General features: G+C 71.0%; 52 protein-coding genes and 2 pseudogenes (1 of these 54 cut by a window edge). 26 read left to right on the forward strand and 28 right to left on the reverse strand.

Annotation, left to right across the window (positions count from 1 at the left end):
* Nucleotides 1-123: 123 nt before the first annotated feature.
* The 3 genes from LCD31_RS11225 to LCD31_RS11235 all read right to left on the reverse strand — a co-directional run bounded on the left by LCD31_RS11225 (nt 124) and on the right by LCD31_RS11235 (nt 1,768).
* Nucleotides 124-408 carry a WhiB family transcriptional regulator gene (locus LCD31_RS11225; RefSeq protein WP_224957827.1) on the reverse strand — a complete coding sequence of 95 codons (285 nt, stop codon included), beginning with the start codon at nt 406-408 and terminating at the stop codon, nt 124-126.
* A gap of 48 nt (nt 409-456) precedes the next feature.
* Complete coding sequence (locus LCD31_RS11230) at nt 457-663, reverse strand: hypothetical protein (RefSeq protein ID WP_224957828.1); 207 nt, start codon at nt 661-663, stop codon at nt 457-459.
* A gap of 688 nt (nt 664-1,351) precedes the next feature.
* Complete coding sequence (locus tag LCD31_RS11235) at nt 1,352-1,768, reverse strand: hypothetical protein (protein WP_224957829.1); 417 nt, start codon at nt 1,766-1,768, stop codon at nt 1,352-1,354.
* Nucleotides 1,769-1,983: 215 nt separating this feature from the next.
* Between LCD31_RS11235 and LCD31_RS11240 the strand changes: the two genes are divergently transcribed.
* A complete protein-coding gene (locus tag LCD31_RS11240; protein WP_224957830.1) occupies nt 1,984-4,053 on the forward strand; it encodes a bifunctional diguanylate cyclase/phosphodiesterase in 2,070 nt (689 codons plus the stop codon).
* Between the two features lie 197 nt (nt 4,054-4,250).
* Here LCD31_RS11240 and LCD31_RS11245 read toward each other — a convergent pair whose 3' ends face one another.
* Entirely contained in the window at nt 4,251-5,864 is a 1,614-nt protein-coding gene (locus LCD31_RS11245; protein WP_224957831.1) for a cation acetate symporter, read from the reverse strand.
* Nucleotides 5,864-6,280 (reverse strand): DUF485 domain-containing protein, encoded by a 417-nt coding sequence (locus LCD31_RS29745; protein ID WP_224957832.1) that lies wholly within the window; start codon nt 6,278-6,280, stop codon nt 5,864-5,866. Before LCD31_RS29745 ends, LCD31_RS11245 begins: the two co-directional genes overlap by 1 nt.
* 440 nt (nt 6,281-6,720) lie before the next feature.
* Here LCD31_RS29745 and LCD31_RS11255 point away from each other — a divergent pair, with 440 nt between their 5' ends.
* Nucleotides 6,721-8,211, forward strand: a complete 1,491-nt coding sequence (locus tag LCD31_RS11255) for an OFA family MFS transporter (protein WP_224957834.1) — start codon at nt 6,721-6,723, stop codon at nt 8,209-8,211.
* A gap of 10 nt (nt 8,212-8,221) precedes the next feature.
* Complete coding sequence (locus LCD31_RS11260) at nt 8,222-8,359, forward strand: hypothetical protein (protein ID WP_224957903.1); 138 nt, start codon at nt 8,222-8,224, stop codon at nt 8,357-8,359.
* Nucleotides 8,360-8,494: 135 nt separating this feature from the next.
* On the opposite strand, the gene LCD31_RS11265 is transcribed toward LCD31_RS11260, so the two are convergent.
* Entirely contained in the window at nt 8,495-8,698 is a 204-nt protein-coding gene (locus tag LCD31_RS11265; RefSeq protein ID WP_224957835.1) for a cold-shock protein, read from the reverse strand.
* 420 nt (nt 8,699-9,118) lie between these two features.
* On the opposite strand from LCD31_RS11265, the gene LCD31_RS11270 reads away from it, so the two are divergent.
* Both LCD31_RS11270 and LCD31_RS11275 read left to right on the forward strand, forming a co-directional pair.
* Nucleotides 9,119-10,369: a sensor histidine kinase gene (locus LCD31_RS11270; protein ID WP_224957836.1), complete on the forward strand. Its 1,251-nt coding sequence runs from the start codon at nt 9,119-9,121 to the stop codon at nt 10,367-10,369.
* A complete protein-coding gene (locus LCD31_RS11275) occupies nt 10,366-11,028 on the forward strand; it encodes a response regulator transcription factor (protein WP_224957837.1) in 663 nt (220 codons plus the stop codon). The genes LCD31_RS11270 and LCD31_RS11275 overlap by 4 nt, the downstream gene beginning before the upstream one ends.
* Nucleotides 11,029-11,278: 250 nt before the next feature.
* On the opposite strand, the gene LCD31_RS11280 is transcribed toward LCD31_RS11275, so the two are convergent.
* Both LCD31_RS11280 and LCD31_RS11285 read right to left on the reverse strand, forming a co-directional pair.
* A complete protein-coding gene (locus LCD31_RS11280; RefSeq protein ID WP_224957838.1) occupies nt 11,279-12,169 on the reverse strand; it encodes a CPBP family intramembrane glutamic endopeptidase in 891 nt (296 codons plus the stop codon).
* Nucleotides 12,166-12,336 carry a hypothetical protein gene (locus tag LCD31_RS11285; protein WP_224957839.1) on the reverse strand — a complete coding sequence of 57 codons (171 nt, stop codon included), beginning with the start codon at nt 12,334-12,336 and terminating at the stop codon, nt 12,166-12,168. Before LCD31_RS11285 ends, LCD31_RS11280 begins: the two co-directional genes overlap by 4 nt.
* Nucleotides 12,337-12,344: 8 nt before the next feature.
* Here LCD31_RS11285 and LCD31_RS11290 point away from each other — a divergent pair, with 8 nt between their 5' ends.
* The 4 genes from LCD31_RS11290 to LCD31_RS11305 are packed head-to-tail and all read left to right on the forward strand — an operon-like array spanning nt 12,345 to nt 16,511.
* Nucleotides 12,345-13,076 carry a GntR family transcriptional regulator gene (locus LCD31_RS11290; RefSeq protein WP_224957840.1) on the forward strand — a complete coding sequence of 244 codons (732 nt, stop codon included), beginning with the start codon at nt 12,345-12,347 and terminating at the stop codon, nt 13,074-13,076.
* Nucleotides 13,073-14,095, forward strand: a complete 1,023-nt coding sequence (locus LCD31_RS11295; protein WP_224957841.1) for an ADP-ribosylglycohydrolase family protein — start codon at nt 13,073-13,075, stop codon at nt 14,093-14,095. The genes LCD31_RS11290 and LCD31_RS11295 overlap by 4 nt, the downstream gene beginning before the upstream one ends.
* Nucleotides 14,096-14,100: 5 nt before the next feature.
* Nucleotides 14,101-15,570 carry a cytosine permease gene (locus tag LCD31_RS11300; protein ID WP_224957843.1) on the forward strand — a complete coding sequence of 490 codons (1,470 nt, stop codon included), beginning with the start codon at nt 14,101-14,103 and terminating at the stop codon, nt 15,568-15,570.
* Nucleotides 15,567-16,511, forward strand: a complete 945-nt coding sequence (locus tag LCD31_RS11305; RefSeq protein WP_224957844.1) for a PfkB family carbohydrate kinase — start codon at nt 15,567-15,569, stop codon at nt 16,509-16,511. Before LCD31_RS11300 ends, LCD31_RS11305 begins: the two co-directional genes overlap by 4 nt.
* Nucleotides 16,512-16,527: 16 nt before the next feature.
* Here the strand turns inward: LCD31_RS11305 and LCD31_RS11310 are convergent, their stop codons facing one another.
* Together LCD31_RS11310 and LCD31_RS11315 are read right to left on the reverse strand one after the other, a co-directional pair.
* Entirely contained in the window at nt 16,528-17,241 is a 714-nt protein-coding gene (locus LCD31_RS11310) for a haloacid dehalogenase type II (RefSeq protein ID WP_224957845.1), read from the reverse strand.
* 166 nt (nt 17,242-17,407) lie between these two features.
* Nucleotides 17,408-18,298: a LysR family transcriptional regulator gene (locus LCD31_RS11315; RefSeq protein ID WP_224957901.1), complete on the reverse strand. Its 891-nt coding sequence runs from the start codon at nt 18,296-18,298 to the stop codon at nt 17,408-17,410.
* A 77-nt stretch (nt 18,299-18,375) separates the two neighbouring features.
* On the opposite strand from LCD31_RS11315, the gene LCD31_RS11320 reads away from it, so the two are divergent.
* Together LCD31_RS11320 and LCD31_RS11325 are read left to right on the forward strand one after the other, a co-directional pair.
* Nucleotides 18,376-19,305, forward strand: coding sequence for a DMT family transporter (locus LCD31_RS11320; protein WP_224957846.1), 930 nt, complete (start codon nt 18,376-18,378; stop codon nt 19,303-19,305).
* 223 nt (nt 19,306-19,528) lie between these two features.
* Nucleotides 19,529-20,317 (forward strand): alpha/beta fold hydrolase, encoded by a 789-nt coding sequence (locus LCD31_RS11325; RefSeq protein ID WP_224957847.1) that lies wholly within the window; start codon nt 19,529-19,531, stop codon nt 20,315-20,317.
* A gap of 133 nt (nt 20,318-20,450) precedes the next feature.
* Here the strand turns inward: LCD31_RS11325 and LCD31_RS11330 are convergent, their stop codons facing one another.
* The gene (locus LCD31_RS11330; RefSeq protein WP_224957848.1) at nt 20,451-21,110 is read right to left on the reverse strand and encodes a TetR family transcriptional regulator; all 660 of its coding nucleotides are present in this window, start codon (nt 21,108-21,110) and stop codon (nt 20,451-20,453) included.
* A gap of 119 nt (nt 21,111-21,229) precedes the next feature.
* On the opposite strand from LCD31_RS11330, the gene LCD31_RS11335 reads away from it, so the two are divergent.
* Together LCD31_RS11335 and LCD31_RS11340 are read left to right on the forward strand one after the other, a co-directional pair.
* Nucleotides 21,230-22,969, forward strand: coding sequence for a CocE/NonD family hydrolase (locus LCD31_RS11335; RefSeq protein WP_224957849.1), 1,740 nt, complete (start codon nt 21,230-21,232; stop codon nt 22,967-22,969).
* 84 nt (nt 22,970-23,053) lie between these two features.
* Nucleotides 23,054-24,142: an amidohydrolase family protein gene (locus LCD31_RS11340; protein WP_224957850.1), complete on the forward strand. Its 1,089-nt coding sequence runs from the start codon at nt 23,054-23,056 to the stop codon at nt 24,140-24,142.
* A 365-nt stretch (nt 24,143-24,507) separates the two neighbouring features.
* Here LCD31_RS11340 and LCD31_RS11345 read toward each other — a convergent pair whose 3' ends face one another.
* Entirely contained in the window at nt 24,508-25,437 is a 930-nt protein-coding gene (locus tag LCD31_RS11345; RefSeq protein WP_224957851.1) for a zinc-binding alcohol dehydrogenase family protein, read from the reverse strand.
* A gap of 172 nt (nt 25,438-25,609) precedes the next feature.
* Here LCD31_RS11345 and LCD31_RS11350 point away from each other — a divergent pair, with 172 nt between their 5' ends.
* A complete protein-coding gene (locus LCD31_RS11350; protein WP_224957852.1) occupies nt 25,610-26,545 on the forward strand; it encodes an AraC family transcriptional regulator in 936 nt (311 codons plus the stop codon).
* A 442-nt stretch (nt 26,546-26,987) separates the two neighbouring features.
* Here LCD31_RS11350 and LCD31_RS11355 read toward each other — a convergent pair whose 3' ends face one another.
* A complete protein-coding gene (locus LCD31_RS11355; protein WP_224957853.1) occupies nt 26,988-27,560 on the reverse strand; it encodes a TetR/AcrR family transcriptional regulator in 573 nt (190 codons plus the stop codon).
* Nucleotides 27,561-27,648: 88 nt separating this feature from the next.
* On the opposite strand from LCD31_RS11355, the gene LCD31_RS11360 reads away from it, so the two are divergent.
* Nucleotides 27,649-28,266, forward strand: a complete 618-nt coding sequence (locus LCD31_RS11360) for an alcohol dehydrogenase catalytic domain-containing protein (RefSeq protein ID WP_374201648.1) — start codon at nt 27,649-27,651, stop codon at nt 28,264-28,266.
* 224 nt (nt 28,267-28,490) lie between these two features.
* Here the strand turns inward: LCD31_RS11360 and LCD31_RS11365 are convergent, their stop codons facing one another.
* Together LCD31_RS11365 and LCD31_RS11370 are read right to left on the reverse strand one after the other, a co-directional pair.
* Nucleotides 28,491-28,817, reverse strand: coding sequence for a transcriptional regulator (locus LCD31_RS11365; protein ID WP_224957854.1), 327 nt, complete (start codon nt 28,815-28,817; stop codon nt 28,491-28,493).
* Nucleotides 28,814-29,278: a hypothetical protein gene (locus tag LCD31_RS11370; RefSeq protein WP_224957855.1), complete on the reverse strand. Its 465-nt coding sequence runs from the start codon at nt 29,276-29,278 to the stop codon at nt 28,814-28,816. Before LCD31_RS11370 ends, LCD31_RS11365 begins: the two co-directional genes overlap by 4 nt.
* A gap of 236 nt (nt 29,279-29,514) precedes the next feature.
* Between LCD31_RS11370 and LCD31_RS11375 the strand changes: the two genes are divergently transcribed.
* Nucleotides 29,515-29,964 (forward strand): amidohydrolase, encoded by a 450-nt coding sequence (locus LCD31_RS11375; protein ID WP_255614680.1) that lies wholly within the window; start codon nt 29,515-29,517, stop codon nt 29,962-29,964.
* 200 nt (nt 29,965-30,164) lie between these two features.
* Here the strand turns inward: LCD31_RS11375 and LCD31_RS29545 are convergent, their stop codons facing one another.
* Nucleotides 30,165-30,962 carry a helix-turn-helix domain-containing protein gene (locus LCD31_RS29545; protein WP_224957857.1) on the reverse strand — a complete coding sequence of 266 codons (798 nt, stop codon included), beginning with the start codon at nt 30,960-30,962 and terminating at the stop codon, nt 30,165-30,167.
* 160 nt (nt 30,963-31,122) lie between these two features.
* Between LCD31_RS29545 and LCD31_RS11385 the strand changes: the two genes are divergently transcribed.
* Entirely contained in the window at nt 31,123-31,458 is a 336-nt protein-coding gene (locus LCD31_RS11385; protein WP_224957858.1) for a hypothetical protein, read from the forward strand.
* A gap of 37 nt (nt 31,459-31,495) precedes the next feature.
* On the forward strand, nt 31,496-32,047 hold the full coding sequence (locus tag LCD31_RS11390; protein ID WP_224957859.1) for a nuclear transport factor 2 family protein: 552 nt from the start codon (nt 31,496-31,498) through the stop codon (nt 32,045-32,047).
* A 15-nt stretch (nt 32,048-32,062) separates the two neighbouring features.
* On the opposite strand, the gene LCD31_RS11395 is transcribed toward LCD31_RS11390, so the two are convergent.
* Both LCD31_RS11395 and LCD31_RS11400 read right to left on the reverse strand, forming a co-directional pair.
* The gene (locus tag LCD31_RS11395; RefSeq protein ID WP_224957860.1) at nt 32,063-32,419 is read right to left on the reverse strand and encodes a hypothetical protein; all 357 of its coding nucleotides are present in this window, start codon (nt 32,417-32,419) and stop codon (nt 32,063-32,065) included.
* Nucleotide 32,420: 1 nt separating this feature from the next.
* Complete coding sequence (locus LCD31_RS11400; RefSeq protein ID WP_224957861.1) at nt 32,421-32,840, reverse strand: TetR/AcrR family transcriptional regulator; 420 nt, start codon at nt 32,838-32,840, stop codon at nt 32,421-32,423.
* Nucleotides 32,841-33,235: 395 nt separating this feature from the next.
* Between LCD31_RS11400 and dnaE the strand changes: the two genes are divergently transcribed.
* Nucleotides 33,236-36,775, forward strand: coding sequence for a DNA polymerase III subunit alpha (dnaE, locus tag LCD31_RS11405; protein ID WP_374201649.1), 3,540 nt, complete (start codon nt 33,236-33,238; stop codon nt 36,773-36,775).
* 64 nt (nt 36,776-36,839) lie between these two features.
* Here dnaE and LCD31_RS11410 read toward each other — a convergent pair whose 3' ends face one another.
* From LCD31_RS11410 to LCD31_RS11440, 7 genes are all read right to left on the reverse strand, one after another.
* Nucleotides 36,840-37,796, reverse strand: a complete 957-nt coding sequence (locus LCD31_RS11410) for a hydroxymethylglutaryl-CoA lyase (RefSeq protein WP_224957863.1) — start codon at nt 37,794-37,796, stop codon at nt 36,840-36,842.
* Nucleotides 37,793-37,966, reverse strand: coding sequence for a hypothetical protein (locus LCD31_RS11415; RefSeq protein WP_224957864.1), 174 nt, complete (start codon nt 37,964-37,966; stop codon nt 37,793-37,795). Before LCD31_RS11415 ends, LCD31_RS11410 begins: the two co-directional genes overlap by 4 nt.
* Nucleotides 37,967-38,273: 307 nt before the next feature.
* Nucleotides 38,274-39,071, reverse strand: coding sequence for an enoyl-CoA hydratase/isomerase family protein (locus LCD31_RS11420; RefSeq protein WP_224957865.1), 798 nt, complete (start codon nt 39,069-39,071; stop codon nt 38,274-38,276).
* Nucleotides 39,072-40,319 (reverse strand): CaiB/BaiF CoA-transferase family protein, encoded by a 1,248-nt coding sequence (locus tag LCD31_RS11425; protein WP_224957902.1) that lies wholly within the window; start codon nt 40,317-40,319, stop codon nt 39,072-39,074.
* Nucleotides 40,316-42,481: a hydantoinase B/oxoprolinase family protein gene (locus LCD31_RS11430; protein WP_224957866.1), complete on the reverse strand. Its 2,166-nt coding sequence runs from the start codon at nt 42,479-42,481 to the stop codon at nt 40,316-40,318. Before LCD31_RS11430 ends, LCD31_RS11425 begins: the two co-directional genes overlap by 4 nt.
* 40 nt (nt 42,482-42,521) lie before the next feature.
* Nucleotides 42,522-44,573, reverse strand: a complete 2,052-nt coding sequence (locus LCD31_RS11435) for a hydantoinase/oxoprolinase family protein (RefSeq protein WP_224957867.1) — start codon at nt 44,571-44,573, stop codon at nt 42,522-42,524.
* A gap of 53 nt (nt 44,574-44,626) precedes the next feature.
* Nucleotides 44,627-45,913, reverse strand: coding sequence for a hydroxymethylglutaryl-CoA reductase, degradative (locus LCD31_RS11440; protein ID WP_224957868.1), 1,287 nt, complete (start codon nt 45,911-45,913; stop codon nt 44,627-44,629).
* Between LCD31_RS11440 and LCD31_RS29030 the strand changes: the two genes are divergently transcribed.
* The gene (locus LCD31_RS29030) at nt 45,894-46,022 is read left to right on the forward strand and encodes a hypothetical protein (RefSeq protein ID WP_255623154.1); all 129 of its coding nucleotides are present in this window, start codon (nt 45,894-45,896) and stop codon (nt 46,020-46,022) included. The two genes, LCD31_RS11440 and LCD31_RS29030, sit on opposite strands and share 20 nt — an antisense overlap.
* A gap of 180 nt (nt 46,023-46,202) precedes the next feature.
* Here the strand turns inward: LCD31_RS29030 and LCD31_RS11445 are convergent, their stop codons facing one another.
* Both LCD31_RS11445 and LCD31_RS11450 read right to left on the reverse strand, forming a co-directional pair.
* Nucleotides 46,203-48,149, reverse strand: coding sequence for a helix-turn-helix domain-containing protein (locus LCD31_RS11445; RefSeq protein WP_224957869.1), 1,947 nt, complete (start codon nt 48,147-48,149; stop codon nt 46,203-46,205).
* Nucleotides 48,150-48,627: 478 nt separating this feature from the next.
* Nucleotides 48,628-49,898: pseudogene (locus LCD31_RS11450) on the reverse strand (alpha/beta fold hydrolase).
* 730 nt (nt 49,899-50,628) lie between these two features.
* Here LCD31_RS11450 and LCD31_RS11455 point away from each other — a divergent pair.
* Nucleotides 50,629-51,966 carry an aromatic acid exporter family protein gene (locus LCD31_RS11455; protein WP_224957873.1) on the forward strand — a complete coding sequence of 446 codons (1,338 nt, stop codon included), beginning with the start codon at nt 50,629-50,631 and terminating at the stop codon, nt 51,964-51,966.
* Between the two features lie 111 nt (nt 51,967-52,077).
* Complete coding sequence (locus tag LCD31_RS29035; RefSeq protein WP_255615271.1) at nt 52,078-52,209, forward strand: hypothetical protein; 132 nt, start codon at nt 52,078-52,080, stop codon at nt 52,207-52,209.
* Between the two features lie 5 nt (nt 52,210-52,214).
* Here the strand turns inward: LCD31_RS29035 and LCD31_RS11460 are convergent, their stop codons facing one another.
* Nucleotides 52,215-53,816, reverse strand: a complete 1,602-nt coding sequence (locus LCD31_RS11460; RefSeq protein ID WP_224957875.1) for a CdaR family transcriptional regulator — start codon at nt 53,814-53,816, stop codon at nt 52,215-52,217.
* An 884-nt stretch (nt 53,817-54,700) separates the two neighbouring features.
* Between LCD31_RS11460 and LCD31_RS29750 the strand changes: the two genes are divergently transcribed.
* The 4 genes and pseudogenes from LCD31_RS29750 to LCD31_RS11470 form a co-directional block, all read left to right on the forward strand.
* On the forward strand, nt 54,701-55,033 hold the full coding sequence (locus LCD31_RS29750; RefSeq protein WP_224957877.1) for an inorganic diphosphatase: 333 nt from the start codon (nt 54,701-54,703) through the stop codon (nt 55,031-55,033).
* On the forward strand, nt 54,972-55,100 hold the full coding sequence (locus tag LCD31_RS29040; RefSeq protein ID WP_255615272.1) for a hypothetical protein: 129 nt from the start codon (nt 54,972-54,974) through the stop codon (nt 55,098-55,100). The genes LCD31_RS29750 and LCD31_RS29040 overlap by 62 nt, the downstream gene beginning before the upstream one ends.
* A 183-nt stretch (nt 55,101-55,283) precedes the next feature.
* Nucleotides 55,284-55,742: pseudogene (locus LCD31_RS29045) on the forward strand (cation:proton antiporter); the annotation flags it as partial.
* A gap of 31 nt (nt 55,743-55,773) precedes the next feature.
* A protein-coding gene (locus LCD31_RS11470; RefSeq protein ID WP_308015839.1) for a cation:proton antiporter crosses the window boundary here: on the forward strand, nt 55,774-56,152 show its 5' end (the start). It continues 767 nt past the right edge of the window; 379 of the gene's 1,146 nt are visible here — the first part of the coding sequence; its start codon is at nt 55,774-55,776; its stop codon lies off the right edge, out of view.

The following is a 56,152-nucleotide window of genomic DNA, read 5'->3' on the forward strand; positions in this document are numbered from 1 at the left end:
GGCGGGAGTCGAGCTCCCCGGCGGAGGTCTAGCTCGACGGCCGGGTGGGGGCCGTGGTTCGAGCGGAACGCGTCGGTGGCGGTTCTGCGCGGTGGAACACGTGCAGTCCGCAGTGGACGGAAGTCATGCCGCGTCGGCGGCGAGTTCGGCGGCGCGGGCGGCGACGCGGAGTTCGCGGCGCTCGCTTTCGCTGAGGCCGCCCCAGATCCCGGACAGGTCCGCGTTGCCGAGCGCGTAGCGCAGGCAGTCCTCGCGCACCTCGCAGGAACCGCAGATGCGCTTGGCCATCTTCCCGGACTGACCCTTCTCCGGGAAGAACGCGTCCGGGTCGGACTGGGCGCACAGCGCCGACTGGTACCAGTCGGCCGCGCCGGTCGGGGCGGTGATCGTGTCGATGATCTTGATCATTCGTACCTCTCATTCGTGCGGATCAGCACGGGTCGGAATTGCTCGTGTTCAGCGGTCGGGACCGGCCAGGTCGCGCACGCACGTTTCGCAGCGGGACCACTCGTCGAGCTTGCTGCCGAATGCGGGAACGGTCACGCATCCGCACAAGGCCACTCGGCCGTCCACTCCGCCTATGCGGACTTGGCGGGCATCAGCGGGCACGTGGTGCAGCACCTTCTGCAGAAGACCAGGCCACCAGCGCACGGCTTCGTTCATATTCACTTCTTCCCGAGGGGCGATCCGAGGCACGGCGCGAGTCCGCGCGGGATCGAGCGGAAGTTCGGATGCGCCGCGGAATCGCGGGGCGGACTCGCCCGGCGGAAGCGGCGGAAAAGGGAGCGGCGCAGCGACGCTAAACGCGCGTCGGCACCGGTCTCCGCGCGCCGGCGCGACAGCGACCGGAGGTCACATCACCGCAGCTCAGCGCATTTCCCGGGGCGTTCGGTGCGCCGGTCGTCCCGAATCCGCGCAGCCCGGGGGCGGGGCAGCGGACGGCGGGATTCGACCGGCCGCCACCGCGGGCGGTCGGGCACCTGATTTCGGCCCAGCAACTCTTCTCCTGTTCGGCGTCTCGTGCGCCGGACCGGGCGAAGCCCCGAACCACCCGATCCGGCTGAAAGAGGGGCTCACGCGACGGTGCGACGACTCATCGCGGAGCGAAATGAATTCCGAGAACCGCCCGGTCAGCGACCGGACGAACCACCGCACAGCGCTACCCCTGCGAACGAAACTGCCGCTGCACGACGCGGTGGTCACCGGAACGCGGTGCTATGTCACGAGTTCCGGCGACCGCCACTTTAACCACAACATTCGGAGTTGTCCAGCAACCCATTTCGAACGCATCACGGCGCATTACCGAGCGCCCCGCGAAATCCGAAGTGGACGGGTGGTGACCGGTACCGGATCAGCTCCGCCACGCCTCCCTGCCGTGCATCACCAACGCGTAGACCACCAGCACGTCCACCACGATCGCCACCGAGGACCACAGCGGCGAGGCGGCGAACAGCACGACGTTCGCCAGCACGCTCAGCACCGCCAGCACGACCGCGACCACCCGCGCCCAGGTCCGGCCGCCGAACAGGCCCATCCCCACGGCGGCCAGCACCACGCCCAGCAGCAGGAAACCGAGGCCGACGCCGTAGAGGTCGAGCCGCACCCACTCGCCGCCGGGCGTGAGGTAGGTGGTGCCCGAGCGGGCCAGCGCGAACAGGCCGTTGACGATCTGCACGGCTCCGGTCAGCACCAGCATGAACGCGGCGAAGTACACCCAGCCCACCCAACCGGTGGGGCGCTGCCGGGGATGCGGGACGAGCGTAGCCATGACGACCTCCGAGGCGGGACCTCCGATCACCACGCTGCCCCGCCCGGCAGCGCGGGCCCAGGGCCGAAAGCCCCATTTCGATTTCTTGCCGGTGTCACCGGTTCGGCGGTACCGTGAGCAACCTCGGCCCTGGTCGAGCGCCCGGATCAGGCTCCTCGCGCCGCCGGTCGCGGTCGGCTCGGCACTCCCGCGCACCGCCGCGGAACGGAGATCTGGTGAACGCATTCCCTCCCCTGCCCGGCACCGGCTTCCACCGCACCGGAACCCAGGTGGAGACGGAACGGCTGCTGGGGGCGCTGGCCGCCGACATGCGCGAGTACGCCATCTTCGCCCTCGACGCGGACGGCCGGGTCACCACCTGGAACCGCGGTGCCCAGCTGATCAAGCAGTACACCAGCGAGGAGATCATCGGCAGGCACTTCTCCACGTTCTACCCGGCGGAGTACGTCGCATCCGGCTACCCGACGTGGGAGTTGGAGCAAGCGGCCGCGCACGGTTTCTTCATCGACCGCGGCTGGCGGCTGCGCAAGGACGGTTCCGCGTTCTGGGCACACGTGGTGATCACCGCGCAGCGCACCACCAAGGGCACCCTCGACGGGTTCATCAAGGTGACCAGGGACGAATCGGAGGCGTTCGCCCAGCGCGAGCGCTCGGACCGCCGCTTCACCGACCTGTTCCAGCTGGCGCCGACGGGCATCGCGCTGCTCGACGAGCGGGACCGGATCCTCGACGCCAACGGCGCCCTGTGCGAACTGCTCGGGTACCGCCCGCACGGCCTGGTGGCCGCCGAGCTGATGCACCCGCTGGACGGGGTGGCGGGCCTGGTGCCGCGCGCGGTGCCGCCGGGCCACGACCGGGCGCCCGGGTCGGTGGCGCAGCGGCGGCTGGCGCAGGCGGGCGGGCAGCCGATGTGGTGCGAGGTGCGGTGCGCGGCGTCGGTGGACCACGACGGGAACCGGTTCTGGCTGGCCGTGTTCCAGGACCTCACCGAGCAGGTGCGGCGCACCGAGACCTTGCACTTCCAGGCGACTCACGACCAGCCGACCGGCCTGCTGAACCGGCGCGGCGTCAACGAAGTGCTCGCGCCGTTGCTGTCCGCCGACACCGCGGGCCGGGTCGGGGTGCTGTTCTGCGACCTGGACAACTTCAAGCGGTTCAACGATTCGCTGGGCCACGACGCGGGGGACGAGCTGATGGCGACGCTCGCGCGGCGGCTGGTCGACGAGCTGCCCGAGTCGTGCACGCCGGCCCGGCTGTACGGCGACGAGTTCCTCGTCATCTGCTCGAACCTGCCGGGCTGCGGCGGCATGGAGACGCTGCACCGCACGGTCTCGGACATCCTGTGCGCGACGACGCCGCTGCGCGGCAGGCTGCTCAGCGTCACGGCCACCTTCGGCGCGGCGACCGCGCAGGACGGCATCACCCCGGCGGAGCTCATCCGGTCGGCGGACGCGGCGATGTTGCAGGCGAAGCGGCGCGGGCACGGCCGCACCGCGCCCGCGAGCGCGCCCGCGCAGCTGGCGCTGGAGGAGGAACTGCGGGAGGCGTTGGCGCACGACGGCCTGGAGCTGCACTTCCAGCCGGTGTTCCGCCGCGACGGCTCCATCACGCTCGCCGAGGCGCTGGTGCGCTGGCCGCACCCGGAGCGCGGCCTGCTGCGGCCGGACACGATCCTGCCGGTCGCCACCCAGGGCGGGATGCTCGCGGACCTGGACCGCTGGGTGCTGCGGGCGGCGCTGCGCGAGGCGACGGGCTGGCAGCGCACCGGCGGCCGCGCACCCGGTGTCGCGGTGAACCTCTCCGGGCTCTCGCCGGAGGACGACGGCTTCCACGAGGAGATCACCTCGGAGATCGCCTCCAGCGGCATCGAACCGGGCCGGGTCGTGCTGGAGATGGTGGAGACGGTGCTGGTGGAGCTGCCCGCGCGGCCGCGGGGCGTGATGAGCGGGCTCGCCCGCGACGGGGTGCGGTTCGCGATGGACGACTTCGGGACCGGCTACTCGTCGCTGGCGCGGCTCAAGGACCTGCCCACCCAGATCGTGAAGCTGGACCGCCGGTTCGTCTCCGGGATGGGCACCGATCCGGTGGACCTGGGCATCACCCGCGCGGTCATCGAGCTGTCGCACGCGATGGGCCGGATGTGCATCGCGGAAGGCGTGGAGAACACCACCCAGCACGACCTGCTCGATCACCTCGGCGTGGACGCCTACCAGGGTTTCCTGTTCGCCCACCCGGCCCCGGCCGAGAACCTGCGCGCGCTGCTGGCCGACTCCGCCCGCGCCTGACCTAGTACGACGAGGGGCGCCCCCGGACACCGGGGCGGCCCGCGGCGCGCGCGGCGGGGGGGGGGGGGGGGGGGGGGCCGGGGGGGGGGCGCCGCCCCCGGGGGGGGGGGGGGCGCCCCCCCCCCCGCGGCCCCCGCTTTCCCCCGCGGGGCCCCCCCCCCCCCCGGGGGCGCCCCCCGCGTCGCGCGCGTCGGGCGTCAGGCGCGTTGCGGCTCCTTGAGGCCGGAGCCGATCCCGGTGAGGGAGCGGACCTCCATCTCGGCCTGCTTGACCGGGTCCTGGTCCTTCTTGCCGAGCAGGGTGCCGAGGAAACCGGCCAGGAAGCCCAGCGGGATGGACACGATGCCCGGGTTGGTGAGCGGGAACAGGTCGAAGTCGGCGCTGGGGAACATCGCCGAAGGCCGTCCCGACACCGCGGGCGAGAACGCGATGAGCACGATGCACGACACGAGGCCGGTGTACATCGACCACAACGTCCCGGTGGTGTTGAAGCGCCGCCAGAACAGCGAGTACAGCATCGTCGGCAGGTTCGCCGAGGCGGCCAGCGCCAGCGCCAGCGACACCATGAACGCCGCGTTCTGCCCGATGGCCGCGATGCCGCCGACGGTGGAGAGCACGCCGACCACGAGCGCGGTGAGGCGGGCGACCCGGATCTCGGAGCCGGTGTCGGCCTTGCCGCGCTTGATGATGTTCGCGTAGACGTCGTGCGCGAACGAGGCGGACGCGGTGAGCGTGAGGCCCGCGACGACCGCGAGGATCGTGGCGAACGCGATCGCGGCGACCACGCCCAGCAGCCAGGAACCGCCGATGCGGTGGGCCAGCAGCAGCGCCGCCGAGTTCTCCCCGCCGGGCGCGTTGGTGATCGCGTCTGAACCGACCAGCGCGGTCGCGCCGAAGCCGAGCAGCATCGTCGCCAGGTAGAACACGATCATCGTCCAGGTGATCCACACGACCGAGCGGCGCGCCTCGCGGGCGCTGGGCACCGTGTAGAACCGCATCATGATGTGCGGCAGGCAGGAGATGCCCAGCACGATCGCCATCGCCAGCGAGATGAAGTCGATCCGCGACAGCGAGGTCTGGCCGTACTGAGCGCCCGGCTCCAGCAGCGCCTGGCCGAGCGGGCTGTTGGCCGCCGCCTGCTCCAGCAGGCCGGAGAGGTCGTAGGAGAAGCGGCCGATCAGGAACACGGCCATCAGCGACACGCAGATCAGCAACAGCGTGGCCTTGATGATCTGCACCCAGGTGGTGCCCTTCATGCCGCCGACCAGCACGTAGAAGATCATGATGAGGCCGACGGCGACGACGACCATCGCCTGCCCGAACTTGCTCTGCACGTCCAGCAGCAGCGCGACGAGACCACCGGCGCTCGCCATCTGCGCGACCATGTAGAAGAACGAGATGACCAGCGTCGTGTTCGCGGCGGCCGCGCGGACGGGCCGCTGCCGCATCCGATAACCGATCACGTCGCCCATCGTGAACCGCCCGGTGTTGCGCACCAGTTCGGCGATGAGCATCAGTTCGATCAGCCACGCCACGAGGAACCCGACGGAGTAGAGGAACCCGTCGTACCCGTGCACGGCGATGGCCCCGGCGACGCCGAGGAACGAGGCGGCGGAGAGCCAGTCACCGGCCAGCGCGATGCCGTTCTGCGCGCCGGTGAGGTTGCCGCCCGCCACGTAGTAGTCGGAGGCGGTCGTGTTCCGGTTCGACACCCGGTACACCACGAACAGCGTCAGCAGCACGAATCCGGCGAAAACGCTGACGGTGGTCGTCGGGTCGCCGACGGCCCCGGCCGCGATGGTGGTCGTCATCAGCGGTCGGCCCCTTCCTGCTCGCGCAGCTGGTCCACCAGCGGATCGATGCGCCTGCGCACGTACCGCCCGTAGAGCACGGTGACGATCGCGGTGGTGACGAACTGGAGCAGCCCCAGCACGATGCCCATGTTCACGTAGCCGTACACCTGCCGGCTCATGAAGTCCTCGGCGTAGGCGCCGAGCGCGACGTAGGTGAAGTACCAAGCGAGGACGAGCAGCGTCACCGGGAACACGAACCACCGGAATCGACGCCGGAGCGCGACGAAATCGTCGCTTTCCTGAATTGCGGCGAAATCGGTTCCACCCGAGTTCGCGGGGCGCCGGAGGCTGTGTTTCGAGATGTTGCCGAATCGTGGCTCGGCGTACTGACCGTCAAGCCGGTCTCGGCTTCGGTTCTCCGACGTTCGGGGCATGCTGTGGATCCTTCGGGCTTGCTCGCGCGTCAAGGAATCCGGATTCTATCCCCTCGGGGCCAAAGAAACACGTGCGGGCGCTATCCGAACTTCCAGCTACATCAGCGCAAATAATTGGTCTCGAAACGGTCACAACATTGGTCACGGGACCAACACGATGCGCTACACGGCGTAACCGAGACTGAGGCGTTTTGTAATTAATACGTGCGTTTCGCCCGACTCGAACGGGCACTTTCCCGTGCGTAGCAAGGCCCTTCCCGCCCACCAGCAGCGATCACGAATCGTGACGGGTGATCCGGACCCCAGCGCACCCCGCCTCGATTGTTCGCCAATTTCCCGTTTGACCAGGCAGGTAGCATCTCGAATTCGTGCGCCCCTCACGTGCCGGGGCGCGTTTCCGGTACCAGCCACCGGAACCCTTGCACCAAGGAGGTTTACTTGTGACAGTGCGTGACGGATTCTCGGTCGTTGCGCCACCGACCTGGAACCGTTGGCTAGTCCCACCCGCCGCGCTGGCCATCCATCTTTCCATCGGGCAGGCCTACGCGTGGAGCGTTTTCAAAAGCCCGCTGGAATCGAGCCTCCAGATTTCCGGGACCGGTAGCGCGCTGCCGTTCCAGGTGGCCATCTTCTTCCTCGGGCTGTCGGCGGCGTTCGGCGGCAAGTTCGTGGAGTCCCGCGGCCCGCGCTGGGCCATGCTGGTCTCCACCATCGCCTTCGCCTCGGGCTTCCTGATCTCCGCCCTGGGCATGTACCTGGGGCAGTACTGGCTCGTCGTCGTCGGGTACGGCGTGGTCGGTGGCATCGGCCTCGGGATCGGGTACATCGCACCGGTGTCGACGCTGATGAAGTGGTTCCCGGACCGCCCAGGTCTGGCCACGGGCATCGCCATCATGGGCTTCGGCGGCGGCGCGATCATCGCCTCGCCGTGGTCGACCGCGATGCTCGACGCCTTCGGCAAGACCACCAGCGGCATCGGCAGCACGTTCCTGGTGCACGGCATCGTCTACGCCGTGTTCATGACGCTCGGCATCCTGCTGGTCCGGGTTCCCCCGCCGGGCTGGACCCCGCCGGGCTGGACCCCTGCCGCCGCGGCCAAGAGCACCAACCCCATCAAGGTCTCGGCCAACAACGCGCTCCGCACGCCGCAGTTCTGGTTGCTGTGGATCGTGCTGTGCCTGAACGTGACCGCGGGCATCGGGATCCTGCAGAAGGCCTCCCCGATGATCCAGGACTTCTTCGCGGGGACCAGCACTCCGGTAGCCGTCGCCGCGGCGACCGGGTTCGTGTCCCTGCTGTCCCTGGCCAACATGGGCGGCCGCTTCGCGTGGTCGGCGCTGTCCGACCGCACCGGGCGCAAGAACATCTACCGGGTCTACCTCGGAGTGGGTGCGCTCGCGTACCTGCTGCTGCTGTTCGCGGGAGACAGCAGCGTCGCGCTGTTCGTCGTCGCCGCCATGCTGATCATGTCGTTCTACGGGGCGGGCTTCGCGACGATCCCCGCCTACCTGAAGGACCTGTTCGGCACCTTCGAGGTCGGCGCCATCCACGGCAGGCTGCTCACCGCCTGGTCGGTGGCGGGCGTGCTCGGGCCGGCCATCGTGGACGCGCTCGCCGACTCCGGCGAGGCCGCGGGCAAGTCCGGTGCGGACCTGTACACGGTGTCGTTCTACCTGATGACCGGCGCGCTGGTGATCGGGTTCGTGGCGAACGAGCTGATCCGCCCGGTGCACTCCCGGTTCTACGAGCCGGAGCAGGCCGCGGCGGAGGCCGAGTCCGGTTCCGGCGACGCGGCGGAGACCGCCGAGTCCGAGTCCGCGGACTCCGCGAAGTCCGGGCAGGCCGACGCGGACGACTCCGCGGCGGAGAAGGCCGACGAGTCGACGGACACCGCGAAGGCGTCCAGCACGTCCGGCGAGCAGAGCAGCTGAGGGGCGAGAGATGACCGAGCAGAAAACCGCACCCGAAGGCGGGATCGGGGTCAAGGCCCTCCTCACCGTGTCCTGGCTGTGGGTGGGCGTCCCGTTCGCGATCGGCGTCTACCAGCTCGTGATCAAGGCGGCGCAGCTGTTCGCGTGAGCGGCGCCGCCCGGTGATCGACCGGGCCGAAAACACTGAGGCCGACCGTCCAGCTGGAGGGGCGGCCTCAGTTGTGATCACCCCCGGATCGCGGGGAGTCCCCGGCCCGGGTTCACATCGCCTGGAAGGCGAAGATCAGACCACGCGCACGGACTCGGCCTGCGGGCCCTTCGGGCCCTGCGTGACCTCGAAGGAGACCGTCTGGTTCTCCTCCAGGGTGCGGAAGCCGGCGGCGTCGATGGCCGAGTAGTGGACGAAGACGTCGGGTCCACCCTCGGACGGCTCGATGAAGCCGAAGCCCTTCTCCGAGTTGAACCACTTCACGGTGCCCTGTGCCATGTTCCTGCTCCATCCTGGTAGCTGGTCGGTTCCGGTGCCAGGTCCGGCACCGGGGTCGCGGATCTCAGACGGCGACTACTCCAGCTACTCCCAAGACAGCAGCTCGCCCGCATCAGCACTCCTGCGAGCGTGCGAAAAACACGAACCCAGAAACAACGACCGCCATCGAGAATACACGTCGGCCCGCGGAGGTCCGAGCCCTCGACCGCCCCGCCCGCGCCGCGCACCAGGCGGAGGCCGGTCTCCGCTGCGGATTCAGCCCGTGGCGAACCCCCGATCGTGGCGGAGAACACCGCCCGCCGAGCCGCGATCCGCGCTCCCCCGGGCGGCTCGGGACCCCCGGCTAAGATCGCCGCGTGCCGCCGACAGGCGCGGACGCCGGGCCCGCGGATCGTCCGCCGCGGCGCGGAAGGAGCACGGATGCGCATCCCGCCGAGCGCGCCGCGGCCGCTGAACCCGATGGCCGCCGCCGGGTGCGGAGTGGTCTCGCTGGCCCTGTTCCTCGCGATCCCGCTGGCCGGTGCCGCGGACCCGACGCTCGGCGACCTGCCTTCGCCCGGCGAGGGCCGGTGGTGGCTGCTGGGCGCGGTGCTGCTGGTGCAGGCGGTCACCGCGGTGCAGGTGAACCGCCGCCCCGAGGTGGTGCTGCCGCTGGTCGCCGGGGTTCCGCTGGTGGCGGCCTGGTTCGGTCCGAACGCGGCGTTCAGCACCACCGCGGTGACCTTGATCGCGTCGGTGTACCTCGCGGTCGTGGCCCGGATGCGGCGGCCGCGGGTCGTGCTGCCCGCCGCGTGGCTGCTGGTGGCGACCGCCCAGGCCTGCAACGAGGTGCGCGGCGGAGCGCTGACGGTGCCGGAGGCGCTGCTGGCCGGGCCGGCGCAGGCGCTGGTCGTCGTCGGGCTGCCGCTGCTGGCCGGGTCCGTGGTCGCGGCGCAGCGGGACGCCCGCGACGCCCGCGAGCAGGAGGCGCGGGCGCTGCGGCGCGAGCAGGGCGCGCTGCTGGAGGCCGCGGTGTCGCAGCAGCGCGCCGCGATGTCCCGGGAGCTGCACGACATCGCCGCGCACCACCTGTCCGGGATCGCGCTGATGGCGGCGGTGATCGACCGCCGGATCGACTCGGACCCGGCGGCGGCGAAGGAGGCGGCCCGCGAGATCCGGCAGCAGAGCACCGCGGTCCTCGACGACCTGCGGCGGCTCGTCGGGCTGTTGCGGGAGGATCCGGGTGCGGAGTCGCCGGTCGCCGCGCTGGAGGCGGTGCCGGAGCTCGTCGCCCAGCGCCGGGCCACCGGTGCGGAGATCGACCTGGTGCTGCCCGAGTCGGGGACCGACGGCGTCGGCCCGCTCGCCCAGCTCGTCGCCTACCGCGCCGTCCAGGAGTCGCTGGCCAACGCGGCGGCGCACGCCCCGGGCGCGCGCTGCGCGGTGGAGATCGGCGCCCGGGACCGGGACCGCGTGCAGGTCGTCGTCCGCAACGGCGCCCCCGCCGCCGCGGGCGCGGGACCGGGCGGCGGGTACGGCCTGCTCGGCATGGCCGAGCGCGCCCAGCTCGTCGGCGCCGACCTGGACTACGGCCCCACTGCGGGCGGCGGCTGGGAAGTGCGCCTGCTGCTGCCCCGCGAAGACCCGTCCCCCGCGGCGTCCGCGCCGCCGACCCCGGAGGCAACGGCGTGATCCGCGTCCTCGTCGCCGACGACCAGCACCTGACCCGCGCCGGGCTGTCGGCGCTGCTGGGCGGCGAACCCGACATCGAGGTGGTGGGCCTGGCCCGCGACGGCACCGAGGCGCTGGCGATGGCCCGCGAACTGGCGCCCGACGTGGCGTGCCTGGACATCCGGATGCCGGGTCGCAGCGGCATCGAGGTGGCGGCCGAGCTGTGCGCCGCGGACGCCGACCCGCAGGTGGCGGTGCTGGTGCTGACCACGTTCGACCTGGACGACTACGTGTTCGGCGCGTTGGAGGCCGGTGCCTCCGGGTTCCTGCTCAAGGACGCGGAGCCGGACGCGATCGTCGGCGCGGTCCGCCAGGTCGCCGCCGGGCAGGGCACCATCGACCAGAGCCTGACCCGGCGGATCCTGCGCGAGTTCGTGCACCGCCGCCGCCTGCAACCGGTGACCGCGCGCCGGGCCGGGGACCTGCTCACCCCGCGGGAGCACGAGATCCTGCTGCTGCTCGCGCAGGGCATGTCGAACGAGGACATCGCCCGCGCCCTCGTCGTCGAGGTGTCCACGGTGAAGTCGCACCTGGCGCGGATGCTGCCGAAGCTCGGCGTGCAGTCCCGGTTGCAGGCGGTGGTGTGGGCGTACCAGAACCACGTGGTCGCGGTCCCGTGACCGGCTCCCCGGTCGCGGGCCGGGACAGGTGCCGGGGGGGGGGGGGCGGGGGGGGGCGGCCGGGGGGCCCCGGGGGGGGGGGGGCCCCCCCCCGGGCCGCGGGGCCCCCCCGGCCCCCCCCCCCCCGCGCGGGGGGCCCCCCCCGCCCGCCCGCGGGGGGGGGGGGCGGCGCCGGGGCCGCCCCCCCCCCCCCCCCCCCCCCCCCCCCCCCCCCCCCCGCTGGGGCGCGACGAGCACCCGTCGGCCCGGGTCAACCCCGGTAACCGAGCCTGCCCTTGGTGCCGACCAGCACGAGCAGGGAGGCGACGACCGTCCCGGAGGCCATCGCGATCATCGCGAGGTCCACGTCGATCGTCGGGAACATCTCCGACCACACGAGCGTGGAGAAGTTGTTCGCGCTCACGTGCAGCAGCATCGACAGCGGCAGGCTCTCCCCGGTGCGGTTGAACACCCAGGTCATGACGATGTTGAACGAGATGCAGAAGACGGCGAACGCCACCGGCAGGGTCCAGTGCGCGTGCGGCCAGCGGCCCCATTCGGTGAAGAACAGCGGCAGGTGCCACACGGTCCACAGCGGGCCGAGCACCATCGAGCCGGCCAGCGGCCCGAACCGGCGTTGGAGGCGGGGCAGCGCGAAGTCCCGCCAGCCCGGTTCCTCCGCCAACCCCGTCGTGATCATCTGGATGAGCAGTCCGGGCACGTAGGCGGCGACCACCATCATCGACGGCGCGTGCACCTGCCCGCCGGAGAAGGCGTACCCGGCGGCCAGCATCGTCACCGGCACGCCCAGCAGCGTGATCGCGTACCAGTGCCAGCGGACCCGCCACCGCCACATCCGGCCGACCCAGCGGCGCAGCCCGGTGCGCCCGTCCGCGATCGCCGTCACCAGCAGCGCGGACCCGATCGGTCCGAGGTAGGCGCCGGGCAGCATGCCGAGGAGCTGGCTGGTGCCCAGCACCTCCGGGAAGCGGAAGTCCCACACCCCGATCCCGTTGCGGGACAGGATGTAGGGCACCCAGGCCGACCAGCTCAGGCCGTTGGCGAGCAGGAAGAAGCTCAGCATCGGGCGGCGCCGGATCAGTCCGCGCAGCCCCTTCGTCGGTTCCGCGGTCTCCCGCGTGGTGATGTCCTTCGTGGTCACGTACTGGAGCCAACCAGCGGAGCCCCGCCCGCTTCGAGCTCCGGAAGGTCGAACCCGGGCGCTGCCATCGAAAGTTGCAAGCGGGTGTCCACTGCGGACGGGCCGTCGGCCCGGACGTCGCGGGTCGTCGCGCTCGCGGTTGCCGGCGTCTCCAGCATGCTGTACATGTACCTACATGTATAAACAGGTCTCGCCGGGGAAACGGCAGCAGATCGTCGACACCCTCGCGCAGCGCATCCGCGACGGCCACTACCGGCTCGGCGAGAAGCTGGACGGGGAACTGCGCCTCGCCGAGGAGTTCGACGTCTCGCGCGGCACCGTCCGGCAGGCGCTCAACGAGCTCCAGCACCTGCGGCTCATCGCCACCGAGAGCGGACGCGGCTCGTTCGTCATCTTCAACGGGCACCAGCTCAGCCAGGACCGCGGCTGGGCCCAATCGCTCGCCGACACCGGCAGCGAGATCACCGTCGCCGTCCTCGGCCTCGAACGCGTGGAGCGCGCCGACGTGCCGCTGCTGCCGCCCGAAGTGCGGCTCGACCGGGGCATCGCGATCCGCCGCGTCCGCATCCTCCGCTCCGCGGACGGCGTCGAACCGATCTCCTTCGAGCACTCCACCGTGCCCGCCGAAGGCACCCTCGAACAGCTGCCGGAGACCGGGCTGGTGAAGGGCTCGATCTCCCAGACCCTCGCGCAAGCCGGGTACCTGCTGACCCGCGGCACCCAGCGGGCGGACGTGCACTGGCTGGACGAGCGGGAAGCCGGGATCCTGCACCGCGAAGCGGGCAGCGCGTTCCTGCGCACCGCCCGCACCTCGTTCACCGACGACGGCCGGTTCGCCGAGCACGTCGTCTCGCTGCTCGACCCGCGGTACTTCACCCTCGCGCTGAACTTCGGCGACCAGCGATGAACGCCGAGCACGACCCGGCGTTCGACCGCGCGCACGGCGCCCTGCTCGGCCTCGCCATCGGCGACGCCCTCGGCATGCCCACCCAGTCGATGCCGCGGGACCTGGTGCGCGCGCGCTACGGCCGGATCGAGGACTTCGTCGACGGCGCGGCCGACCAGCCGATCGCGCCCGGCATGGCCGCGGGATCGGTCACCGACGACACCGACCAGGCGATGATCGTCGCGCGGCTGGTCGCGGACGGCGACGGGGGCATCGATCCGCACGCCTTCGCCGCGGAACTCATCGCCTGGGAGCAGGTGATGGTCGAGCGCGGCTCGCTGGACCTGCTCGGCCCCTCCACCAACGCCGCCCTGGCGAAGCTGCAGGCGGGCGCCCCCATCGAGGAGACCGGCCGCTACGGGACCACGAACGGCGCCGCGATGCGCATCGCCCCCGTCGGCATCGCGCACACCCCGGGCGAGCGCCTGCTCGACGCAGTCGTCGAAGCCAGCCGCGTCACCCACAACACCGGGCTCGGCATCTCCGCGGCCGCCGCGATCGCCGCCGCCGTGTCCGCGGGCGTCGACGGCGTGGACGTCCCCGGCGCGCTCGCGGCCGCCGCCACCGCGGCCCGCGACGGCGAATCGCGCGGGCACTGGGTGGCGGGCGGTTCGATCGCCGCCCGGCTGGAGTCCTTCCGCGCGAAGGCGCGGCGGCTCGGCACCGCGGAGTTCGCGACCTTCCTCTACGAGGTGGTCGGCACCTCGGTGCAGTCGCAGGAATCGGTCGTCGCGGCCCTCCTGCTCGTCGAACGCGGCGCCGACGACCCGTTCGCGGCGCTGTGCACCGCTGCTTCCCTCGGCGGCGACACCGACACCGTCGCCGCCATGGCCGGAGCGGTGCTGGGTGCCGTGCACGGCACCGCCGCCTTCCCCGCAGCGGCGGTCCACCGGGTCCTGGCGGTCAACGCCCTGGAACCGGCACCACTCGCGCGGCGGCTCCTCGCCGTGCGGCGATCGTCAACGGAGATGATGAGGTGACCCCTGTGTCCGAGACCGGATCCCCGGCGGCGAGCGCGCCGGAAGCACCCCCGGCCGGCGCGCTCGGAGCGGTCGAGCAGCGCGGCATCGAACCGGTGCCCGCCGCCGAACGCACCGGGAACCCGCTGCAGCTGTTCTGGGTGTGGTTCGCGGCGAACATCTCCGTGGTCGGTATGCCCCTCGGCGTCAGCCTCGTCGCCCTCGGCCTGTCCGCGTGGCAGGCGGTCGTCGTCGCGTTCCTCGGCTCGTTCGGCTCCTTCGCCGTCGTCGGCCTGATCTCCGTCGCCGGGCGGCGCGGCGGGGCGCCGAGCCTCACCCTGTCCCGCGCCGTGTTCGGCACCCGGGGCAACGCGGGGCCGACGGCGGTCGCGCTGGTGTCGCGGCTCGGCTGGGAGACGGTGAACACGTCCACGGCCGCGCTCGCGATCGTCACCATCGTCTCGCTGCTCGCGGGCACCGGCGGCGACGCGAAGTCCGCGCCGGTCGTCGCGGTCGTGGGCGTCGCGCTGTTCGTCGGCTTCACCGTCGCCGTCTCCGGGATGGGCCACGGCGCGATCCTCGTCGTGCAGAAGTGGTCCACCTGGGTCTTCGGGGCCGCGAACCTGGCGATCCTCGGCTTCCTGGTCGTCAACATCGACTGGGCCGAGGTCGGCCGCGCCCCGGGCGGGGACCTCGCCGCGGTCCTGACCGGCATCGGGACCATCGTCGCGGGCACCGGCATCGGCTGGGCGAACTCCGGGGCCGACATGGCGCGCTACCAGGCGCCGAGCGTGCGCGCGGTGCCGCTGGTGATGTCCGCGTCGGCCGGTGCCGGCATCCCGCTGGTGATCATGATCGGCATGGGGTCGGTGCTCGGCTCGTCCGATCCGGCGATCGCCGCGTCCGCGAACCCGCTGGACGCGATCCGGGACACGCTGCCGCTGCCGGTCGCCGTGGGCTACATGCTGATCTCGTTCGTCGGGCTGCTGCTGTCGAACCACCTGTCGGTGTACTCGGCGGGGCTGACCACGCTCACCCTCGGGCTGCGGGTGAAGCGGGTGTACGCGGTGATCGTGGACGTGGTGGTCACGACGGTCGCCTCGCTGCTGTTCCTGCTGGTCGCGGACGGGTTCTACGGGCCGTTCACCACGTTCATCTCGCTGCTGGCAGTGCCGATCTCGGCGTGGGTGGGGATCTTCCTCGTCGACATGCTGCGGCGCCGCGAGTACGACCCGGTGGCGCTGCTGGACCTGACCCCGCGCAGCGCCTACCACTACCGCGGCGGGGTGCGGTGGGCCGCGTTCGGCCCGTGGCTGGCCGCCATCGTCTTCGCCGCGCTGTTCATGCAGGTCACGCCGGGCGATGTCCCGTGGTACACCGGGCCGCTGCACGAGACCTGGATCGGCGTGAACGGCATGGCGTGGCTGGCGGCCGCCGTCGTCGGCGGGCTGCTGTACGCGGCGCTCGGCCTGCGCTCCGCGGCGGGTCCGCGATGAGCGGCCGCGTCATCCACACCGGGCAGGGCGTCGTGGACCTGGTGCTGCGGGTGCCCGCGGTGCCCGCGCCCGGCGGTGACGTGTTCGCCTCCGGGCACGAGTTCCTCGCCGGTGGCGGGGTGAACGTCATGCTCGCCGCCGCGCGCGACGGGGCCCGCGTCGTGTACGCGGGCGGGCACGGGACCGGGCCGTTCGGGGACGTGGTGCGCGCGGCGCTCACCGCCGAAGGGGTCGAGCTCACCGCACCGGCCGATCCGGACCGGGACACCGGGTTCAGCGTCGCGCTCGTCGACGACGGCGCGGAGCGGACGTTCGTCTCCACCGCCGGGGCGGAGTCCGAAGTGGACGCCGGGCAGCTGCGCCGCACCGCACCGGACGACGCGGACGTCGTCTACGCGTCCGGCTACTCCCTGGTGCACGACGCCAACCGCGCCGCGCTGCTGGAGTGGTTGCCCACCGCCCCTGGCCGCGTCGTCGTCGATCCCGCCCCCGTGATCGGCGACTCCGACCTCGACGCGGCGGGCGGGCTGCTGGACCGCGCCGACGTGTGGACCACGAACGAGCGGGAGGCGCGGATCCTGCTGCGGCGCTTGGGATCCGAGTCCGCGGACGACGCGGCCGGAGTGGCGGCGGCGCTGGCCACCACCACGGGCCGCACCGTGGTGCTGCGCGCCGGACCGCGCGGTGCGCTGCTCACCCGGCCCGGTGGTGACGTGCTGCTGTGCCCCTCCCCCGCGGTCGACGCGGTGGACACCAACGGCGCGGGCGACGCGCACGCCGGGGTGATGGCGGCGCGGCTGGCCGCCGGAGCGGACCTCGAATCCGCGGTCCGGCGCGCGAGCATCGCCGCCGCGATCGCGGTCACCCGCTCCGGTCCCGCCACCGCGCCCACCACCGCCGAGGTCGATGCGGTGGTCCGCGCCTCGATCGCCGGCGGCTAGGCCGGGCGCGGCCGGGTCAGCAGCCGAGGCGGGTCGCGAGCTCGGCGGCCGAGGTGGCGGCGATGTCGCAAGTGACGTCGGCCGCGCGGTCCGCCTCGCGGTGCGGCCCCTTCTCGCCGGGCCGTTCCAAGAACGCGGTGCGCAGCCCGGCGGCGCGCGCCCCGTCCACGTCCCAGCGGTGCGCGGCGACCAGCAGCAGCTGGTGCGGTGCGACGTCCAGCAGGCGGGCGGTCGTCAGGTAGGCGGCCGGGGACGGCTTGTAGCTGCGGGCGAGCTCGGCTGAGGTGATCGCGTCGAAGGTCAGCCCCGCCGCCTTGACCAGGTCGGTCAGCAACCGGAAACCGCCGTTGGACAGCACCACCACGGTGTAGCGGGCCCGCAACCGCGCCACCAGGTCCGCGCTGTCCGGCCAGGCGGGCAGCCGGTGCCAGGCGCGCACCAGCCGGGCCCGGTCGTCCTCGCCCATCGCGCCGGCGACCCCGTGCTCGGCGAGCAGGTCGTCCAGCGATTCGCGGTGCAGCGCGTCCAGGTACGCCCACTCGCGTTCCCCGCGGTCGACCCGCGCCATCGCGGGCAGGTAGCGACCCCGCCAGCTCTCGGCGAACGCGGCGGGATCGAGCTCGACCCCGCGATCGGCGAAGACCGCGCCGACCTGCTCGGTGATGCCGCTGTACCAGTCCACCGCGGTGCCGAAGATGTCGAACGCCACCACGCGCACGTCGTCGAGCATGCCGCCTCCTCGCCGGTCGTCCCGAGTTCGCTGACCCGTCAGTGACACCACGTGGCAGCGCTCGGCGCAAGCGGTGCCCGACCGCTCGACGTGGCGGCCGCGCGGCGACACCACCGCGGAGCAGGCCGTTCGGCGGGCGCCGCCACCGCACCGACCTGCCGCGGAGCTACCGGTCGCGGGTGCCGCGGCGCAGTTCGGCGACGAACTCCACCGCGGGCGCGGAGGCGTTCTCCGCGGTGGCGACGGCGATGCTGCGGGTCAGCGCCGGGGTGCACGGCACGTGCCGCACTCCGGGCGGGCAGGGCGTCCGCGCGATGCGCGGGATGAGCGCGACGGCGAGGCCCGCGGCGACCGCGGACAGCTGCGTCGCGTAGTCGGTCGCGCAGTAGGGCACCTCGGCGTCGATGGAGTGCGCGCGCAGCGTCTGCACCAGCGCTTCGTGCGCTTCGGTGCCCGGCGGCGAACTGGCCCACCGCTGCCCGCGCAATTCGCCGAGGTGCACGGCGGGCCGCTGCGCCAGCGGGTGGCCGTCGGGCACGGCGAGCCGGACGTCCTCGGCGAGCAGTTCGGTGAGCGCGACGCCGGGCGGCATCCGGGCCGGCAGGCTCGTCCAGCTCTCCAGCACCACGGCGTCCAGCCGTCCGGCCCGCAGCGCGGGGATCAGCTCGATGACCTCGCCGTCGCGCACGCTCGGACTCACCCGCGGGTGCTGCCCGGTGAGCGCGCGCAGCGCGTCGTGCACGAAGGAGCGCAGCGCGCTGGGCACCGCGCCGACGCGCAGCGGCCCGATGAGCTGCTCGTGGAAGTCGGCGAGGTCCCGCTCCGCGTCCCGCACCGCGGTCGAGGCGGTGCGCGCGGCGGCGGCGAGCACGTGCCCGGCGGCGGTGAGCCGGATGCCGCGGCCGTCGGGTTCCACCAGCCTGCAGTCGATCTCCCGCTCCAGCTTGCGCACGTGCTGCGACACCGCGGGCCGCGTGAGGTGCAGCGCCTCCGCCGCGGCGGTGATCGACACGTGTTCGGTGACCGCGGCGAACACCCGCAGCCGTTCCCAGCTCATCACGTCAGTAAGGCTAACGCGTGCGGGTAAGAACTGGTCAATGGTGCTACTCGGTCTCGGCTGCGACCGTGGAAGCCATGGTCACCGATCGCACGGCACCCTCCCCCGTCCGCAGCCGAGCCGCCCGGCCGGTCGCCGCCCCGGTGCTGCTGGTCGTGGCGGGAGCGGGCTGCCTGTCCGGGTCGGCGCTGTTCGTGAAGCTCGCCGAGGTCGGGTCGGGCACCGCGGCGTTCCTGCGCTGCGCGATCGCGCTCGTCGCGCTGGTGCCGCTGGCGGTGCGCGAGCACCGCGGGCACGGCCCGCTGGAGCCCGCGCTGCGGCGCTGGGCGGTGGCCTCGGGCGTCCTGCTCGGGCTGGACTACGTGCTGTGGACGCAGAGCATCCTCGACGTGGGCGCGGGGATCGCGACGGTGCTGAACAACGTGCAGGTGCTCGCGTTCCCGCTGCTGGCGCTGGTGTTCGGCGGCACGCCGATGGAGCGGCGGTTCCTGTTCGCCTGCCCGGTGATGCTCGCGGGGATCGCGCTGACCAGCGGCCTGCTCGCGCCGGGCGCGCAGGCGGCGCACCAGGGGCGCGGGGTGCTGCTGGGCGTGGCGTCCGGGGTCGCCTACGCCGGCTACCTGCACCTCAACCGGTTCTCCGGGCACCGCAGCCCGCGGCACGTGGTGACGCCGGTGTGCCTGGCGACGGCGGCCGCCGCGGTGGTCACCGGTGGAGTCGGGGCGGTGACCACGGGGATCACCGTGGACCTCCCGGCGACGTCCTGGCTGTGGCTCGTGCTGCTGGCGCTGGTGGGGCAGGTCGCCGCGTGGCTGCTGCTGGCGGCGGGCGGTCGCGGGCTCGCGCCGGGCACGTCGGCGTCGCTGTTGCTGCTGCAGCCGGTCCTCGCGGTCGGGTTGGGCGTGCTGGTGCTGCGCGAGTCGCCGACCGCGGTGCAGCTCGCGGGGTGCGCGACCGTCGTGGCCGCCGTCTGGTTCGCGAACCGGCCGTCCACTTCAGACACATGACCCGAGGCCGGTCGGAGTCCACATCAGACGGACTCCTGCCGCCGACCGTCCCACCAGGTGGACCGACGACGGCCGCCACCGGCACCCGTCCCGGTACGATCGGCGACAGGTGCGGGCCGGAGCTCGCCGGAACCGGATTCCGCTGCCAGCGCGGGGAATTCGACGTGCGGACCCCGCCGCGGACGGGCTCGTCCCGTGCGGCGGAACACGAGAGGACCCTGAGATGACGACGACGTGCCCGACCGCGAACCGGGAGGTCCAGCGGCCGAACGACACGACGATCCGGTACGCGGCCACCGGCCCGGCCGACGGACCGGTCCTGGTCCTCGTGCACGGCTGGGGCTGCGACCGCACCGATTTCGACGCCCTGATCGGCTTCCTCCCCGGCCACCACCGCGTCCTCGCCGTCGACCTCGCCGGGCACGGCGAATCCCGGTCCGCGCGGGAGGACTGGACGGTGGCGGAGTTCGCCCGCGACGTCGCGGCCGTGCTCGCCGCCGAATCCGTGGACACCTGCGTCGTGGCCGGGCACTCGATGGGCGGCGCGGTGGCCGTCGAGACCGCCCGGCTGCTGCCCGCCGTCGTCACCCGCGTGGTCGCGCTCGACGCGCTGCACTACCTGGCACTGTTCCCCGCCCAGCAGGAGCAGCAGGTCGACGCGGTCGTGCGCGCGTTCCACGAGGACTTCGCCGCGGCCACGCGGGCGATGGTCGCCAGCGGCTCCCCCGAAGGCACCGATCCCGCGGCGCAGGAGGCCTACTTCGAGCGCATGGTGGCCGTGCCCCGGCAGGTGGGCCTGGGCGCGATCGAAGGCCTGGTGCGCTGGGACATGGATTCCGCGCTGCGCGAGGTCCGGCAGCCGATCACGGTGTTCGCCGTCCGCGAGATCCTCGTGCCGGAGGCCGTCGAGCGCTACGGCGACCGCCTCCGCATCGTGCCCGTCGACCTGGGCAGCCACCACTTCCACGTCGAATCCCCGCAGGCCACGGCCGCCCTGCTCGCCGACGCCTGACCGGCACCGCCCGCTGCGGATCCGCACCCCCTCCGGCCGCCGGCCCTGCCACCGCCACGGCACGCCGCCGAGCCGAGCAGGATCGGGCTTCGCACTCGACCGCGACACCGCGTTCACCCTCAGGGGTGGTCGGCTAGCCGGGGCCCGTGCCTCGGCCGGAATCGATCGGCCCGCTCGTCGTCGGCCCCGGCGCCAGCACGCCCTGCACCGCGTTCCCGACGAGCGCGACCAAGGTCTCCCGCCCCGCTCCGGTGAGCGCGGGCACGCCGACGATGCCGCGCCCCACCACGAGCCCGACGAGCATCGACGACGCGACGCCCGCCCGGAGTTCCGCGTCATCGACGGCGCTGGACGCGGTGGCGGCAACGATCAGCCGTTCCTGCAAGAACTCGCGCAGCTGCTCGTTGGCCCGGTCGTCGACGATGGCCGCCCGGAGCATGGCCATGAGCGGCTCCGAGCTGCGCGCGTCCTCCTCCCACACCGCCAGGAACGCCCGGACGACGCGTTCGCCGAGGCCGTCGTCGCCCCCTTCGAACGCGGCGCTGAAGCGCTCCAGGGCGTCGGCGGGGACGGACATCACCGCGGCGAACAACCCGCTCTTCGACCGGAAGAACTGCATGACCAGCGAGGCGTCGACCCCGGCGTCGGCCGCCACCCGCCGGATCGTGGTCGCGGCGAAACCGTCGGCCGCGAACCGGGCGCGGGCCGCATCGAGGACGGCCTGCCGGGTCGTGTTCGCCCCCGGCCTGCGTCCGCGGCGCGACGCTGCGGCGGGATTCGGGTGTTCGGTCATACCGGGAAGGTACCGGCCGAATCCTGATATCAACATCTGTTGAGTTCCTGCTCGGGCGGACCTACGCTCGCGGTGGCGCCGGCGCCCGCCCCGGGGACACGAGACGTGAGGAACTCACCATGAGCGACGAGCCGAAGATCTTCATGCCGTCCCACCCACTTCCGAGTGACAGGCGCGGCGCCCTCAGCGACTTCGACCCCGGTACCCGGACCCTGCCCGCCGGCTCCCGGATCGCGCCGCCCTTCCGGCCGCTGCCGGTCGACGTCGTGCTGGAGAAGGACGTCGCGGTCGCGTTGCGGGACGGGGTGACGATCTACGTCGACGTGCTCCGCCCCACCGGCGCGGAACCGGTGCCGGTGCTCGTCGCGTGGAGCCCGTACGGGAAGGGCCAGGGCACCTCCGCCAGCGTGCGGGGCGTGTTCGGCATGGTCGGGCTGGACGACGGGATCGTGTCCGGCCTGGAGAAGTTCGAGGGCCCCGACCCGGCGTACTGGTGCGCGCAGGGCTACGCGATCTGCAACCCGGACGTCCGAGGCGTGGTCGACGGCGGGGGCGACAGCGTCCTGTGGGACCGCCAGGAGGGCCGGGACTGCTACGACCTGATCGAATGGCTGGCCGTCCAGGACTGGTGCACCGGCAAGGTCGGGATGAGCGGCACCTCGTACCTCGCGGTGTCGCAGTGGTTCACCGCGGCCGAGCAGCCCCCGCACCTGGCGGCGATCAACCCGTGGGAAGGCGTGAGCGACGTCTACCGCGATCTGGTGCGGCGCGGCGGCATGCCCGACACCGGATTCGCCCGGCAGCTCCGGGACAACAGCTTCTTCGGCCGGAACCGGAAGGAGGACATCGTCGCCGAGGCCGAGCGCTACCCGCTCATGAACGAGCTGTGGGAGAACAAGATCCCGCGCTTCGAGCGGATCACCGCGCCGGCCTACGTCGTGGCCAGCTACTCGAACACGCTGCACACCGCGGGAACGTTCCGCGCCTGGCGTCGGATGGCCTCGGAGGACAAGTGGTTGCGCGTGCACAACTCCCAGGAATGGCCCGACTACTACGACGAGGACAACCGCGAGGACCTGCGCAGGTTCTTCGACCACTTCCTCAAGGGCGCGGACAACGGGTGGGAGCGGACGCCGCGGGTGCGCTACTCCGTCCTCGACCTCGAAGGCGGGGACCGGGTGAACCTCCCCGCGGAGCAGTTCCCGCCTGCGGACGTGGTGCCGACGAAGTACTACCTCGACAGCCGCTCGCGCGCCCTGACCACGGAGGCACCATCAAGCGAGGCCGCGGTGGAGTACGACGTGGAGTCGAAGCCCGGATCGGTCTCCTTCCTCATCCGCTTCGAGGAGGAGACCGCCCTGGTCGGCTACCCCGAGGCGCGGCTGCGGGTCGAGGCGAAGGGCGCCGACGACATGGACCTGTTCGTGCTCGTCCAGAAGCTCGACGCCCACGGCACTCCCCTGCAGAACTTCACGGTGCCCAACCAGGGCGCGCTCGCGCACGACATCACCGAGCACGGCGCCTCGATCCTGCGGTACAAGGGATCCGACGGGCGCCTGCGCGTCTCGATGCGCCACCTCGACGAGGCGCTGTCGACCGATGCGGTGCCCGCGCACAGCTTCGACCGCGTCGAGAAGCTCTCCCCCGGCGAGGTCGTCGACGTCGAGATCGACCTGCTCCCGATCGGCCTCGCGTTCCACCCCGGCGAGCAGCTCCGCTTCATCATCAGCGGCCGCAACCTGCTCGGGAGGATGATGCCCGGGATCCGCGAGTACGTTCCCGCCAACACCGGTCGGCACATCATCCACACCGGCGGCGACAGCCCTTCCTATCTGCAACTGCCCGTTCAGGCGCGATAGCCGGCCATCTCGGGAGTCCCGCACGACGGCATCCGGCGGGCGCCTCGGGGACCGGGACCGCCCGGCGGTTCGAAAGGACGACGAATGAGCACGACCACCATCACCGACGTGCGGCTGCTCGGATCCTCGGGTCCCGTCGACGTCACCTTCGCGGCCGGGACGATCTCCGCGGTCGAGCCCGCGGGCACCGCCCCGGCCGGAGGTGAGGTCGTCGCCGGGCGCGGCCGGACGCTGCTGCCCGGGCTCATCGACACCCACGTCCACCTGCTCGAACGCGCGCACCTGGCAGCGGCGGCGCGCGCCGGCATCACGACCGTCGTCGACCTCGGCACCCACCCGGACGAACTCGTCGACCGGTTGCGCGCCGAGGAAGGCGTGTCCGCTCTGCTCAGCGCCGGATCGGCCGCCTCGGCCCCCGGCAGCACCCAGATCGCACAGATGGGCTTCCCCGCGGAGAGCGGGGTGTCCGGCCCGGACGACGCCGAGCGCTACCTGGCGTGGCGCGCAGCGGCGGGTTCCGACCTGATCAAGATCATCATCGAGGATCCGGACATCACCGACGTCCCGGCGCTCGCCCCGGACGCACTCGCCGCGCTGGTCGCCGGCGCCCACGCGCGGGGCCTGCGCACCGTCGCGCACGTCGTCACCGCCGACTCCTTCACCCGCGGACTCGACGCCGGTGTCGACGTGCTGACCCACGCGCCGATCGATCGACCGCTGCCCGAGCCGACCGTGCGGCGGATGATCGAGCACCGCACGATCGCCTCGCCGACGCTCGTCATGATGCGCGGCGTGACCCGGGCCCGGTTCGGCGCGCACGCGGAGGAGGCGTTCGCCGCCGCGGTCGAAAGCGTGCGGCGCATGCACGCGGCCGGAGTGCCGATCGTGGCCGGGACGGATGCCAACGCCGCGCCGGGATCACCGGCCCCCGTCGCCCACGGCAGCTCGCTGCACGACGAGCTCCAGCTGCTCGGCGAAGCGGGCCTCTCCCCCACCGAGGCGCTGATCTCCGCGACGAGCGGCGCAGCGGCGGCGCTGGGGCTGGACGACCGGGGAACGGTCGCCCCCGGGCAGCGCGCGGACCTGCTCCTCGTGGACGGCGACCCCGTCGACGACCTCGCGGTGGCCCGCACGCTCGCCGGGGTCTGGGTGGCCGGGCAGCAGGTCGTCTGACGCGGCGAGCCGGGCACCGCGGCGGTGTTCCGCGGCCCCGGCCCCGCGGCGGATCCACCAGCACCCGAAGGAGAACGCACCTGGCACGAGTCCACATCGGACCGGGCACCGTCGCGGGCGCCGAGCACGACGGCGTCTTCCGGTTCCTCGCGATTCCCCCAACGCCGCACCACCGGTCGGCAGGCCCCGCCCGCACCGCCCCGTCGCGGCGCTCACCGGCGTCCTGGTCACGATGCTGATCTCGGCGGTTCTCCCGCGCCCGCGTGATCGACTTGCTGCGCTGAGTGACGGGCCCCCGAGCACACCGGCGACCCGGTTCGACGGCGACCCGAGCACGATCCGGTACGGCGGCGGGAATCCCGGTTTCAGGACCGGGTCAGGACGATGCGCTTGCTGCTGTCGGCCGGCTTCGCCCAGGCGCGTTCGACGTCGTGGAGCGGGATCGGGTCGGCGTCCACGGCGAAGGTGCCGCGGGCGATCTCCGCCAGCACCTCCGGGGCCGCGGCCGCCATCTCCGCTCCGCTCAGCGAGCCCTGCCCGCTGCCGATCACGTCGATCCGCGAGGACCGCAGCGCCCCGGCGGGCAGCGCCGCCCGAGACCCGGCCGTCTCGCCGAGGTTGATCCAGGTCAGCGGACGTGCCGGTTCGGGCCGGGCGGAGACCAGCGCGCCCATCGTCGTGGCCGCCGGTTCGCCCCAGAGGAAGTCGAGGACCACGTCGACGTCCGGGGGTGGCGGGTCACCGATCAGGGCCGTCCCGGTGGCGCCGCGCACCGCGGCCAACCGTTCCGGGTCGCGCCCCACGGCGGTCACCTGCGCGGCGCCGAACAGCCGCGCCACCGCCACGGCCATCCGCCCGGTGCCGCCGGTCGCGCCGAGCACCAGGACGTTCTTGCCCGGTTCCAGCGCGATCCGCCGCGTCAACGCGAGCCAGGACGCGATCACGCAGTTCATCGTCGCCGCCACCGCCACCGGGTCGGCCCCGTCGGGGAGGACGATGCTGCGCCGGGTGTCGATGACCGCTTGTTCGGCCATCGAACCGCTCCGGCCCCCGAAGATCGCGAAGAACCAGAGCCGACCGTCCGGACCGCGCCCCACACCGTCGAGGCCCGGCACCAGAGGCAGCTCGTCGGGGGAGCTCGTGTAGTGCGAGCCGTCGGCCTGCATCCGGACTCGCGGATGGAGCCCGGCGGCCAGGACGTCGACCACGATCTCGTGCTCCTCGGTCGCTCGCGGGGAGGGCGTGTCCGCGTACCGGGGGCCGGTGCCGTACGCCGTGACCACTGCAGCTTTCATTCTCGGAAGTCCTTCCAGAGGCGGGAACGGGTGGACGAATGTCCGGAGGGAGGGAACCGGGTCCGCGCGTCGTGGGCGGTCCCTCGCCGTCATGATCGAAACTCTAAGCGGGCGCGGAGGTGCCGCCTATGCTCGAAGAACCGAGTTCTGTTCGCGATCGTCCGGAGGGCCGATGGATCCGCTGAGCGAAGTGCTGTCGCTGCTCCGGCCGCGGAGTCCGAGGACGGCCGAGGTCGACGCGGGCGGCGCGTGGGCGATCGAGCTCGACGACCTAGCCGGGCAGATCAAGTGCTACGCCGTCGTCGAGGGCTCGTGCCGGCTGACAGTCGAGGGCGGATCCGCAGAGCTGCCCGAAGGCGCCTGCTTCGTCATGCCGACCGGCCGCGGCGCCGTCATCGGCAGCGGACCGGACGTCGAACCGGCACTGGCCTCCGAAGTGCTCGGCCCGGCCCGCAGCGGGAGGGTCATCACCTACCAGGGCGGCGGCACTCGCGTGATCGGTACGCGGTTCGAGTTCGACAGTCCGAACGCGCCGGTGCTGCTGCGGTCGATGCCGACCCTCATGCGGGTCGACGCGTCCCGTGATCGTGCCCGGCTGCGCGGCGCGATCGAGCTCATGGCCGAGGAGGTCCGCGAGGCACGCCCGGGCTCGCACCTGGTCGCGCAGCAACTCGCCCACCTGATGCTGGTCCAGGCGCTGCGGCTGCACCTGGCCACTCGGTCCCCGGACGACGTCGGTTGGTTCGCCGCCCTGGCCGATCCCCGGTTGAGCGCCGCGCTGGAGGCCGTGCACGCCGACCCCGCCCACCCGTGGACCGTGCAGAAGCTCGCCGCCCGGGCCGGCATGTCCCGCACGACGTTCGCCGAGCACTTCCGGGCCCGCGCGGGCGAGACCCCGATCGCTTACCTGACCCGGTGGCGCATGATCCTGGCCGGCGAGAAGCTGCGCACCGGCGAGGACACGATCGCCCGGATCGCGAGCTCCCTGGGCTACCACTCCGAGCACGCCTTCAACGCGGCCTTCAAGCGGGAGGTGGGGGTTCCGCCCGGGCGCTACGCCCGCGCCGCCCGACCCGATCGGAACTCCGAGCGGGCCGCGGACGGCTGAACCACCGAGGATTCGTCCCGCCCACGACGCGCTGATCGTCGAGGTGGCCGACTTCCCGCACGGCTCGCACTCGGCGGCACGACAACGTCCACAAGGGACGGACACTCCGGCGACACCTCGACCCCGAGGCGGAAGAGGTGGTCGCGTTCGGCATCGGTGAGCTCGAACACCCGGGACAGCGAGATCATGAGTGGACGGCCACCCCGAACGGGGAGACCTCCTTCCGCGGAGAACCGATTCGAACGAAGTCCACAGTGGACGAATTCGGCCGAAGCCGAGAAGATCAGCCGCCGCGGCCGACGAGCACGTCGCCGTCGAGCGGCTCCCCCAGCCGCGGCGCTCGACCAGGTCGCCGCGTCGGACCGGTCACCGGCGGACGCTTCCGGCCACGAGTGCACGTGGCCGGCGCGAACCCCGGTCGCGCACCCGGCCGCCGAGCGGCTCAGGCCTCGGGCCGCAGACCGCGCATCAGCACGTCGAGCAACCGGCCGGCCCTGGCACCGTGCTCGGGGAGGGGCGCGACGGTGAAGACGCCGATGAGGCCGGCGGCCACGTCCTCGGCCGCGACGTCGCCGCGCAGCTCACCTGCCGCGTCGCCGGCGCGAAGCACCTCCTCGATCGCCGCGATCAGGTCGGCGTGGGTCCGGGCGTGCGCGATCTCGCCGGACTCGATCATGGTGAGCAGCGTGCCCAGCATGCCGTTCTTGGTCGCGACCCAGTCCCCGAACAGGTCCATCCAGCCCCGCAACGCCTCGGCCGGGGGCAGCTCCGCGAGCAGTCGGCGGGCGCCGTCGGTGAGCCGCTGGACCTGATCGCCGTAGACCGCGGCGACCAGGTCCTCGCGGGTGGGGAAGTGCCGGTAGAGGGTGGCGATGCCGACCCCGGCTTCGCGCGCGACCTCCCGCAGCGACGGTTCGGCCTCGGCGGACGCGAAGACGCGGGCGGCGACCTCGAGGAGCTGCCTGCGGTTGCGGGACGCGTCCGCTCGCGGCGCGCGGGTGTCTGACCTCCTCAAAACGGAACACGCTCCGGTTGTGCTACGGTTCGTCGAAACGGAGCATAGTCCGCTTCCCGTCCGCACCCCTCCCCGGAGTCCGATCAGCATGAGCACGTCCACCAGGACCAGCAGAGCCGTCCAGTTCGTCGAATCCTTCGGAGGGCCCGCGGCCCTCGACCTGCGCGAGGTGCCCGTCCCGGAGGTGGCAACGGGACAGGTCCGCGTCCGCGTCATCGCGGCCGGGCTGAACCCGATGGACTGGTTCATGACCTCGGACGCGGACGCCGCCGCCCGCTTCGGGCTGAGCTTGCCGTGCGGCTTCGGGAACGACTACGCGGGCGTCGTGGACGAGGTGGGCGACGGGGCCCGTGACGGGAACGGCGTCCGGTTCGAGGTCGGCGACCGGGTGTTCGGAGCCGCCGCTGGCTCCCGACGGCATCACCGCGGCCGTGGACCTGCACGGCACGGACGTGATCGCGGTGGCGCGCGAGCTCGGCGCACCCGGCTCCCGGCTGACCACGATCGCCGCCGTCGTGACGGCGTCCTCCCGGCGAACGGTGCCAACGCCGCTCCCGGCGCCATCGAGGAGATCGCCCGCCTGGCCGCGGAAGGCCTGCTGCGCGTGCCCATCGCGGCGACCTTCCCCGTCGAGGAGGTCCGCGCCGCCGTCGAGCTGCAGGCGGGACGGCACGTGCACGGCAAGGTCGTCGTCGACCTCCCCTGAGGGGCGCAACCGCCACGAGGTGGCCGCAGACCGGCTTCGAACCGACGCCCCGCGCTCGCGCGGATGCCGCGCTCCCCCCGGCCCACGGCGCTCGCACGGTCCGATGAAGCCACGCCGGAGCAGGGACCCGCGAGGCCGTCCGGAGGCGGCCCGCAGCGGCCGCCGAGATCACCCGCGCCCCGACCCGGATCTACCGCAGCGCTCTCACGGCGCGACCAGGACGCCTAGCGCCCTTCATCCTCATTCCGCCAGGAATGACGCGCGGGGTCGGCGACGATGGCGTTGAGGGCGGCGATGTGGCGCCGGTACGCCTGCCGCCCGGCCGGGGTGATGCGGTACCAGGTGGCGCCGCCTCTGCCTCGCCCGGTCTTCTTGACCTTGACGTAGCCGGCGTGCTCCAGCGTGTTCATCTGCTTCGACAGGTCCGAGTCGCTGATGCCGAGGTGGTCGCGCAGGAAGCCGAAGTCGGCGTGCTCACCGCCGGCCAGGACCGACATCGCCGCCAGGCGTTTGGGAGCGTGGATGACGGCATCGAGGTCGGAGAGATTCATCCCTCGCCCTCGACCCGTCGGCGGGTCCGCGCCGCTGCGTGTTCGTACGCCTTCTCGTACCACAGCAGCCCTCCCGTGACGCCCACGAACGTCACAGCCGCCGCCACGACACCACCGGCGAACACGGCGAGCAGCGCGATGGTGGCCGTCAGGACCGCCGCGCCGATCAGGTAGGCCCTGATGGCGGGCTTGAACTCCGCCGGTGCACCAGCGACGTCCGGCCATGCACCGCGCACCCGGCGGTACCGGACCTGGGCGATCAACGCGACGGCCACCAGCGCCAGCAGCGCCGCGGCGCTCCACAACCCGTGCAGCTCGGTCACCGCGAGGACGAGCGCGCAGGCCCAGGCCCCGGCTGCGGGGTAGTACCACCAGCGGGTCGGCGGGTAGTCGATCCAGGTGGCAACGGAGCCGCGCTCGGCTTCGGCCAAGGCGCGCCGCGGCGTGAAATCACTTTCCATGGTGGAAAACATATTCGATCGCTTTCCACTTCTGCAAGTGGAAAGTGGTGGGGCGGCGACCGGCACCGCGGAACGGATCAGAGCGTGGTTCGCCTGCCGGTGGGACGCAAGGTCAACGCCCGCCTGGATGCCCGGAGCCGCCACCCCGGCATCGGGGGGACGAGGAACCGGACGTCGAGAACAGCCACACCGGCAGCGCCCCGCACCTGCTCGCCGATCCGGTGGTGCGTAAGGGGATGGCGAAGCTGAGCGACCTCGGCCTCACCCTCGACACCTGGGTCGTCTTCCCCCAGCTCGATGACGTGGCCGCGGCGGCCGACGCGGTGCCCGACCTGTCCTTCGTGCTCGACCACTGCGGCGGCCCCCTCGGCTACGGGCGCTACGCCGGGCGCACCGACGAGGACTTCGCCACCTGGCGCCGCGGGGTGCGGGCGGTCGCCGAACGACCCAACGTCACCTGCAAGCTGGGCGGCCTCGTCGCCCGCCTCGCCGCGTTCGACTACCGCACCGCGGAACGCCCCGCGTCCTCCGCGGAGCTCGCCGAGCTCTGGCGGCCCTGGATCGACACCTGCATCGACGCGTTCGGCCCCGACCGGTGCATGTTCGAGAGCAACTACCCCGTGGACGGGGTCGGCGTCCCCTACCGGACGCTGTGGAACACCTTCAACGCATCACCGAGCCCCTGACCGACGCCGACCGCGCCCACCTCTTCGCAGGCACCGCCCGCCGCGTGTACGGCCTCTGAGGTCCGGAGCTCCTCGCCCGATCTCCGCCGGGGCGCCCGGCGCGGTTCGAGCGGTGGGGCCGGTGATGGGAGCCGGTGCGGGCGACCGAGGTGCTCGCGGTTTCCGACCGAGAAGAACCCGCGCTCGGCCGACCATCGCGGCTACGCGCGGTCGGTCGGGGTGTAGAGCATGACCCAGTGGTCGCGTTCGGGTTCGTGGAGGATCTCGATGCCGAACCGGGTCCAGCCGCGGCCGGGCCGGTGCATGTCCTTCACCGCGGATTTCCAAGCGCTGACCTCGCCCCGATCCCAGCGCTCGCGGAAGGTGGCGCTGGTGGCGGTGAGCTCGTCGCGGATCGCGCCGAGGTAGGCGTCGCCGGGGTACCGGCTGAGCGCGGTCCGCAGTTCGGCCGCGGCCACCCGCAGGAACAGGTCCGCCCCGTCGTCGCCGAGCAGGGCGGGCAGGTCCTCCGCGGTGAACGCCTGGAAGACGATGTTGCGCCCGTGCGGCCCGTCCCGTTCCAGCGGAGCGAGCAGTTCGGCGGCGGCCTCGTTACGGGCCAGCAGATCGAGGCGTCCATCGTGGACGGTCACCGGCGTGGTCGCGCCGAGGTCGTAAACCATCCGCAGCAGCCCGGGCCGGACCACCTGCTGCGGGGCCGCCGGTTCCGGCGGGACCTCGCCCCCGAGGCGGAAGAGGTGGTCGCGCTCGGGGTCGGTGAGCTCGAACGCGCGGGACAGCGCGGTGAGGATCTCCCGGGACGCTCGCGTGGCCCGGCCCTGTTCCAGGCGCGTGTAGTACTCGACCGAGATGTTGGCCAGCGCGGCCAGTTCCTGCCGCCGCAGGCCGGGCACCCGCCGCCGGGACGCCCGCCCGCCTCCGGCGGGTTCCGGTGGCGGGAGCATCGCCCGGCGGCGGCGCAGGTAGGCAGCGAACTCGCTGCGGTCCGTCGTTCCCACGCCCCCATCGTCCTAGCCTGCCCCGCGACCCGGCCAGATCGGAGCCTGGTCTTGCCGGTACCAGGCTCCGCGCGGTCTTCCGGGCGGCGCCGCAGGGCCGCAGGCTCGGGGATGCGCGGCCCGGCGCTCGGACCGCGCGAGCGACGAAGGAGACGTTGTCATGACCAGCACCGCGTGGACCCTCCCGATCCGGGCGGAGCGCGTCCCGGAGTTCCGGAACCTGCTCGACGAGCTCCACGCCCGGCACCTGCCCGGCCTCGACGCCCGAGCGCGGGAGGTCGGCTACGTCCGGGAGCGGATGTGGTTGCAGCCCAACGCCGACGGCAGCGCCGAGTTCATCGTCTACCTGGAGTTCGACGAGGGCGTCGACGTGCCCACCTTCGCGGAACGGCTGCGGACCTACGAATCCGAGTTCACCCGCTGGTGGACGCCCCGGTTCGAGTCCTTCGGCCTGCCACCTGCCTTCGGCGAGCCCGTCCTGAGCTGGGACGCCTGAGCCCGCCCCTCCCCCGACGAACACCGGAGATTCGAGCATGACCGACCAGGTACAGCCCGCCGCCCGCACCGCCCTGCAGATCGCGCAGGAGTTCATCCGCGCGGTCGAGGCGAAGGACCCCGACGCCGTCGACCGCTTGCTGCACCCGGAGGTGCGGCAGCTGTTCATGCACACGAAGGCCACCACGACGCCGGACGGTGTCGCCGACCTCATCGCCGGCCGTCGCCGCGGGCGCTGCGTGGCCGACATGAACGGCAAAGCGGACGTCGCCGCCTACACCCGGGCGCTGTTCGACAAGTTCACCCCACTGATCTGGCGCGACCACGAGTGGACGGTCACCCCGGACGGGGCGGTCTTCTTCCGCGGAACGGGCGACATGGCCCTGACCGGCAACGGCAAGCAGTACCGCAACGACTACGCCACCCGCTTCGACGTCGTCGACGGCCGGATCGTGCTCATGGCCGAATACGCCGACGCGCTGCGCTACGCAGGACTGCTGGTCCGCCCGAACGGCCCCGAGTTCCGCGGCCTCCTCCGCGCCCTCGGCCGCTGGATCTCACCCCGGCTCTCCGCCACGTCGGGGAGATGAGCGCGACCCCGTTCGTCATCGGCTCGCGGCCCGTTCGATCAGGGCTACGGCCGCACGCGGGTCCTCGACTTCGACCACCAGGCGGGCAAAACGTTCGTCGCCGGTCAACTCCACGACCACGGCCTTCCGCGCGTCGCGCACGGCCCAGAAGACCTTCTCACCGTCCTTGTGGAAGGTGCCCGCCGTGATCACCCCCGGCACGTGCGTACCCGGCGCCCGAATCCCCTTGGGCTCGCCCAGAACGCCCGGATCCATCGTGGCGCCCCGCACATGCGCCAGCGGAATGGTCAGCTTGCTCTTGTGCGCCCAGACCTTGTCCAGTCCCGCCATCTCCACGACCAGGTCCTGGCCCTGCACCCTGATTACCGCCACGTCAGATCTCCTTCGCCATCACCGGCCGCCGGCGCAGCCAACGCCCCAGCAGCGCCTCGGTCGCACGCGGATCCCCCGTCGCCTCGTCCAGTTCCGCGAAGATCGACGACACCAGGTCGGCGACCTCGGGATCGTCGAGCGCCCGATCGACCGCGGCGACCAGCAGCAGATCCCACTCCGGCACATGATCCGGCTGAACCGCCCGGCCCAGGTGCGGGCGAACCTCGTGCTCGATGTGGTGGCGCAACGCCGCCAGGTACAGGCCCCGCTTGCTGCCGAACACGCCGTAAAGGCTGTTGCGGTGCACGCCGAGCCGGGTGACCAGGTCATCGACGGACACCCCGTCGTAGGCGCGGCGCGCGAACAGATCCGCCGCTGCCGCCACGACCTCGTCCACGTCGAAAGTCCGCCGCCGTCCCATGCGACGACGCTAGCCCTTTCAGGAACGACCAGTCAAGAACGATCGGTCATGAAAACCTCGGGAGCCGGTCCGACCCAGCGCCCTCGCCTCGATGAAAGGCGGTTCCCGGAGGGCACTGCAGATCGCCCTGCCCGGTGATGGAGGGCGTGCCCGAACTGCGGCGGAAGCGGCCGGCAGGGCGGTGACGACTGCAGAACCTGCGACTGCACCGGCCGGATCCAACCCGCCCGCAGGCTCGGTGCGGCGAGGCGGCAACACTCGCTCGACGCAGCCCGGCTACACCGGGTAGGACGACTAGAGTTGACCCGCCACCGACCCAGCCCCTACCCGACGCTCCCGGAGATGCCCGCGTGTCTGATCGGTTCGTTCACCTGCACGTGCACACCGAGTTCTCGATGCTCGACGGTGCCGCCAAGCACAACGCACTGTTCGCCGAGGTCGCTCGGCTCGAACAACCCGCGGTGGCGATGACCGACCACGGCAACATGTTCGGCGCGCACTCCTTCAACGCGCAGGCCAAGAAGTCCGGCATCAAGCCGATCATCGGCATCGAGGCGTACGTTGCTCCGGCGAGCCGCTACCACAAGAAACCGGTGTTCTGGGGCGAACGAGCACGAACCGGCAAGAAAGAGGTCGACGAGTACGGCGAGAGCGGCGATGTCTCCGGCGCCGGTGCGTACACGCACATGACCATGCTCGCGCAGAACTCGACCGGGCTGCGCAACCTGTTCAAACTGTCCTCGCTCGCGTCCATGCAAGGGTTCTTCCGCAAACCGCGCATGGACAAGGAGCTGATCGCCGAGCACGCGGACGGGATCATCGCCACGAGCGGCTGCCTCGCCGGCGAAATCCTCACCCGCCTCCGCCTGGGCCAGAAGCAGGAGGCCGTGCAGGCCGCCTCCGACTACAAGGACATCTTCGGGCCGGACCGCTTCTTCATCGAGGTCATGGACCACGGCATCCAGATGGAGCGCAACATCCGCGCAGAGCTGCTGGACATCGCCCGCCAACTCGACCTCCGGACCGTGGCCACGAACGACAGCCACTACGTGACCGCGGATCAGGCCGGCCACCACGACGCTCTGCTCTGCCTGCAAACCCGCTCAACGCTCGCCGACACCGACAGGTTCAAGTTCAACGGCGACGGCTACCACATCAAATCATCGGCGGAGATGCGCGAGTACTGGGACGCCGAGGTTCCCGGTGCCGCCGACAGCACCTTGCTGATCACCGACATGGTCGAGGGTTACGACGAGGCATTCGCACCCACGAACCGGATGCCGCAGGCCAAGATCAAGCCCGGCAGCACCGATGTCGAAGTGCTGCGCGAAGAGGTCGAGGAATTCATCCCGACCCGATTCCCAGGCGACAGCTTCACCCAAGACTACCGCGACCAGCTCGAATGGGAGCTGAAGGTCATCACCGAGAAGGGGTACAGCTCGTACTTCCTGGTCGTCGGTGACATGATCCGGTGGGCCAAGAACAACGGCATTCGCGTAGGGCCGGGACGTGGCTCGGCCGCGGGCGCGCTGCTGTCCTATGTTCTGCACATCATCGATATCGACCCCTTGCAACACGGACTCCTGTTCGAGCGGTTCCTCAACCCCGAGCGCGACTCGCCACCCGACATCGACATCGACTTCGACGAGCGCAGGCGCGATGAGGTCATCGCCTACGCGAAGGAGAAGTACGGCGAAGAATACTTCGCCAAGGTCATCACCTACGGCACGATTAAAACGAAAGCGGCGTTCAAGGACGCCGCCCGCGTGCACCTCGGGCAACCTGGATTCCAGCTCGCCGACCAGTTCAGCAAAGCACTACCGGCGCCGATCGCGGCGAAGGACATCCCGCTGTCCGGGATCGTCGATCCACAGCACGAGCGCTACACCGAGGCCGCCGAAGTTCGCTCGCTGATCGAGAACGACGCGCAGATCGGCAAGATCTTCGATACCGCACGCGGACTGGAAGGCTTGATCCGGAACGCAGGCGTGCACGCCTGCGCCCACATCATCTCCCGCGAACCACTGCTCGACGTGCTGCCGCTGTGGAAACGCGATGACGGTGAGATCATCACCGGCTGGGACGGGCCGCAGTGCGAAGACGTGGGCCTGCTCAAGATCGATATTCTCGGCCTCGTCAACATGACCACGATCGACGACACCGTGCGCATGGTGAAGGCCAATCACGGTGTTGAGATCGAACCGCTCGACATCCCCCTCGATGACGCCCCCACCTTCGAGATGCTGGGCAGAGGCGAGAGCTTGGGCGTGTTCCAGCTTGAAGGTGGCGGAATGCAATCGCTGCTCAAGCGCATGGCCCCCACCCGGTTCGGCGACATCGTCGCCTGCGTCGCCCTGTACCGGCCGGGCCCGATGGACGTCAACGCCCACCTCGACTACGCCGACCGCAAGAACGGCAAGAAGCCCGTCGAGCCGATCCACGCCGAACTCGACCAACCGCTCGAAGACGTGCTCGGTGAAACGTACGGCCTGATCGTCTACCAAGAGCAGATCATGGCCATCGCCCAGCGAGTGGCGGGATACACGCTCGGACAAGCCGACTTGCTCCGTCGCGCGATGGGCAAGAAGAAGAAGGAGGTGATGGACGAGCAGTTCGCCCGGTTCGAAGCCGGGATGGCCGAACGGGAGTACAGCAAAGAGGCCATCGACCAGCTCTGGGCGACGGTGCTGCCCTTCGCCGGATACGCGTTCAACAAGTCCCACGCGGCCGCCTACGGCTTGGTGACCTACTGGACCGCCTACCTGAAAGCGCACTACCCGGCCGAATACATGGCGGCGCTGCTGACCGCCAACGCGCACAACAAGGACAAGACCGGCATCTACCTGTCCGAGTGCCGCCGAATGGGAATCCGCGTGCTACCGCCGGACGTGAACGAATCCGTCGTCGGGCACGCGGCCGTGGACGGTCGAATCCGTTTCGGAATGGGAGCCATCCGCAACGTCGGCACGAACGTGGTCGAGTCGATCACCAAAACGCGTGAGACCAAGGGCCGCTACTCCTCGTTCACCGATTTCCTCGACAAGGTCGAGATCACCGCGTGCAACAAGCGGGTCATCGAGTCGCTGATCAAGGCAGGCGCCTTCGACTCGCTCGGAGCCACTCGCATGGCCCTGACCCAACACCACGAGGCGGCGGTCGACGCCGTGATCGGCCTCAAACGCCAAGAGGCGATGGGGCAGTTCGACCTGTTCGGCGGAGGCGACGACACCGCCACCAGCCCCGATTCCTCCCCGCTGGCGCACCTCCAGTTCACCCATGAGGAATGGCCGCGCAAACAGCTCCTCGCGTACGAGCGGGAGATGCTCGGCCTCTACGTCTCCGCGCACCCCCTGGACGGCGCCGAGCGGTTGTTGCGGCCGTACCAGGACACCACCATCGCAGAACTCGTCGGTGGAGAACGCGAGCCCGGCCCCAACGGCAAAGAAGAGGCCAAGATCGCTGGAATGATCTCAGCGATCCAGCGGCGGCTCAACAAGAACGGGCAGCCCTGGGCCATCGTCACGCTGGAGGACTTCGACGCCAGCGTGGAAGTGCTGTTCTTCCCGAAGTCCTACGAGCTGTTCTCCGACTGCTTGGCCGAAGACACCGCGCTCGCCGTCAAGGGCCGGGTCAACGAACGTGAAGGCGAGATCAGCGTGTTCGCCTCGGACGCCGTACCGGTGGACATCGCCGCGGCCGAGCACTCGCCCGGATCAGCGCCGCCGTTCGTGCTCCGCGCTGATGCCAAGAAGATCGACAAGGAACTCATCGGCGAACTCCGCAACACGCTCGGCACCTACCGCGGCGAAACCCCGGTGCACGTCCACTTGGGTTCGACTCGACTCGAACTGCCGGCTTGGCCGGTGAAGGTGTGCACCGAGCTCGTCTCGGAGCTCAAGTCACTGCGGGGAATCGCGATCGAGCGCGTGGGCTGACCACAAACCGGACGAATCAGATATCGGATCCGCCTCCCCGCACTGGGCATTGTCTTGTCGAGGGTCATTCCGCACTCCCTGATCGATCGCCCTCCCGGCTCAGCGCCGCGGCAACCCGTGACGGGTTCGGCCGCCCCAGGTGTCTGGCCAGCCACGTGCCGGTGCGCACCACTGCGGCGAGGTCGACGCCGGTGTCGTAACCGAGGCCGTGCAGCATCCACACCAGATCCTCCGTGGCGAGGTTGCCTGTCGCGCTGCGGGCGAACGGGCAGCCGCCGGTCCCGCCGACCGAGCTGTCGAACTCCCGCACGCCCGCCTGCAAGCCCGCGTGCACGTTGGCCAACGCCTGCCCGTAGGTGTCGTGGCAATGCAACGCCAGCACCGAAGGGGCGATCCCTGCCGCGTCCAGCGCCTCGACCAGCGCTGTGACGTGGCCCGGAGTCGCCACCCCGATGGTGTCGCCCAGTGCGATCCGCGTGCATCCCTGATCGACCAGCCGCCGCGCGGCCTCCACTACGCGATGGACCGGGACCGCGCCCTCCCACGGATCGCCGAAGCACATCGAGATATAGCCGCGGACCACCATGCCCCGCTGCCGTCCTTCGGCCACGACCGGCGCGAGCGCCGCCAGCACCTCGTCGGCTCCGCGTCCGAGGTTGCGGCGGGCGAAGCCCTCGGTCGCACTGGCGAACACGGCGATCTCCTTCGCCCCGGCCTCCAACGCACGTCGCATCCCGTGCTCGTTGGGCACGAGCACCGGGTGTCGCGCCGTTCCGGAGAGGTCGATACCGGCGAGCACCTCAGCGGCATCGCCGAGCTGCGGCACCCACCGCGGGGACACGAAACTCGTCGCTTCGACCAAGTGCAGTCCCGCTGCCAGCAATCGTCGGATGAGCTCGATCTTGATGCCGGTGTTCAGCCGGGCCTGTTCGGCCTGCAGGCCGTCGCGGGGGCCGACTTCGCAGATGGTCACGTGCTCGGGCAATCCCCGTTCCGGCACCACCATCGGCAGCCCGGTCATCGGAGCTCACCGCGGAGTTCGACAGGCGCCCGTTCAGCGTGCTCGGCTCGGACGACCCCGCCTGCGATCAACCGCTCGACGTTCTGCTCGGCCTGATCGAGGCCGAGCGCATGTCCGGAGTCCGAGGCGTCCAGGTCGCCTCCGTCGAGCGTGGCGGCGTTCTCGGCCACCAGCTCTCGCCGCTGAGCGATGGGGCGATCTTCGAATCCTGTTGGTCGACTGGTCGACACCGTTCCTCCTGGGCACTCGCATGCTGCGCGGCAGCGGGCCGACCGCGCCGAGTTCACGCCGCCGGCCGCGTCGCCGTTCCAGCGAGACGCTAGGTCCGCCGCGGGGCGACCGGTTATGGACGAAGAACACACCATTGCCGCGCGATGATGTGCGATACCGACACTCGCCTGTTGGTCCTGCGTGAGAGCGCACTACCGGGGCCGACGAGCACGCTGCCCGTCGGCCCCGGTAGGCGGTGGATTGCCGTCAGCTCTCGGCGTCGCCCCGCATGGACCGGCGAGACGGGAACACCGGGTCGCGCTTCTGCCGGAATGCCGCGAGACCTTCGGCCGCGTCGGGGGAACCGAAAGCGCGTTGCCCGTAGAGGGCTTCGCTGTGGAACGCCTCCTCCGGAGGCAGATTTCCCAGCCGCAGCACCGCTTCCTTGATCGTGGCGACGGCCGTCCCGCTCAGTTCCGCGAGACGTTCCGCCCACTCGATCGCGGTCGGCAGCACCTCGTCAGCGGGCACCACCTCGTTCAACAGCCCGTACCGCAGCGCTTCGCGGGCGCTGAGGCGTTCCGCGAGCAGCAGGAGCCGCATCGCCCACGCATGCGGGATCTGCCTCGTCAAGCGAACGAGCGTTCCCCCTGCGGGCACCACGCCGACGCGGGGCTCCGGGAGTTGAAATTCGGCTTGTTCACTGGCGATTCGCAGATCAGTGGAGAGCAGGATCTCGAAACCGCCCCCCAGGCACAGCCCGTTGACCGCCCCGATGACGGGCTTGAACACATCGGTGTGCTTCTGGTGCGCGCCGTCCCAGCGGGAGATGTCGAACCGGCCCTCGGCCAGGGCGGGGATGGACTCCTCCAGATCCGCCCCGACGCAGAAGGCACGGTCGCCGCGACCCGTCAGCACCGCCGCCGCGATGGAATCGTCGTCGCGCACTTCCGCGAACGCCTCGGCCAGTTCGTCGTACATCGCCAGCGTCAGGGCATTGAGCTTGTCGGGACGGTCGAACCGGACGACCGCCACCGGGCCCTCGCGTTCCAAGGTGATGCCCACTCACACCGCCCCCGAACTGCGCAACACCGCGATCTGGTCCTCGGACAACCCCGCCAAACCCCGCAGCAGCAGGTCGTTGTGCTCACCGAGCTTGGGCGCGAGACCCCGCGGATCGGCCGGAGTGGCGCCGAGGTGCACGGGCTGGCCGAACATCTGGAGCGTGCCGAAATCGGGGTACTCGACATCGACGATCATGTCGCGTTCCTTGATGTGCGGATCGTTCACGACATCACCGATGTCCTTGATCGCGGTGAGCGGTACCTGATCGCCCGCGAGCTCCTCCAGTTCCGCTCGCGTTCGCCCCGCCATCCACCGGTGCAGCAATGGCCGGACCCGACGCTCGTAGACCTCCGGATCGAAGCGCTTGGCCATGGTGTCGATCTCGGGGTCCTCGGCCACGTCGTGCTCGCCGAACATGGCGCAGGTGAGCCTCCAGAACTTGTCCGTGTAACCGCCGAAGAACACGTACCCGTCCTTGCAGGGGTAGAGCTCGTAGGGCCGGACGAACGGGTGGGCATTGCCCAAGGGTTTCGCGATCGTGCCATCGACCGTGTAGGAGACAACGGCGTTCTCGGTCAACGAGAGCACCGAGTCCTGCTGGGCCACGTCGACGAGCTGGCCCTCTCCGGTCCGCTCGGCGTGCCGGAGCGCCGCCAGAGTTCCGATCACGGCGTACATGGTCGCCGCCAGGTCGCCGATGATGGTCCCCACCCGCGTCGGGGGCTGATCCGGGTTCCCGTTCATCGACCAGAGTCCGCCGGCGGCCTGCGCACTGTTGTCGAACGCCGGTCGGCGCCGGTACGGGCCCGTCTGGCCGAAGCCCGAGATCGCGGTGTAGACGAGCCGGGCGTTGGCCTGCCGCAGTTGCTCGTAGCCGAGGCCGAGTTTGTCCATCGTGCCGGGGCGGAAGTTCTCGACGAGCACGTCGGCGCGCTCGACGAGCCGCTTCAGCAGCTCCTTGCCCTCCGGGACGGCGAGATCAAGGGTGAGTCCGAGCTTGTTCCGGTTGTACTGGGCGAAGAATGCGCTGAACCGATCGCCGTTCTCCGATTCGAGGAAGGGCGGGAAGTCCCGCGCGTAATCCGGATCGCCGGGGCGTTCGATCTTGATGACGGTGGCGCCGAGATCCGCCAGGATCATCGAGCAGAACGGCCCGGCCACCACCCGCGTCACGTCTAGGACGACCACGCCCGCGAGCGGACCCCGTGAGGTCGTCGCGCTGTCGGAACTCGCTGGAACTTCGCTCATCGCGTCTTCCCTTCCTCGCGCGGCGCCACCCGGATCCGGGTCTCGAGCAACGTGCCGCACGCTGGACTGATCAGCTCGTCGATCCACACGGCGGGTTCGGACTCCCGCGCTCGCACCCGCACACCGAGTTCGGACAACCGCTCCGATGCGATGCCGGTGCGGATCAGGGCCCCGGGTCGCCAGTCCGCACCAGTGCCCAGCCGTGCACCGCTCGCCGGGCAGTACCAGCCCGCGGCGTCACGTCGCGGGGCGGAGCTCTCGGCGGTCGCGCCCGCGGACACCGGCTGCACCGGAACCGCTCCGCCGAGCCGCTCGGTACGCAGCGCGGTGCGCCGGTGCTCGGTCGCACCGCGATCAACGCCGCCGCCGGTGAACTCCACTCCGTACACCCGCGACGCGGCAGCCGCGGTCAGGTACCCGTCGGCCACATCTCGGGCGACCAGCTCCGGATCGCGCAACAGGGGATCGCCGTAACCTCCGCCGCCGGCCACCCACTGGACGAACACGTCGTCGGAACCGATCGTGACGTCCTGCTGGTTGATCTCCAACAGATCTCTCCTATCGGCGGTCAGCTCGCCGTCCGTCGGGACGGTCCCGCCGCCGAGCAGGTCGTTGATGTTGGTGCCGCGCCACACCGCGTGTCCGCTGCCCCCTCCCGCGAACCCGCCGCCGAAGCCGTCCGCGACCACCTGCGCGTTGGGCGCGAACACGGTCTGGGTCACTTCTCGCGCCCCGTGCAGCTTCCAAGCGAACTCGTGGCCGTGCCCACCTCGATGAGCGCCGTGCCCGGCGCTGTCGAGGTTGAGGCGCTTCCACAAGTACAGCACCGGGTAGAGCATCTCGTTCATCTCGACGTCCGGCAGCGCGTTGTTGACCTGGGTCATCATCCCGCCGCAGTCGAGGCCGTCGGTCACCGGCTGCGCCCCGGTTCCCATGCCGCCGCCGTCCATGTTGAACAGCACGAAGAACTCGCCGTCGTCGCGGCTGCCCGCAGAGATGCCGCCGGTCCAGGAATCCGCCCAGACTCCTTGCGTCCGGGCCCGGATCAGCTCGCTGTCGCTGGTCCGGGCCGCCTCGTTGAGCAGCTTGGTGACAAGCCGGCTGACCCGGGCACCGGTGGTGAGGTGCCCGTTGCTGATCGGCGCCGGTGGCAGCGGGTTGACCAGGGAACCGCGTTCGGCGAGCACGGTGCACGCGGTCATGACGCCCTCGTTGAACGGCACGTCCCAAGCCAGGATCGGCACCAGCGCGCTGGCGACGCTGCCCACCAACGTTCCGTAGCTGAGGTTGATGAAGCCGTCGGTCTGCGGGCTGGAACCGGCGAAATCCATCGTGATCTGGTCACCGGACTTGGTCATCGTGCAGTGCACGCGGTAGAGCTCGTTGACGTGGCCGTTGTGCTCGGTCCACTCGTCGGCCTCGTACACGCCGTCGGTGAGCAGCGCGATCCGCTCGCGCACCACGCGCTCGGCGATCTCGAAGTTGACCCGCGTGTGCTCGCGGAACTCCGCGAGCCCGAACTCCTCGACCGTGCCGCACAGCCTGCGGATGCCGGTGTTGTTGCTGGCGACCAGGCTGCGCACGTCGTTCCAGAACAGCGTCGGAACCCGGACGTTGTTCAGCAGCACGCGGCGCACCCACTCGACGGGTTTGCCGCGCTCGAAGACCTTCACTCCGGGCGGCAGCCGCAGCGCTTCGCTGTAGCAGTCGTAGGCTCCGGGCGCGAAGCCTCCTGGGGTCATCCCGCCGACATCCACCAGGTGCGCCTGCGACTGCGCCCAGCCGATGAGCTCGTCGCCGTAGAAGATCGGGGAGATGACGTTGGTGTCCGGCGGGTGCGCCGAACCGGCGGTGTGCGGGTCGTTGCAGATGAACGCGTCCCCGGGGTGCAGCGGTTCGCCCTCGATCTCCGCGACGAGGTTCTGCACCGCCACGCTGCCGGATCCGATGTGGAACTGGACGAAGTCCGAATAGGAGTAGATCCGTCCCTCGGGGTCGAACAGCGCGGTGTTGAAGTCGCCGGATTCGGTGATCACCGGTGATCCGGAGGACCGGATCATCGCGCTGCCCATCTCCTCGACGATGGAGTCCAGCCGCATCCGGAGCACCTCGAGGGTGACGGGGTCGAAGCCTGCGGGGATGTACGTGGAGTTCGTGGTCATTGCCGTCTCCGTGCAACGTTGGTGGGGCTGACGAGTGGTCTCACGCGGCGTTCAGGCGGATCAGGAAGTGGCCGCCGTCGACGACTTCCACCACCGCTCCCTCGGGCACGTACACGGTGGTGTCCCGCTCTTCGAGCAGGCAGGGTCCCTGCGCCTTGCCCAACGCGCTGAACCCGCGGTGCACTTCGGCGTTCCGCCGTCGCCCGGTCGCGGGGTCGACGTACTCCCGGTGGGAGACGGCGTGCCGTTCGTCGTCGCCGTTGTCGGTGATCTGCTGAGCTTCGGTGCGCCCGATCGCCTTGACGCGAGAATTGATCAGCAGGACCTCGGCCTCGGTCCAGGCCGTGCCCGCGCCGAATTCCGCCTCGTAGTCCTCGATGAATCGCCCGCGCAGCAGGTCCTTGTCCTGCTCGCCGAAACTCTTGCTCGGCAGCCGCGTCGTGACCTCGAATATCTGGCCCATGAACTTCATGTCCGCCTCGCGGTACAACTCCCGGTGCTGCTCGGGAACTCCTTCGGTCTCGAACCACTCCTGGGCTCGCGACTCCAGCGCCGAGAACTCCTTCTCCAGGTCCGCCGCCGGCTCCGCGAACGTCCACGGCGTGGTCTGCACGGCGGAGAAGACCGAGTCGGCGTGCATCAGCCCGTAGGCGGAGAACACGGCGGCGTTGCGCGGGACGACCACCTCGCTCACCCCGATCTCGGCGGCGATCGCGGCCGCGAACAACCCGCACGCCCCACCGAATCCGACGAGCGTGAACTCACGAGGGTCGTGGCCGCGGTTGACCGTGATCTTCCGGACCGCGTTGGCCATCTGCGACACCGCGAGGCGGTACACGCCGTGCGCCGCGACGTCGGTGTCCAGCGCCAGCGGCTCGGCGAGGTGGCGGTGCACCGCGGCGCGAGCCTCGTCCTCGTGGAGGCGGACGGTGCCGCCCAGGTAGTAGTCGGGATTGAGCAGGCCCATCACGAGTGCCGCGTCGGTGACGGCGGGCCGGTCACCGCCCTTGCCGTAGCAAGCCGGCCCCGGGACCGAACCGGCGCTGCGCGGCCCGACCCGCATGACACCGCGACCGTCGATCCACGCCAGGCTTCCCCCACCCGCACCGATCGTCTCGATGTCGACCGCGGTGAGGCTGGTGGGCAGGCCACCGATCTCGGCACGCGGCAGCACGCGGAACTCGTCGTCGATGATCGCCGCGGCGTCCAGGCTCGTGCCGCCCATGTCCGCGGTGAGCACCCGCTGCCGCCCCAAGTGCTGGCCGAGCAGCCGAGCGCCGGTCACGCCGCCCACCGGACCGGAGTTGAACATCGCGATCGGCGCCTTGCTGGTCTCCTCCACCGAGAGGAAACCGCCGTGCACCTGCATGATCTGCACTCGCGTGCGCAGACCGCGCGCGGCGAGTTCGGCGGCGAGCTGGTCGAAGTGCTGCGCCACGATCGGCTTGACGGCCGCGTCGAGCGTGGTGGTCACCATCCGTTCGTACTCGCGGTACACCGGTGTCAGCGAGCTGGACAACGTGTACGGCAGCTCCGGGTGGCGGGCCTCCAGGTACTCGCCGATCTGCTGCTCGTGCCGCGGATTGCGGAACGACCACAGCAGGCACACCGCCAAGGATTCGGCCCCCGCCGCCAGGACGCGCTCGACGGCCCGGCCCAAGGCGTCCTCGGCGAGCGGCACGAGGACGTCGCCGGAGGAGTCGATGCGCTCCGGTACCTCGACGATGCGGTTGCGCTCGACGATCTCCGGCGGCGGTGCCATGCGGTGCGGGTCCCGCTCGTCGTCGCGCGCGGAGCGGGCGATGCGCAGCGTGTCGCGGAAGCCCTGCGTGGTCAGCAGCCCGACGGCCGAGTACTTCTGCTCATCGACGGCGTTGGTGACGATCGTGTTGCCGAGGACGAATCGATCGATCCGCGAGTAGAACGCCCCCTCCCCGACGCCGAGGAGGTCTTCGAGGCCGGCGAGGGCGTTGAGGATGCCCGTCGTGACGTCCGGCGTCGAGAATGCCTTGCCGCGCACGGCACGACCGTCGTGAACGGCGACCGCGTCCGTGAACGTGCCGCCTACATCGATTCCCACGTGCAGGGTCATAGTCGCTACGTCTCCTTTGACGTGTGTTGCTCGTGATCCGCCGTACGGCCGGGTCAGCTGCCCCGTGCTCGGAGTTCGGCGAGCACCTGCTCGGCCCGGTCGGTCCGGATGGCCCGATCGGCGACCAGCCGGCGCACGACTTCAGGGATCTCGTCTGCCGTGGCACCGGCCGACACGGCGATGTTGCGGGCGTGCAGCGACATGTGGCCGCGCTGGATCCCCTCGGTCGCCAATGCGCGCAGTGCCGCGAAGTTCTGCGCCAGGCCCACCGCCGTGATGACCTCGGCCAGCTCGGACGCGCTGGACACCCCGAGCAGCCGCACCGCGGTCTGCGCCGCCGGGTGGACCTTGGTCGCTCCGCCGACCAGGCCGACCGGCATCGGGAGTTCGAGCGTGCCGACGAGGTCGCCGTCGCGGTCTACCTCGAAGTGCGACAAGGCGGTGTACCTGCCGTCCGCCCCGATCGCGTGGGAGTGCGCTCCTGCCTCGACCGCGCGGGTGTCGTTGCCGGTCGCCAGCACGACGGCGGTGATCCCGTTCATGATCCCCTTGTTGTGCGTGGCGGCGCGATAGGGATCGGCTTCGGCGAGCGCGGCGGCGTGCACAATGTCGCCGACGACCTCCGCACCTCCCAGCGAATCGGCCGCGAACACCGCCCGCGCCCGCGCCAACCTCAGATCGGCCTTGTTGGTCAGGATGCGCAACAGCACGCGACCACCGCCGATCTCCCCGACCCGATCGGCGAGGGCCTCCGCCATGGTGTTCACGGCGTTCGCACCCATCGCGTCGCGCACATCGACGACCAGGTGGACGACGACGTAACGACCGGCGCGCGCCTCGACCGTGCGCACCGCGAGGTCGCGCACCCCGCCGCCGACGGAGACGAGTCGCGGGTCTTGATCGTTCGCCAGGCCGATCAGTTCATCAGCGGCCTCCAGCAGCCGCACCCGCGCGCCGTCGGGGTCCGCCACGTCCAACAGCTGCAGCTGCGCCTGCATGATCGGCTCGGAGCTGCTGGTGTGGAAGCCGCCCCGTTCTCGTGCGATCCGGGCGGCATTGCTGGCCGCGGCGACGACCGAAGGCTCCTCCGTGACCATCGGGACCAGGACGTCGGCACCGTTGACGGTGAGGTTCGTGGCCACTCCGATCGGCATGCCGAACGTTCCGAGCACGTTCTCGATCATGCCGTCGGCCTGCTCGACGGTCAGCCCGCCCGAGGTGAGCACTTCGAGGGCAGCAAGCGGGACACCCGCGTTCCGAGCCGCCGAAACCCGCCTGTCGCCCGGAGATCCATCCCGGAAACCAGGAATTCTGCTCTGCGTGGTCACCGATACCTCCACATCACCCGAGCCGCGTCGCTCGGACCGCTTCTACCGGCGGCAGGAGCGGATGTTGGACCACTCGGTGCAGCACGACCGCCGGTTGGCAGCAACAGTAGGCAGGCCGTGACCTGAGCAACACGGGTCGATCGCACATATTCGACTCGGCGACCATGTGTGACTCGTGCAGCTCCTCCAGGAAACCGTAGAGGATCGGCCCGTCGGACGTGATCCCACCGCGTGCGCGCTGGAAACCTCGTCCAGTTCGCGACCGGTGGAATCAGCCCGGCGGCGCCCGAGGCCGGCGAATTCACCCCTCGATGTGCCGGGCCAAGGCATGCAGGCGGGTCGCCACCGAGATACGGAACAGCGACTCCGGCTCACGCCACGACGCCCCCAGCAACGCACCGATCCGTTCGAGCCGCTGCGTCACCGTGTTGACGTGGACGTGCAGGACGCGCGCCGCACGACTCGGGCTGGCGTGCGAGTCGACGAAGGCGCACAGCGTCTTGAACAGCTCGGTGCCGCGCTCCTCGTCCCACCGCAGCACAAGTCCGATGGTCGAGTCGATGAAACCGGACAGGTCCTTGCTCCCGGCACCGAACATCGCCATGTACGGCTCGTACGCCCGTGAGTCGACGATCCCTTCCGACGTGCCCACACTCCGCACGACCTCGACGCATCGCCGCGCGGCTTCGAAACACCGCCCCAATTCCTCCGGCGACGCGGCAGGCGGACCGGCGACCGCCAGCACCGGGCCTGGCTGGCCGCCCTGGACGGCATTCCATGCTTCGCGCGCCGCCAGCAGGGGATCTTCGAGGGGAGACAGGAGCACCAGCAGACCATCTCGTTCCCCGACCAGCCCGCCTGCAGCCGACCTCCGCAGCACCTCGGTGGCGGATCTCCGGCCGTCCACGGGAACCGCCACCGCGACCACTGCGCGCAACCCTTCGAGCCGCACGTCCCGCGCCCGTGCCCTGAGCAGGAGATCCTGCCAACGGTGCTGGTCCCCGCGAAGGACGTCCGCGACCAGTTCCCCCCGAACTCGGTCCTCCACCGCCGCGATCGCTTCTTGCTTGACGGCCACGAGGGCTACGATCTGCGCGGCACGCTCGATCGTGCGCTGCTCGACCTCGCGCAGTTCGAGGTCGCCGTACCCGACCACCACCGCCCCGAGGAAGGTCTCCCCCGCCACGACGGCGACGGCCACCTCCGGACGCGGCGGAATGCCTGCGACGAAGACGCACCTCCCGGACAGCCGGCTCGCGTCGATCGCTTCCCGCACGGCTGGCAGCAGGTCTCCGTCAGCAACGGAGTACTCCGCTCCGCCGTCGTCCGGCTCCTGCGCAACGGGCACGAGGTCGCGGTCCAGAACCAGCACGGGGCGCTCCAACGCCTTCCCCAGCGTCTCCGCCACCCCTTTCGCGCTACCGCCCGTCAGCACGACGGCCGTGAGATCTTCGTGGACCGCGCTGGCACGTTCCATCGCGGTGACGTTGCTCGCCAGGACGGAATTGGCCCGCTCCGCCTCCTGCGCTGCGATCCGCTCCTGCTCCAACAGCCGCGCCGTCTGGAGCACGACCGCTGCATGATCGGCGAACGCGCTCAACAGAGCGATCTCGTCCGGAACGAACTCGTGCTTGCTGCGATTCGCCGCGAACAGAACCCCGAGCACCCGATCCCCCGCCACCAGCGGCACGCCCAGCAGCGAAACGAGTCCCTCTGCCGCTACGGCAGCGTCGATCTCCTGCTCGTGCGGGACCGAATGGTTCGCCTGGTAAACAGAGGTCCACTGCGGACACCGCGTGCGCACCACCTTGCTCGCCAACCCCATCCCCGGCGGCACGCGCAAGTCGCGGAACGACGGTGCCACGGACCCCAAGGTCGACCGGACCCGAAGCTCGTCGCTGCCCTCGTAGAACTCCGACAAGTAGGTGACATCCGTGCTCATCAGGGCGTGCGCTCGTTCGACCAGGCGGTGCAGCAACGCATCGGTGTCGCGCAGCTCAGCGAGCTCCCGCGCGCTGGAGAACAAGGCCGACAACTCCTGCCCACGGCGACGCCAGCGCGCCAGCAGCGACCGGAGGTCACGAAGGCGATCCACCAACCCCGCCGCTTCTCCTGCCGGCAGCTCCGAGCTCAGCCGCTCGAACACGCTGGCCGCGTCATCCTCGGGCTCACCGGCAACGGCATCGAGCAGTTCCACCACCCGGGCCACGGAGAGGCCCGCGCTCTGCTCGTCAGAATTCGTCAGCACGCCCGCCAGGATGCCCCCTCGCGCAACGACAGGTGAAACCCATCCACGGTGCGGTAGAACCCGAGATCCGAAGAATTCGGCCGCATCACCCACCGGCGGGCGGAACAGATCGGCTTTCAGGGCAGCACGACTCTCAGCAGCAGGATCAGTGGTAACCACCACGGAACGCGGTGTCCTGCCGACGGTGCGAGCACGGCGGACCGCAAGCGAGGGTGCGAGACCTCACCCTCCGACGCAGGTGGGTCACCGCGCGTCCCCGCCAGTGGCATGGGGACGTTATCGCCGTGCTCACCATGCCAAGAAGACGCGCAGCGCGACCGCTCAAGGGACGTACACCCCCGTCGAAGTTCGCGTTCGGTTCTTGCCTGATTCCTGCCGCTGATATTTCGCCATACGGCGGCGGGACCCCCTCAACGAAAAGCAGCTCGACCTCCTGAAGCGAGTCGACGCCTCCGAGGATCTCGGCGGACCCGAGCGCTTACGGCTCCGGCACTCTGCCAACGCCGTTCGCGACCGCGGGTTGATCACGATCAGCAAACGCGACGGCGTGTGGCGGGTGGCGATGACCATGGCCGGGCGGTTCTACCTCGATCACGGGCACCATCCTGACGATCCTCGCTATCGGAACGACCGACAGCCCCACTGCCGACGGCGGGCTGTGAAGTCCGGCTGATCCTCCCGCTCGACGATTCGACGCCGCCGCCCGGCGCCGTGTCCGGTCGGGGAAGCCGCTCGTGATCACGCCGCGCTCGCCGACGACCGGCGGCTCGCGCGCACCGAGCCGGACCCCTGCTCCCGGGACTCGCCCACAGCGAGGTACCTCGCTGTGCGCGGCGTGCGGAGATCTCCTCGACGGCCCGAACCAGCCACTGCGGGGCTTCCTCGTCGGCGAAGTGGCCCGACGGTGCGCTGACGCCGACGACGTCGTCGGCATGCGCCCGCAACGGCACGGCCGGATCCGCGCCGGCATCGTGGAGCCCGGCGGCGACGGCCAGGACCGGCATCGGCAGTGACCGGTCGGCGAGAAGTTCGCGGTTGTGCCGACCGTCAGCAGGGTGCGGTAGTGGGCGAAGCCGCCGCGCAGCCGGTCCCGGCCGCGGTATGCCTCGGCGTAGGTGCGCAGGTCGTCATCGGTGAAGGTGCCCGACGTGCTCATCGCCCCGAAGGTGGTGGTCGCGAATTCGAGTTCGGGCCCGTCGAGGAGCATCTCCGGCACATCGGGTGCCATGAAGAACCCGAAGTGCCACATGCCGCCGTCGGCCACGTTCATCGCCTCCTCCAGCCCGAGGCCTCTCAGCAGCGCGGCGAGCAGGACGAGCGCGGACACCTCGCGGGGGAACTGGAGTGCCCCGGCGAAGGCGACCATGGCTCCGATGTCGTGGCCGACCACGACGGCGGACCGCGGGAGGTCGAGCGCCTCGAGCAGGCCGCGCAGGTCCCGGGCCTGTTCTGCTTGTCGTAGCCGGCGCCCGGCCGGGCGTTCACGCCGGTGCCGCGCAGATCGGGAACAACGACGGTGTGGGTACGCGCCAGCGCCAGCACGACGTGTCGCCAAGCCCGTCCGGTCTGCAGCCCGCCGTGGAGCAGCACGAGTGCCGGTCCGCCGCCTACCGCGACGGAGAGGGTGGTGTCGTCGGTGGACACGGAACGGACGGTGAACCCGGTCAGAGGCCAGGTGGTGGTCATGGGAGGTCCTTTCCGTGGCCAGACCAGCGCCCACAACCGGAGCGAGCCGATCATGGTGAGCATGTCGGTGTGACATGGGATCCAGCCGAGCTCGCGGCGCGAGCGCGGCGCGCGGAGCCGTCTGGACGCGCCGAGGACCAACGCGTCGAACTCGCCCACGCCTAGGCCGCTGCGGTGGGATCGAGGCTGCGTGTGGTGCAGCCGAGGTCGGCCGCGACGGCTTCGGCAGGTGTTGAGGCCTCCCCGACGTAGCAGGCGGCACCGGTCCCGGCGACGGATCGATAGATCAGCGACGCGTGACCGTGTTCGCCGGGGCCCGGATCAGACCGGGTACGAGCACGACCGTGCGGATCCCGCGGGAGGCACCGGCCCGGACCGCATCCCCCCGCGGCGAGCCGGTCGACGGCCAGCCGCTCTACGACGAAGGCGTCGTCCCTGTCGTGGCGAGGGTGAGGAAGCCGTGGTGGAGGTCGGTGCGGCGTTCCCAGCGATGGCCAGGAGTCGGAACTGGTGCAGTAGCGCGAAGGTGCGTTCCACGACCCGGTGCTCCGGCGGGTTGTCGTCGCGCGCATTGGCGGGATCGTCTCGACCGGCGGCAACAGTGGCGTGTCGGTTGCTGCTGCCCGGTCAGCAGGACGACCATGAAGACCGCCCACAGTCCGCTCGCGGCGAAGTGATGCGGCTGCTCGCGGCCTACCCGCCGCCCACCGGGCATTGCACGATTCCGAACCGCGGACGGCGGCGGCCCGGGGCTCGGGTCCCTGGTGACCCCGGACGAGAGGAGCCGGTGTCGATGCGTCGCACTTCCGACCCGGACAACCCGGATGCCCTGCCGGGCAGGTGGCGGGCCGGCCTCGCGCGGACGAGGGCACTCGTCGGCCGGGCGGTCGTGGGCTCACAAGCGGAAGGCGATCAGCTCCTGATGCTCAAGACCGCCGGTGCGGCGGGAATTGCGTGGGTGGTGGCCGCGCGGCTGACCGGCGTGCCGAGCCCGGTGCTAGCGCCGCTGGCCGCGGTGCTCGTCGTGCAGGCCACCGTGTACCAGACGATGCAGTCCGGTTTCCGCCGAGTCGTGGGGGTCGTGCTCGGCGTACTGCTCGCCCTGGTGCTGGGGCAGTGGCTCGGCCTCAACGCCTGGAGTCTGACCTTCGTGCTGCTGCTGGCGTTGCTGGTGGGGCGGATGTTCCGGCTCGGCGGGCAGACCAACCAGGTCGCCGTCAGCGCGCTGCTGGTGTTGGCCATCGGGGGCACCGCGACCGGCTACGCGCAGGAGCGGATCTTCGAGACTGTTGTTGGCGCACTGGTAGGGGTGCTGGTCAACGTGCTGGTCGCGCCGCCAGTGCACGTGCACGTTGCGCGCGACTCGATCGCCACGATGGCGCACAAGACCGCGGGACTGCTGATCGACATCGGACAGCGTCTCGCCTACGAGGAGCTCGTGTTCGAGCCCGGCCGGACCCGGGAGCTGCTGTGGACGGCGCGGGACCTCCACCACGAGATCGCCGACATCCGCGAGCAACTCGACCACGCCTCCGAGAGCCTGCGCTACAACCCGCGCCACAGCGTGTTCGTCAGCCCCGCACGCAAGCCCGAGCCAGCGGCGCTGCTGGAGCGGGCACGCGCGGGGGCCGACGCCGCCGACCACATCGTTGACCAGGCCAGCGGAATCGCCCGAGCCCTCGTCGACGTAGGAGAGGGCCGCTCCGGCGCCGAGTGGGATCCCGCCGTCACCGCGCGGGTCGGCGAGCTGGTGACCAGCACCGGGCGGGCGGTGGAGACCTGGGCGCAGGCCCTGATCGTCGACGACCCGGACGCACCGGACGAGGAAGGGCTGCGCGGGCAACTGGTACGCGACATCGAACATGCGCGGGCGAAGCTGGCCGCGCTCAGCCAGGAACTCGCGACGCAACGCGGGGAAACCGCCGGTTCGACGACCATGAGTTGGCTCGTCATCGGCAGCGTGCTGGCCGACATCTCCCGCATCCTCGCCGAGGTCGACCCCGCCGGCGGGGCGCACAAGGCGGCGTTGTCCCCAACCCCGCCCGCCCACGTGCACTTGCGTCGGCCCACGTTCCGAACACTGCGCCGCAGGCTCCGGGCTACCCGCGCGCGCCTGCGCCACCGGAGCTGAGCCGCGTCTGAGCAGAGTGGTCGACGTCGGCGACCGAGACTTCCTCGAAATCGCCGAGGAGTCGTCACTGTTCGTGCTGGTCGACTTCTGGGCACCGCTGCAGGCCGGTCCATGCCGGATGTCGGGATCCAGGCCGTGCCGACGCTCCCGCTGCTCAACCGGGATGAGGTTCTCGCGCGCCAGGTGGCGCCGCGGCTGCGCAAGCGGGCCGAGCAGGGTATCGGCGTGCAGTCGTTGCGCTGACTGGCTCAGGACGGGGTGTCTAGAACCCGCCAGGCGCGGGTCGCCACGTGCATGTTGAGGCGGTTGTCGACGTCGCTCAGGTCGATGCCGGAGATCTCCCGGATCCGCCGGAGCCGGTAGCGCAGCGTGCTCCGGTGGATCACCAGCGCCATGGCGGTGGCGTTGTAGTTCCCCCCGCGATCCAGGTAGTGCGACAGCGTGTTCACCAGGTCGGCACGATGGGTGCGGTCGTAGTCGAGGAGCCGACCGATCCACTCTCGCACGAACGTCTCGACGTTCGCTCCGCCCTCCCCCTGGCCGAGGATGCGGTAGAGGCCGATCTCGTCGAAGAAGGTGGTGCCGCAACGCTCCCGCGACTCCTGGCGGATCCGCAAGGCACGCAACGCCTCCCGGTACGACCTGGCGAATTCGGCCGGGGCGTCACAGCGACCACCCACCCCGATCGCCCCGCACTCATCGCCCAGCTCACCCGCGAGCGCGTGGTAGAAGCCCTTGCCGTCTGGGCGGCCGCTGTTGAACAGGACCACGGCGCCCGAACGCCGGGACACCAGGCCCGACATACCGAGCTTTTTCGCGGCGCGCTGAACGGCCGAGGCGACCACGTCATCGGCGCTCGCGTCACGCCACTGGACCGCGAGCGCGTAGTGCGGCCCGTGGAGGTTGTGGCCGACCGCCTCGGAACGGGCGAACACGCTGTCGTCCTCGACGCCGGCAACAAGATCCTCGACGAGGTCCCGGCGCAGCCGAAGCTCGGTTTCGGCGAGGTTGCGGGCGTGGGTGAGCACCAGGGCGAGCGCCATCGCTGCATGCTCCATCGCATAGGCGACGTGCGGGTCAACGGTCGGCTCCGGATCGATCAGCGCGATCACCCCGAGGATCTCGTGCCGGGGCTGGGCGAGGATGACCAACCGGTCCCGGTTGCGGGCCACCCCGTTGCGGGCCGACGCCTGCCGCAGCGTCTCCTCCCGCCGCCCATAGGGCGCGGAGTAGGGGTGCGACTCGGCCGGGCCCGCCCACGACAGCAGGTTGCCGAACCGGTCCTCGATCGCGACCGGCCTGCCGGTGAGCGTGTGCAGGGCGGCGGCGATGTCGGCCGTATCGCCATTGGTGGCCGTGATCCGGGTGAAGGTCTCGTGGATGGTCGCGCGACGCTGCAAGTCGTCGACCGTGGTCTTGAGATGCTGGTTCATCGTCGCCAGGTCCTCGCTGAGCCGGCTCAGCTGCCGGGCGTGGTCTCGCTCGTACAGGAACGACGCGTTGGCCAGGGCCGCAGCCGTGTGCTGGGCGAGGACGTGGAACAGGGACAGCTCGGAGGGCGCCGGCTCGTGCTCACCGGTGAGCACGAGGTAGCCGGTGAGCCCGTCCGGGCTCCGCAGGCCGAAGGCCCAGGCCCAGTTCGCCTCCGACCCCAGGACCGGGCCGTCCTCACCCCGCAGCGCCGCGAGCTGGTCGGCGAGGACGCTCGAAGCCTCGTGCCCGGCAGACGGAACGGCCACCAGCTCCCCGGAACTCAACAGGAACGCGGCGGACGCATGGAAGGCGCCCAGCTCGGGAACCGACGACATGGCTAAGCGAAGAATGCCCTCCTCATCCCGGCTCTCGAACATCGCCCTCGACCGTTCCAACATCCGGTGGAGCTCGGAGCTGAGCACTGCCTCTTGTTGGCCAGTGTGCGGCTTCGGGGAGGTGTGCGAGATCTTCATACGAATTCCCCTAGCGACATGCTCTGCGCCGTCAACGGTACGGCGGAATCGGAAGATTCGCTTGGCACGCGCGGTCGATCGCATCGCCAGGTTCGATCGCACCGAACTTTCGGCCACGGGAGCGGACGCGCCCGCCCCTGCGCTCGCGGGAACGTGGCCTCATCGAACCGGAGCGAATCCGCGGCGACCGTCAGGTGCCGCCCGCGTGCGGAATCTGAACGGGGGACGTCAGGACATCCAGATGCGACCCAAAAGACCGCTGATGACCGGTCATGCGATTCGGTCACTTCCGAGGGCAGGCCGACCGAACAGGCGGCTACACGCCGATCTTCGCACGATCGCGAGCCGTGGTGACCCGCAACGAAGGCCGCCGGGGGTGGGCAGGCCGACGAAGTGGTCATCACCCCGTCGCTCAACCCACCGCCGCGCGGCGAGATCAAGTACAACGCACACCGCACGGCGGGCCCGCAGGCACCGACGTCACGAGTTGGATCGACCCACCCGTGTCAACGAACTGGTGGAAGGCTCCGCAGAAAGACCTACGCCCGGCCGAGGTCAGCGGCGGGCGACTACGCCCCCTTCCCGGCGCCTACGTGGACGAGCTCTCCACTGCCCACCGGCGTTGCGATCGACAAGGCTTCCATCAGCTTCCGACTGATCGACGGCGTCGCGGGGGACCTCCACCCCTGGCTGGTCGAGGTCCCGGTGGCTTGCGGGCCCGCCGCGGATGTCCTCCTCTGACAGGCGGAGGATTCCGCGAGTGCGGCGATCGCGTTCGGAGGTGCGGTATGGATCCCGACGTCGTGGTGGAGACGCCGGTCCCGGAACAAGTACGAATGAATCACGAGCGTTGCCGGATCCGGCTGGGCAGCACGTTGCTCACCGCCACGCAGTACCCTGCGGACTACGGTTTCGTCCCCCACACCTGTGCCGAGGACGGCGAACCGCTGGACCCGCTCGTACTCGTCACCAGTAACACCTCCCGAACGGCCAAGTCGCGGGACCCGTGGTGGGCGTTTTCCGGATACGCGACCAGAACGGGGCACACGCGAAGCTGTTGTGCGTACCCGCCAGGAACACATCGCCGACGTGCCCGACCGGCCCTGGCGCTCGGTGGCTGAGATCGGGCGCTTCTTCGCGGTGTACAAGGCCATCGAGCCGGGCAAGTGCGCCGAGGTGCGCAGCTGACAGGACCGCGCCTTTGCCGAGCAGAGCGTGCGGGCGGCCTACGCCAGGTTCGAGCGCTGAGCGGTCCTCGCGCCCCGGACTCCCGTGGAGGTCATCATGCCCGAGCTGCCCAAGCTGATAGCGCTGGCGATCGGGGCGCTGAGCATCACTGCCCTGGCCCGGCGGTTCAGACTTTCCGAGCCGATGGCCCTGGTCCTGGCCGGGCTGGTGGCGTCGTTCGTCCCGGGACTGCCGGACTACCGGCTGGACCCCGATGTGATGCTGGTGTTGGTCCTACCGCCCCTGCTGTACTCGGCCGCGCTGAGCAGCTCCTACGTCGGCATCCGCGCCCACCTGCGCCCGATCGCGCTGCTAGCGGTCGGACTCGTGCTGTTCGCGACGGCCGTCGTCGGTGCGGTGGCGTGGTGGGCGGTGCCGGGGATCCCGCTCAGCGCCGCGTTCGTGCTCGGCGCGGTGGTGGCGCCACCGGACGCGGTCGCCGCCACGGCGATCGGCCGCAGGCTGGGCCTGCCGCGTCGGATCATGACGGTCCTCAACGGGGAGAGCCTGGTCAACGACGCCACCGCGCTCACCGCCTACCGGGTAGCCGTGGCAGCCGCCGTGGGGACCGGTTCCTCGCTGTTGGAAGGTGTCGGCGTGTTCGTGCTGGGGGCCGCGGGCGGGCTGGCGATCGGTGCCGTCGCTGGCTGGGTCGTGCACCGCGCGCCTGATTCTCGAGGACGGGACGCTGGAAAGTGCCGTCGGACTACTCGTGCCGTACGCGACCTACCTGGTGGCCGAGCAGGCGCACGCTTCGGGAGTCTTGGCGGTGGTGGTCGCGGGGCTGTTCCTCAGCCACCGCTCGCACCAGGGCAGTGCAGCCACCCGCGTGCAGGACCAAGCGGTGTGGCGAGCCGTGACCACGCTGCTGGAAGCGGTCGTGTTCGCGCTCATCGGGCTGCAGCTGCGCACCGTGGTGGACGGGGTCTCACAGGACCTCGAACGATTGGTCGTCACCGGTATCGTGTTGACTGCCGTGGCCGTGCTGGCCCGGGCGGCGTGGGTCTTCGGGG

The sequence above is a fragment of the Saccharopolyspora sp. 6M genome, assembly GCF_020176775.1.
GTDB classification, from domain to species: domain Bacteria; phylum Actinomycetota; class Actinomycetes; order Mycobacteriales; family Pseudonocardiaceae; genus Saccharopolyspora_C; species Saccharopolyspora_C gregorii.

Excerpts from the sequence above, each read along its gene's own strand:
- LCD31_RS11320 (WP_224957846.1), top strand. The coding sequence starts at position 18,376 with ATGGTCACCGATCGCACGGCACCCTCCCCCGTCCGCAGCCGAGCCGCC.
- LCD31_RS29035 (WP_255615271.1), top strand. The coding sequence starts at position 52,078 with ATGCCGGATGTCGGGATCCAGGCCGTGCCGACGCTCCCGCTGCTCAAC.
- LCD31_RS29745 (WP_224957832.1), bottom strand. The coding sequence starts at position 6,280 with ATGCCCCGAACGTCGGAGAACCGAAGCCGAGACCGGCTTGACGGTCAG.
- LCD31_RS11235 (WP_224957829.1), bottom strand. The coding sequence starts at position 1,768 with ATGGCTACGCTCGTCCCGCATCCCCGGCAGCGCCCCACCGGTTGGGTG.
- LCD31_RS11315 (WP_224957901.1), bottom strand. The coding sequence starts at position 18,298 with ATGAGCTGGGAACGGCTGCGGGTGTTCGCCGCGGTCACCGAACACGTG.
- LCD31_RS11225 (WP_224957827.1), bottom strand. The coding sequence starts at position 408 with ATGATCAAGATCATCGACACGATCACCGCCCCGACCGGCGCGGCCGAC.
- LCD31_RS11430 (WP_224957866.1), bottom strand. The coding sequence starts at position 42,481 with ATGACCACGAACTCCACGTACATCCCCGCAGGCTTCGACCCCGTCACC.
- LCD31_RS11245 (WP_224957831.1), bottom strand. The coding sequence starts at position 5,864 with ATGACGACCACCATCGCGGCCGGGGCCGTCGGCGACCCGACGACCACC.
- LCD31_RS11230 (WP_224957828.1), bottom strand. The coding sequence starts at position 663 with ATGAACGAAGCCGTGCGCTGGTGGCCTGGTCTTCTGCAGAAGGTGCTG.
- LCD31_RS11455 (WP_224957873.1), top strand. The coding sequence starts at position 50,629 with ATGCGTCGCACTTCCGACCCGGACAACCCGGATGCCCTGCCGGGCAGG.
- LCD31_RS11335 (WP_224957849.1), top strand. The coding sequence starts at position 21,230 with ATGAGCGACGAGCCGAAGATCTTCATGCCGTCCCACCCACTTCCGAGT.
- LCD31_RS11460 (WP_224957875.1), bottom strand. The coding sequence starts at position 53,816 with ATGTTCGAGAGCCGGGATGAGGAGGGCATTCTTCGCTTAGCCATGTCG.
- dnaE (WP_374201649.1), top strand. The coding sequence starts at position 33,236 with ATGCTCGACGGTGCCGCCAAGCACAACGCACTGTTCGCCGAGGTCGCT.
- LCD31_RS11330 (WP_224957848.1), bottom strand. The coding sequence starts at position 21,110 with ATGACCGAACACCCGAATCCCGCCGCAGCGTCGCGCCGCGGACGCAGG.
- LCD31_RS11370 (WP_224957855.1), bottom strand. The coding sequence starts at position 29,278 with ATGGAAAGTGATTTCACGCCGCGGCGCGCCTTGGCCGAAGCCGAGCGC.
- LCD31_RS11385 (WP_224957858.1), top strand. The coding sequence starts at position 31,123 with ATGACCAGCACCGCGTGGACCCTCCCGATCCGGGCGGAGCGCGTCCCG.
- LCD31_RS11350 (WP_224957852.1), top strand. The coding sequence starts at position 25,610 with ATGGATCCGCTGAGCGAAGTGCTGTCGCTGCTCCGGCCGCGGAGTCCG.
- LCD31_RS11365 (WP_224957854.1), bottom strand. The coding sequence starts at position 28,817 with ATGAATCTCTCCGACCTCGATGCCGTCATCCACGCTCCCAAACGCCTG.
- LCD31_RS11345 (WP_224957851.1), bottom strand. The coding sequence starts at position 25,437 with ATGAAAGCTGCAGTGGTCACGGCGTACGGCACCGGCCCCCGGTACGCG.
- LCD31_RS11325 (WP_224957847.1), top strand. The coding sequence starts at position 19,529 with ATGACGACGACGTGCCCGACCGCGAACCGGGAGGTCCAGCGGCCGAAC.
- LCD31_RS11260 (WP_224957903.1), top strand. The coding sequence starts at position 8,222 with ATGACCGAGCAGAAAACCGCACCCGAAGGCGGGATCGGGGTCAAGGCC.
- LCD31_RS11285 (WP_224957839.1), bottom strand. The coding sequence starts at position 12,336 with ATGTACAGCATGCTGGAGACGCCGGCAACCGCGAGCGCGACGACCCGC.
- LCD31_RS11295 (WP_224957841.1), top strand. The coding sequence starts at position 13,073 with ATGAACGCCGAGCACGACCCGGCGTTCGACCGCGCGCACGGCGCCCTG.
- LCD31_RS11265 (WP_224957835.1), bottom strand. The coding sequence starts at position 8,698 with ATGGCACAGGGCACCGTGAAGTGGTTCAACTCGGAGAAGGGCTTCGGC.
- LCD31_RS29750 (WP_224957877.1), top strand. The coding sequence starts at position 54,701 with ATGGATCCCGACGTCGTGGTGGAGACGCCGGTCCCGGAACAAGTACGA.
- LCD31_RS11435 (WP_224957867.1), bottom strand. The coding sequence starts at position 44,573 with ATGACCCTGCACGTGGGAATCGATGTAGGCGGCACGTTCACGGACGCG.
- LCD31_RS11305 (WP_224957844.1), top strand. The coding sequence starts at position 15,567 with ATGAGCGGCCGCGTCATCCACACCGGGCAGGGCGTCGTGGACCTGGTG.
- LCD31_RS11390 (WP_224957859.1), top strand. The coding sequence starts at position 31,496 with ATGACCGACCAGGTACAGCCCGCCGCCCGCACCGCCCTGCAGATCGCG.
- LCD31_RS11270 (WP_224957836.1), top strand. The coding sequence starts at position 9,119 with ATGCGCATCCCGCCGAGCGCGCCGCGGCCGCTGAACCCGATGGCCGCC.
- LCD31_RS11375 (WP_255614680.1), top strand. The coding sequence starts at position 29,515 with ATGGCGAAGCTGAGCGACCTCGGCCTCACCCTCGACACCTGGGTCGTC.
- LCD31_RS11410 (WP_224957863.1), bottom strand. The coding sequence starts at position 37,796 with ATGACCGGGCTGCCGATGGTGGTGCCGGAACGGGGATTGCCCGAGCAC.
- LCD31_RS11340 (WP_224957850.1), top strand. The coding sequence starts at position 23,054 with ATGAGCACGACCACCATCACCGACGTGCGGCTGCTCGGATCCTCGGGT.
- LCD31_RS11360 (WP_374201648.1), top strand. The coding sequence starts at position 27,649 with ATGAGCACGTCCACCAGGACCAGCAGAGCCGTCCAGTTCGTCGAATCC.
- LCD31_RS11425 (WP_224957902.1), bottom strand. The coding sequence starts at position 40,319 with ATGAGCGAAGTTCCAGCGAGTTCCGACAGCGCGACGACCTCACGGGGT.
- LCD31_RS11310 (WP_224957845.1), bottom strand. The coding sequence starts at position 17,241 with ATGCTCGACGACGTGCGCGTGGTGGCGTTCGACATCTTCGGCACCGCG.
- LCD31_RS11290 (WP_224957840.1), top strand. The coding sequence starts at position 12,345 with ATGTATAAACAGGTCTCGCCGGGGAAACGGCAGCAGATCGTCGACACC.
- LCD31_RS11400 (WP_224957861.1), bottom strand. The coding sequence starts at position 32,840 with ATGGGACGGCGGCGGACTTTCGACGTGGACGAGGTCGTGGCGGCAGCG.